The organism is Undibacterium paludis (assembly GCF_022568815.1).
GTDB lineage: Bacteria > Pseudomonadota > Gammaproteobacteria > Burkholderiales > Burkholderiaceae_D > Undibacterium.
Window position 1 is genome coordinate 1 of record NZ_JAKZHX010000021.1, and the last position, 57,671, is coordinate 57,671.

Annotated in this window: 54 protein-coding genes (1 of these 54 running past the window's edge); 21 read left to right on the forward strand and 33 right to left on the reverse strand. The window is 52.6% G+C overall.

Features of this window, described 5'->3' with window-relative positions:
* The 5 genes from LZ463_RS26555 to LZ463_RS26575 all read right to left on the reverse strand — a co-directional run.
* The coding region (locus LZ463_RS26555) for a DUF4347 domain-containing protein (protein ID WP_241459340.1) at positions 1-2,601 on the reverse strand (2,601 nt) is incomplete at its 3' end.
* On the reverse strand, positions 2,598-3,470 hold the full coding sequence (locus tag LZ463_RS26560; protein WP_241459341.1) for a sulfotransferase: 873 nt from the start codon (positions 3,468-3,470) through the stop codon (positions 2,598-2,600). The genes LZ463_RS26560 and LZ463_RS26555, both read right to left, overlap by 4 nt.
* A gap of 510 nt (positions 3,471-3,980) precedes the next feature.
* Entirely contained in the window at positions 3,981-5,021 is a 1,041-nt protein-coding gene (gene pbpG, locus LZ463_RS26565; protein ID WP_241459342.1) for a D-alanyl-D-alanine endopeptidase, read from the reverse strand.
* A gap of 318 nt (positions 5,022-5,339) precedes the next feature.
* Entirely contained in the window at positions 5,340-6,032 is a 693-nt protein-coding gene (locus LZ463_RS26570; protein WP_241459343.1) for a nitroreductase, read from the reverse strand.
* On the reverse strand, positions 6,029-6,469 hold the full coding sequence (locus LZ463_RS26575; protein ID WP_241459344.1) for an acyl-CoA thioesterase: 441 nt from the start codon (positions 6,467-6,469) through the stop codon (positions 6,029-6,031). Before LZ463_RS26575 ends, LZ463_RS26570 begins: the two co-directional genes overlap by 4 nt.
* A gap of 379 nt (positions 6,470-6,848) precedes the next feature.
* Here LZ463_RS26575 and LZ463_RS26580 point away from each other — a divergent pair, with 379 nt between their 5' ends.
* Positions 6,849-7,406 carry a phasin family protein gene (locus tag LZ463_RS26580; protein WP_241459345.1) on the forward strand — a complete coding sequence of 186 codons (558 nt, stop codon included), beginning with the start codon at positions 6,849-6,851 and terminating at the stop codon, positions 7,404-7,406.
* A gap of 107 nt (positions 7,407-7,513) precedes the next feature.
* Here the strand turns inward: LZ463_RS26580 and LZ463_RS26585 are convergent, their stop codons facing one another.
* The 7 genes from LZ463_RS26585 to LZ463_RS26615 form a co-directional block, all read right to left on the reverse strand.
* Positions 7,514-8,968 carry an alpha/beta hydrolase gene (locus LZ463_RS26585; RefSeq protein WP_241459346.1) on the reverse strand — a complete coding sequence of 485 codons (1,455 nt, stop codon included), beginning with the start codon at positions 8,966-8,968 and terminating at the stop codon, positions 7,514-7,516.
* A gap of 308 nt (positions 8,969-9,276) precedes the next feature.
* Positions 9,277-10,002: an ABC transporter ATP-binding protein gene (locus tag LZ463_RS26590; protein ID WP_241459347.1), complete on the reverse strand. Its 726-nt coding sequence runs from the start codon at positions 10,000-10,002 to the stop codon at positions 9,277-9,279.
* On the reverse strand, positions 10,002-10,772 hold the full coding sequence (locus LZ463_RS26595) for an ABC transporter ATP-binding protein (protein WP_241459348.1): 771 nt from the start codon (positions 10,770-10,772) through the stop codon (positions 10,002-10,004). The genes LZ463_RS26590 and LZ463_RS26595 overlap by 1 nt, the downstream gene beginning before the upstream one ends.
* An 11-nt stretch (positions 10,773-10,783) precedes the next feature.
* Complete coding sequence (locus LZ463_RS26600) at positions 10,784-11,974, reverse strand: ABC transporter permease subunit (RefSeq protein ID WP_241459349.1); 1,191 nt, start codon at positions 11,972-11,974, stop codon at positions 10,784-10,786.
* Positions 11,975-11,985: 11 nt separating this feature from the next.
* On the reverse strand, positions 11,986-12,915 hold the full coding sequence (locus LZ463_RS26605) for a branched-chain amino acid ABC transporter permease (protein ID WP_241459350.1): 930 nt from the start codon (positions 12,913-12,915) through the stop codon (positions 11,986-11,988).
* Positions 12,916-13,641: 726 nt separating this feature from the next.
* Entirely contained in the window at positions 13,642-14,580 is a 939-nt protein-coding gene (gene ispH / locus LZ463_RS26610; protein WP_241459351.1) for a 4-hydroxy-3-methylbut-2-enyl diphosphate reductase, read from the reverse strand.
* A 20-nt stretch (positions 14,581-14,600) separates the two neighbouring features.
* Positions 14,601-15,056 (reverse strand): FKBP-type peptidyl-prolyl cis-trans isomerase, encoded by a 456-nt coding sequence (locus tag LZ463_RS26615; RefSeq protein ID WP_241459352.1) that lies wholly within the window; start codon positions 15,054-15,056, stop codon positions 14,601-14,603.
* 121 nt (positions 15,057-15,177) lie between these two features.
* On the opposite strand from LZ463_RS26615, the gene radC reads away from it, so the two are divergent.
* The 3 genes from radC (at position 15,178) to rpmG (ending at position 16,475) form a co-directional block, all read left to right on the forward strand.
* Positions 15,178-15,852, forward strand: coding sequence for a RadC family protein (gene radC / locus LZ463_RS26620; protein WP_241459353.1), 675 nt, complete (start codon positions 15,178-15,180; stop codon positions 15,850-15,852).
* Positions 15,853-16,044: 192 nt separating this feature from the next.
* Entirely contained in the window at positions 16,045-16,281 is a 237-nt protein-coding gene (gene rpmB, locus LZ463_RS26625; RefSeq protein WP_162040513.1) for a 50S ribosomal protein L28, read from the forward strand.
* Positions 16,282-16,307: 26 nt separating this feature from the next.
* Positions 16,308-16,475 (forward strand): 50S ribosomal protein L33, encoded by a 168-nt coding sequence (rpmG, locus tag LZ463_RS26630; RefSeq protein WP_110257750.1) that lies wholly within the window; start codon positions 16,308-16,310, stop codon positions 16,473-16,475.
* Between the two features lie 127 nt (positions 16,476-16,602).
* Here rpmG and LZ463_RS26635 read toward each other — a convergent pair whose 3' ends face one another.
* From LZ463_RS26635 to LZ463_RS26715, 17 genes are all read right to left on the reverse strand, one after another.
* Positions 16,603-17,016, reverse strand: coding sequence for a response regulator (locus LZ463_RS26635; RefSeq protein WP_241459354.1), 414 nt, complete (start codon positions 17,014-17,016; stop codon positions 16,603-16,605).
* Positions 17,017-17,034: 18 nt separating this feature from the next.
* Complete coding sequence (locus LZ463_RS26640) at positions 17,035-17,250, reverse strand: hypothetical protein (RefSeq protein WP_241459355.1); 216 nt, start codon at positions 17,248-17,250, stop codon at positions 17,035-17,037.
* Positions 17,251-17,750: 500 nt separating this feature from the next.
* Positions 17,751-18,953 carry a DesA family fatty acid desaturase gene (locus tag LZ463_RS26645; RefSeq protein ID WP_277624184.1) on the reverse strand — a complete coding sequence of 401 codons (1,203 nt, stop codon included), beginning with the start codon at positions 18,951-18,953 and terminating at the stop codon, positions 17,751-17,753.
* A 145-nt stretch (positions 18,954-19,098) separates the two neighbouring features.
* On the reverse strand, positions 19,099-20,397 hold the full coding sequence (locus LZ463_RS26650) for a mechanosensitive ion channel family protein (RefSeq protein WP_241459356.1): 1,299 nt from the start codon (positions 20,395-20,397) through the stop codon (positions 19,099-19,101).
* A 52-nt stretch (positions 20,398-20,449) separates the two neighbouring features.
* Positions 20,450-21,769 (reverse strand): RsmB/NOP family class I SAM-dependent RNA methyltransferase, encoded by a 1,320-nt coding sequence (locus LZ463_RS26655; protein WP_241459357.1) that lies wholly within the window; start codon positions 21,767-21,769, stop codon positions 20,450-20,452.
* 194 nt (positions 21,770-21,963) lie between these two features.
* Positions 21,964-22,569, reverse strand: a complete 606-nt coding sequence (purN, locus tag LZ463_RS26660) for a phosphoribosylglycinamide formyltransferase (protein ID WP_241459358.1) — start codon at positions 22,567-22,569, stop codon at positions 21,964-21,966.
* 99 nt (positions 22,570-22,668) lie between these two features.
* Positions 22,669-23,067, reverse strand: coding sequence for a barstar family protein (locus LZ463_RS26665; RefSeq protein ID WP_347176301.1), 399 nt, complete (start codon positions 23,065-23,067; stop codon positions 22,669-22,671).
* Positions 23,068-23,093: 26 nt separating this feature from the next.
* Positions 23,094-23,492, reverse strand: a complete 399-nt coding sequence (locus tag LZ463_RS26670; protein WP_241459360.1) for a guanyl-specific ribonuclease — start codon at positions 23,490-23,492, stop codon at positions 23,094-23,096.
* 300 nt (positions 23,493-23,792) lie between these two features.
* Complete coding sequence (locus LZ463_RS26675) at positions 23,793-24,977, reverse strand: patatin-like phospholipase family protein (protein ID WP_241459361.1); 1,185 nt, start codon at positions 24,975-24,977, stop codon at positions 23,793-23,795.
* A gap of 321 nt (positions 24,978-25,298) precedes the next feature.
* Positions 25,299-26,057 carry a 3-hydroxyacyl-CoA dehydrogenase gene (locus tag LZ463_RS26680; RefSeq protein ID WP_241459362.1) on the reverse strand — a complete coding sequence of 253 codons (759 nt, stop codon included), beginning with the start codon at positions 26,055-26,057 and terminating at the stop codon, positions 25,299-25,301.
* Between the two features lie 254 nt (positions 26,058-26,311).
* Complete coding sequence (locus LZ463_RS26685) at positions 26,312-28,525, reverse strand: sodium-translocating pyrophosphatase (protein WP_241459363.1); 2,214 nt, start codon at positions 28,523-28,525, stop codon at positions 26,312-26,314.
* Positions 28,526-28,960: 435 nt separating this feature from the next.
* Positions 28,961-29,617 carry an adenylate kinase gene (adk, locus tag LZ463_RS26690; protein ID WP_241459364.1) on the reverse strand — a complete coding sequence of 219 codons (657 nt, stop codon included), beginning with the start codon at positions 29,615-29,617 and terminating at the stop codon, positions 28,961-28,963.
* A 197-nt stretch (positions 29,618-29,814) separates the two neighbouring features.
* Positions 29,815-30,573: a 3-deoxy-manno-octulosonate cytidylyltransferase gene (kdsB, locus tag LZ463_RS26695; RefSeq protein WP_241459365.1), complete on the reverse strand. Its 759-nt coding sequence runs from the start codon at positions 30,571-30,573 to the stop codon at positions 29,815-29,817.
* 84 nt (positions 30,574-30,657) lie between these two features.
* A complete protein-coding gene (locus LZ463_RS26700; RefSeq protein ID WP_241459366.1) occupies positions 30,658-30,843 on the reverse strand; it encodes a Trm112 family protein in 186 nt (61 codons plus the stop codon).
* Positions 30,824-31,870, reverse strand: coding sequence for a tetraacyldisaccharide 4'-kinase (gene lpxK / locus LZ463_RS26705; RefSeq protein ID WP_241459367.1), 1,047 nt, complete (start codon positions 31,868-31,870; stop codon positions 30,824-30,826). The genes LZ463_RS26700 and lpxK overlap by 20 nt, the downstream gene beginning before the upstream one ends.
* A 108-nt stretch (positions 31,871-31,978) precedes the next feature.
* Positions 31,979-32,422, reverse strand: coding sequence for an ExbD/TolR family protein (locus LZ463_RS26710; protein WP_241459368.1), 444 nt, complete (start codon positions 32,420-32,422; stop codon positions 31,979-31,981).
* Positions 32,423-32,424: 2 nt separating this feature from the next.
* Positions 32,425-33,030 carry a MotA/TolQ/ExbB proton channel family protein gene (locus tag LZ463_RS26715; RefSeq protein ID WP_241459369.1) on the reverse strand — a complete coding sequence of 202 codons (606 nt, stop codon included), beginning with the start codon at positions 33,028-33,030 and terminating at the stop codon, positions 32,425-32,427.
* A 1,224-nt stretch (positions 33,031-34,254) separates the two neighbouring features.
* Here LZ463_RS26715 and xseA point away from each other — a divergent pair.
* The 3 genes from xseA (at position 34,255) to LZ463_RS26730 (ending at position 37,944) form a co-directional block, all read left to right on the forward strand.
* Positions 34,255-35,616: an exodeoxyribonuclease VII large subunit gene (gene xseA / locus LZ463_RS26720; protein WP_241459370.1), complete on the forward strand. Its 1,362-nt coding sequence runs from the start codon at positions 34,255-34,257 to the stop codon at positions 35,614-35,616.
* Positions 35,617-36,287: 671 nt separating this feature from the next.
* The gene (sodB, locus tag LZ463_RS26725; RefSeq protein ID WP_241459371.1) at positions 36,288-36,866 is read left to right on the forward strand and encodes a superoxide dismutase; all 579 of its coding nucleotides are present in this window, start codon (positions 36,288-36,290) and stop codon (positions 36,864-36,866) included.
* 208 nt (positions 36,867-37,074) lie between these two features.
* Complete coding sequence (locus LZ463_RS26730) at positions 37,075-37,944, forward strand: DMT family transporter (protein ID WP_241459372.1); 870 nt, start codon at positions 37,075-37,077, stop codon at positions 37,942-37,944.
* Between the two features lie 71 nt (positions 37,945-38,015).
* Here LZ463_RS26730 and LZ463_RS26735 read toward each other — a convergent pair whose 3' ends face one another.
* Genes LZ463_RS26735 through LZ463_RS26745 form a run of 3 tightly spaced genes read right to left on the reverse strand, consistent with a single transcriptional unit; the run spans position 38,016 to position 40,229 of the window.
* On the reverse strand, positions 38,016-39,014 hold the full coding sequence (locus tag LZ463_RS26735) for a hypothetical protein (protein WP_241459373.1): 999 nt from the start codon (positions 39,012-39,014) through the stop codon (positions 38,016-38,018).
* 1 nt (position 39,015) lies between these two features.
* On the reverse strand, positions 39,016-39,867 hold the full coding sequence (locus tag LZ463_RS26740; RefSeq protein WP_241459374.1) for an ABC transporter ATP-binding protein: 852 nt from the start codon (positions 39,865-39,867) through the stop codon (positions 39,016-39,018).
* Positions 39,864-40,229, reverse strand: a complete 366-nt coding sequence (locus LZ463_RS26745) for a GntR family transcriptional regulator (RefSeq protein WP_241459375.1) — start codon at positions 40,227-40,229, stop codon at positions 39,864-39,866. The genes LZ463_RS26740 and LZ463_RS26745 overlap by 4 nt, the downstream gene beginning before the upstream one ends.
* Positions 40,230-40,444: 215 nt before the next feature.
* Here LZ463_RS26745 and LZ463_RS26750 point away from each other — a divergent pair, with 215 nt between their 5' ends.
* Positions 40,445-41,338: a DUF2785 domain-containing protein gene (locus LZ463_RS26750; protein WP_241459376.1), complete on the forward strand. Its 894-nt coding sequence runs from the start codon at positions 40,445-40,447 to the stop codon at positions 41,336-41,338.
* Here the strand turns inward: LZ463_RS26750 and LZ463_RS26755 are convergent.
* Complete coding sequence (locus tag LZ463_RS26755) at positions 41,331-42,029, reverse strand: aspartate/glutamate racemase family protein (RefSeq protein WP_241459377.1); 699 nt, start codon at positions 42,027-42,029, stop codon at positions 41,331-41,333. The genes LZ463_RS26750 and LZ463_RS26755 overlap by 8 nt on opposite strands.
* Positions 42,030-42,166: 137 nt before the next feature.
* Between LZ463_RS26755 and LZ463_RS26760 the strand changes: the two genes are divergently transcribed.
* The 13 genes from LZ463_RS26760 to LZ463_RS26820 all read left to right on the forward strand — a co-directional run.
* Complete coding sequence (locus LZ463_RS26760) at positions 42,167-42,949, forward strand: helix-turn-helix domain-containing protein (protein ID WP_241459378.1); 783 nt, start codon at positions 42,167-42,169, stop codon at positions 42,947-42,949.
* A gap of 171 nt (positions 42,950-43,120) precedes the next feature.
* Positions 43,121-44,365: an MFS transporter gene (locus LZ463_RS26765; protein WP_241459379.1), complete on the forward strand. Its 1,245-nt coding sequence runs from the start codon at positions 43,121-43,123 to the stop codon at positions 44,363-44,365.
* 36 nt (positions 44,366-44,401) lie between these two features.
* Positions 44,402-45,787, forward strand: coding sequence for a NarK family nitrate/nitrite MFS transporter (locus LZ463_RS26770; protein WP_241459380.1), 1,386 nt, complete (start codon positions 44,402-44,404; stop codon positions 45,785-45,787).
* Positions 45,788-46,033: 246 nt separating this feature from the next.
* Positions 46,034-49,759 carry a nitrate reductase subunit alpha gene (locus LZ463_RS26775; protein ID WP_241459381.1) on the forward strand — a complete coding sequence of 1,242 codons (3,726 nt, stop codon included), beginning with the start codon at positions 46,034-46,036 and terminating at the stop codon, positions 49,757-49,759.
* Positions 49,756-51,309: a nitrate reductase subunit beta gene (gene narH / locus LZ463_RS26780; protein ID WP_241459382.1), complete on the forward strand. Its 1,554-nt coding sequence runs from the start codon at positions 49,756-49,758 to the stop codon at positions 51,307-51,309. The genes LZ463_RS26775 and narH overlap by 4 nt, the downstream gene beginning before the upstream one ends.
* A 65-nt stretch (positions 51,310-51,374) precedes the next feature.
* A complete protein-coding gene (gene narJ, locus LZ463_RS26785) occupies positions 51,375-52,052 on the forward strand; it encodes a nitrate reductase molybdenum cofactor assembly chaperone (protein WP_241459383.1) in 678 nt (225 codons plus the stop codon).
* A complete protein-coding gene (narI, locus tag LZ463_RS26790; RefSeq protein ID WP_241459384.1) occupies positions 52,049-52,732 on the forward strand; it encodes a respiratory nitrate reductase subunit gamma in 684 nt (227 codons plus the stop codon). The genes narJ and narI overlap by 4 nt, the downstream gene beginning before the upstream one ends.
* A gap of 18 nt (positions 52,733-52,750) precedes the next feature.
* Entirely contained in the window at positions 52,751-53,512 is a 762-nt protein-coding gene (locus LZ463_RS26795) for a peptidylprolyl isomerase (protein WP_241459385.1), read from the forward strand.
* Between the two features lie 26 nt (positions 53,513-53,538).
* Complete coding sequence (locus LZ463_RS26800; protein WP_241459386.1) at positions 53,539-53,997, forward strand: hemerythrin domain-containing protein; 459 nt, start codon at positions 53,539-53,541, stop codon at positions 53,995-53,997.
* A gap of 48 nt (positions 53,998-54,045) precedes the next feature.
* Positions 54,046-55,338 carry a hypothetical protein gene (locus LZ463_RS26805; protein WP_241459387.1) on the forward strand — a complete coding sequence of 431 codons (1,293 nt, stop codon included), beginning with the start codon at positions 54,046-54,048 and terminating at the stop codon, positions 55,336-55,338.
* Between the two features lie 62 nt (positions 55,339-55,400).
* The gene (gene moaA, locus LZ463_RS26810; protein WP_241459388.1) at positions 55,401-56,402 is read left to right on the forward strand and encodes a GTP 3',8-cyclase MoaA; all 1,002 of its coding nucleotides are present in this window, start codon (positions 55,401-55,403) and stop codon (positions 56,400-56,402) included.
* A gap of 11 nt (positions 56,403-56,413) precedes the next feature.
* Entirely contained in the window at positions 56,414-57,112 is a 699-nt protein-coding gene (locus tag LZ463_RS26815; RefSeq protein WP_241459389.1) for a carbonic anhydrase, read from the forward strand.
* A 97-nt stretch (positions 57,113-57,209) separates the two neighbouring features.
* Positions 57,210-57,671, forward strand: the 5' portion of a protein-coding gene (locus LZ463_RS26820; protein WP_241459390.1) for a type IV pili methyl-accepting chemotaxis transducer N-terminal domain-containing protein. It continues 1,461 nt past the right edge of the window; 462 of the gene's 1,923 nt are visible here — the first part of the coding sequence; it begins with the start codon at positions 57,210-57,212; its stop codon lies beyond the right edge, outside the window.

Genomic DNA, 57,671 nt, shown 5'->3' on the forward strand with positions numbered 1-57,671 from the left:
TATGGTTTTAACGAGACCTGTTCCTGTCACGACCAGCACATTGGTGGCGCCGTCAAAGGTGGCTGAGGTGATCGTTGGGGCGGCGACGTTGCTAACCGTGACGGCGTTGCCGGTCAGGTCGGCAGGTGTGGCTGTCATCCAGTTGGCAGCAGCTGCCAGGTTAAAAGTTGTTGTGTCGACGGCAGAAGTACCGTTCTTGTTCAGTATGCCATTGATGTTGAGCTGGTCAGTCGCATTGAGTACGAAACTGATCGTTGTCGTACTGCTGGCTGTCACACCCGGCGTGCTGGTCAAGGTATAGGAGCCTGCCTGACCGGTCAATGACAGCTTGGTCACGTCAACAGTACCGCCGTTGATGATGTCTGTGCCGGTAATGGTCAGGGTGCCGGTACTGGCGTCATAAGTGGCGCTGGTGACTGCCGCCGGCGGCACTGCCGAGGTGAATGTCCAGGTCGAGTTTGATGAAATACCGTTGAAGGTTTTGTTAGCACCATCTTTAAAGGCGCCACTGTCAATCAGGACATAATACGCCGTGGTACCGGCAAAATTGGCATTGGGATTGATCGTGACTTTGCTGTTGGCACCACCAGCACCACTGCTAAAAGTCACCTTGCTGCTATCGGTTGCAGCGATGGTTTCCAGTATCGCGTTATCGGACTGACGGTAGATGACAATATTTTTTGCAGCAACAGCCGTCACCGCCTCACCGAATTCGATGACCAGATCGTAATTGACCGGCACATCAGTCACGCCATTAGCAGGTGAGACGATGCCACTGAAGTCAAAACTGCCATTGTCACTGGATTCAAAAGCACCTATGTCAGTCGTGCCGCCGCGACCGAAGCCACGGGCATCCGTTGTTGGTGCACCCGTCGATGTACCCGCATTGATGGCATTGCTACCAGAGAGGATGGCGATGGTTTGTACCGTACCGCCATTATTGGCCAGCGTACCCAGTGCAGTGCCCAGACTGGTGATGGTGCCGGTAGTGGCGTTGCTGCCACTGCCGTTGGTCCCTACCGTACTGATAATGAGGTTATTGCTACCAGTCAGGCTAACCCCGGTTCCGACAAACGCATCATCGTCGTCAGCAACATTATTGGTACTGCTATTGTTGGCAATGATGGTGTTTTTCAACGTGACCGCACCACTGTTTTGCGTTACGTACAAGCCACCACCGCCAAATGCCGCCCCGTTTCCACCAACAAAAGAATTGCCAACGATGGTGGAATTAGTCAGCGTTTTTGTACCAGCACCTGAGAGGCTGATACCGCCACCACCACCTAAATTATCACCAGTTTTTCCGGCAGAATTACTGGCGATCGTCAGGTTTGTCAATGTCGCACTGGTACCGGCGACCACTGAAATGCCGCCGCCATAGCGGCCATTGCTGGCCGCATTGCCGCTGATCGTAGAGCCGGAAATCGTGACCGTTGCTGCATTGATATAAGCTCCGCCGCCGTTGCCGGAAGAATAGGTCGCTGTAGCCGTGTTATTGGCAATGGTCGTATTGCTGATCGTGACAGAGGCAGAAGAATCGTAAAAAAATACACCGGCACCTCTGGTCGTCGAACTGTTATTTCTGATGGCGACGTGGTCCAGCGTCAACGAACCGGAATACAGCATTGCAACCGCACCATTTGCACCATTGGCGCTGGTCAACGTCATTCCTGAGATAGTCAATGGAGAGGTATTGGGCGTACCCAGACTGGCTGAGTCAAAAATTGCCGAGCTATTGTTGCCACTGATGGTCAGCAGATTCTCTCCGGGACCAACAATGGTCAGGGCGTCACCGCTATCGGCAGAGTCCACATTGAGTGCGCCAGAAGTCAGCGTCAGTGTTGCTGCGCCACTGGCAAACAGGGCAGGATCAAACACTATCGTGTCAGCCACACCATTGCCGATGGAAGCCGCGACCGCTGCCCGCAATGAACCTGCTCCGCTGTCATTGAGATTGGTGACCTTGATGGTCGCCAGATCATATTGGTAATGCTGACTGGCAATCGCCGCCGTTTCCACATTGCCGCTATGGTATTCCAGCACCCAGTCGCCATGTACACCTGTGTCATTGGTCGATGCTGCCACATCGGCGCCGGTAGCTTTGGCCAGTTGCTGCACGAAGCTCGCGCCAGTGTCACCTTTGGCGACATCACAGCCATAGAGCATGATGTCGGCACCAGCTGCCATGGCCTTGTGTATGGTCGCCATACTAGCCTGATAATCTGCCAGATTATATGAAGACAGCATGGTGTTGCCGAGTACCAGGTAACCTTCACCGCCATGCGAGACAATATGCACACCTGTGATCCCAGTCTTGCCCTGCAGGGCATCTGCCATTTGCGTAACACCATTCTTGAGCGGGTCAAGCATGATGACTTCGGCACCTGGCTTGATATCTGACAGCAGGCTTTGCCAGTTAGCCAGTGTGGAATCCACGAATACGACTTCGTGCCCCGTGACCGCAGCATTGGTGTTGGCCAGCGGGACGGGCTGCGATATCGACGACACTTGCAAGCCTTGTGGTGATGTCGGAGAGGAGATTGTCAAATCTGGGGAACTGGTTTCGTTTTGTGCGGGGTGCAGCGGGTCAAAATGGTTCATGCTTGTTTTCCTGAATTCCCTGGATTTTCTATATCGTTGGCGACAAATTTGGCGGTGATGACATTGGCACGGCTGCCTGCAGTTTCTTTCCAGAATGACAGCTGGCTGAATTGCTGGAACAGGTCTGGCGGCAAGATGGTGTCACGACTCTCGAAGCTGACTGCCGGCCTGACCTTGTGCAGGCCACGCATGCCGAGCGGTGCATCAAATTCCGGCGCGTCATACTGGATGTTCTCGAAGTCATGCTCAAACGGTTCCGCACCGATGAAGTCATAAATCAGCGGCATGACTTTTTGCGGCGCCTGGGCCAGCAGATCATAGTCAACCAGGAGCATGGAAGCTGCGTTTTCGCTATAAAACGCACTCTTCAAGGCTGCCCAGGGGTAACCAACCATGCGGTTACGCTGCGCCAGGGTTTCTACCCGGCTATATACGGTGGCGCGCTCATTGTCGTCGTTGAAAAGGCGCGTAATTTCGTAAGGATCAGCGGCATATTTGCGCTCTATGCTATCCATGATCCAGGCCACATTGCGCACACAGGCGATCACCTTGGAACCAGGGAACTGATCCATCAGCATGGGCAGATGCGCGGTCCACATGCGATTGGTATCAAACACCACGCTTTTGTCCACATGCTCGGCATAGTAGGAATCAAACAATCCGCGTACCAGGCGCTTGCGCTCAGCCTTGGTAATCACCGGCCCGAATTCCGTACCTGCGCCAAACTGATGCAACATGCTGGTATACAAGGTACCGACCGGGCTGGTCATGCCGGCATGAAAACGCGGGTTTTGCAGCAGCAATGCAGCCAGCAAGGTCGAACCTGATCGTGGCAGACCAGAGATGAAATGGTAGGTCGGTGTTGTCATTGTTAAAGGCAGGCAAGTCTGAAACCGGGTGGAGTTCTTCGTGAAAGGAGCAAAGAAAATTACCGGAATGCAATCACATAATCAAAACACATCATAAAAAAGCAATTCGATTGTTTATTGATCACTCACTACTCATGGCAATTTAAAAACTTCTTTTTGCAGAAGATAGTCAAAAGGCAAAACGATACCTGAGAAGAAGTCAGGAATTTACTTTTTACAAAAACCAAAATGTCAAACTTGGTTAAATCAAATCAACATTCTTACCGGCAACACGGCCACCAGATCAGTCACTTTTATTGCGGGCAAGACAAGCAGGGATTGTAGTGTGCCAACGTAAGAGCTTCGTAAGTTCCTAAAACAACACCTCTTAGCCTGGTGTTGCCCTGCGCTGAACCTTGCATGAAAAGACAGGCAAAAAAATGCCCGCCTTTTCAAGGGCGGGCATTTGCGGGACTCTTCTACTATCACATGACAGAGTTGGTAACGTCTGCCACTTGCCTTGATACCGGATCAGACATGCGGCTTGATCGTCTCCAGCCATTTCTTCATGCGGTCTGCATCGGCAAGGCGTGAATATTTGCCTTTGGAATCAAGAAAAACCATGACGATATTACGGCCCTCGATGATGGCCTGCATGACCAGGCAACGCCCGGCCTCGGCAATATAACCCGTTTTTTGCAGACCGATTTCCCATGCAGGATTGATGACCAGTTTGTTGGACGTGCCATATTCCAGAGGTTTGCCGCCAGGAGCGACGACATATTTGGAGTCAGTCGAATACTGCCGGATCACAGGATGCTGATAGGCGGCATTAACCAGCTTGACCAGGTCACGGGCGCTGGCGCGGTTTTGGCTCGACAGGCCGCTGGAATCAACATAATGCGTGTCCGACATGCCCAGCAATTTTGCTTTGGCATTCATCGCTGCGACAAAAGCAGGCAAACCACCCGGGTAATTACGCCCCAGCGCAGAAGCTGCACGATTTTCAGAACTCATCAAGGCGATATGCAACATGTCGGAACGCGAAAGTTTTGCCCCTATCTTCAGACGCGAACTCGTGCCTTTTTCCTTGTCGATATCATCATTGGTGACTTCGATCAGCTCATCCATATCCTGGTGCGCTTCCACAACAATCAGACTGGTCATCAGTTTGGTGATGGACGCAATCGGCAAGGATACGTCAGAATTCTTTTCAAACAAGACTTTTGAGCTGTCCTGATCAACGACATAGGCGACATTTGACTTCAGTTCCAGCGGGTCTTGCGTGTTTTTCAGCCCTACACTGTCACCAACACTGGCTTTTTCCGGGACTTCACGAACCAGGGCAACGCGCTCTGTAATGACTTTGCGCTTGCCATGGACCATGACGGTGCGCTTGACCAGCGTACCGGAAGCCGTATGGATGACGATTTTTTTGCTTGAACTGGCATGGGCTTTGCCATGAGCCACGTGTTTTTTGGATTTGTGTGCGTGTGAAGCAGCGAGTGCACCGGACAGCGGCAACAGCGCCATGACAGAAAAAACCACCGCACGAAGGGCAAATTTCACCATTAATGACCCCAGATTAAATATGCCAAAAAGATAGTGCAGTGTAGCAAAATTCGGAAATTCCGCAAGGAAAATAAGGAGTTAGGCGCGCTTATTCATTCGCCGCTTTAGACTAAGTTGCAAAAGCATTCTGGTTTTTAAACAAATTTCACAATTCAATTTCCAAAATGAGCAGGCAAGTTTCCTTCGGAAGCTGTTGACGATCTGTAGCGAGCGTGCGTCCGCGGGGGTGCAGGCCTGCGCAAAAGCGGAACGTACTCAGGTACATGAGCCACGCTTGATTTCCGATTGCGCAAGCGCAGTAAGATCGTCAACAGGTTCTTAGTCGATGAAGCGTGCAAAGTCTGCAACACTCGCTCTCTCTGTCACCAGGGTGTTTTCTATCCTGGCGTGGTCGGCATAACCGAGCGACATGCCGCAGACCAGCATTTCATCAGCTGGCAATTGCAATTGTTCTGCAATGACCTTGTGATACTGGGTAAATGCCGCTTGCGGGCAAGTATCGAGGCCACGACCACGGGCAGCGACCATGATGTTTTGCAGGAACATGCCATAGTCCAGCCATGAGCCCTGCTCCATTACCCTGTCTATGGTGAAGATAAAACCGACCGGTGCATCGAAAAAAGCGTAGTTGCGGCCATGCTGGAGATGCATGCCCGCCTTGTTTTCCCGCCCCAGCCCCAGCAGGGCATACAAATCCCAGCCGACCTTGCGGCGGCGTTCCAGGTAAGGTGTCACCCATTTCACCGGGTAATAATTGTATTCCTGCTCATGCCCCCCCTGCCCTTCACTATTGTGCGCAGCCAGGATGGCATTGGACAGTGCATGCAGCCGGGCGCCGGTCAGCACATAAACCTTCCAGGGCTGGGTATTGCTGCCCGATGGAGCGCGTGCCGCAACCTCCAGGATGGCCTGTATATCTTCACGTGCGACCGCAGTCGGTAAAAAGGCGCGGATGGAACGACGAGAAGTAATGGCCTCGTCCACCAGTTGTTGGGTTGCCGTCGTGATCATGAGTATGATGCCTGTATGGTTTGCAAAAGCTGGCGCATGGGGTCTGGGATGGCGGTAGGCCGGCGTGTCTCGCGGTCTACATAGACATGGACAAAATGCCCCTGTGCTGCGGCGCTGTCTTCACCATTCTTGAAAATGCCGACTTCATAACGCACGCTGGAGTTACCAAGCTTGCTGACACTGACACCTGCCTCAATCAGGTCAGGAAAAGCCACGGAAGCCAGGTAGTTGCACTGGGTTTCTATCACCAGGCCAATGACGGGACTGTTTTCTATATCCAGCACGCCATTGACGATCAAAAACTGGTTCACCACCGTATCAAACCAGCTGTAGTAAACGACATTGTTGACATGGCCATAGGCATCGTTGTCCATCCAGCGCGTGGTAATCGTATGGAAATGCCGAAAGTCTTTTCTTGATTTTGCTTCAATTGCCATTGACTGCTCACTTCATGAGATAAAAAAAGACAACCAAAATGCTGAGTGTGGGCAAACGCACATACCCCTTGCGCCCGAAAGTCTAACATATAGTGGGGTACTTCATTTTCTGGTCATAATTGCCATACATAATTGTCGCGGGGAAAATTGGGTCGCGCGGCACCAACTCCCTGACGATATATTTATGACAAGCATTTGAAAATGCGCAATAATTATATTGCGGCGCACAAGTTTGCCTTGACTTCATGCGATGAATCAATACAATGAGACTTATTGCGTCGCACAATAGTATTTACTATTCGTTAAGCTTATGCGCTGCAAAATCCCGCTTAGCAATCGCCAGTTTTTTTGTATTTCACTTCCTAATTAGGAGATGTCCATGTTTACTGCAACTGAACAGATTTCTGCTGCAACAAAAGCCAATTTCGATGCGCAACTCGCCCTGTTGACAAACTTGACCGGCAAAGCATTTGAAAGCGTGGAAAAATTCATAGAATTAAATTTGAACGCTGCCAAGTCTTCCCTGGAGGAGTCTTCTGCCGCCACCAAACAATTGCTGGCCGCCAAAGACCCACAAGAATTCTTCAACCTGACAGCAGCCCAGGCACAACCTACTGCTGAAAAAGTACTGGCATACAGCCGCCACCTGGCCAATATCGCTTCGAGCACCCAGGCAGAATTCACACATGCTGCCGAAGTACAAATCGCTGAAACCAATCGCAAGGTCCTGTCGCTGATTGATGAAGTATCCAAAAATGCACCCGCCGGTTCCGAGCAATTTGTATCGCTGTTCAAAACATCGATAGACAATGCCAACGCCAGCTACGACCACATCAGCAAGACCACCAAGCAAGCGGTGGAAGCACTGGAAGCCAATCTGAATAATGTGGTGTCAACAGCAACCAAGGCTGCCGCACCAAAAGCTGCAAAGAAATAAGCAAGGTTCTCAGGCCTGTCATGCACTGAACTTTGTGCATGAAAAATGCCCGGCATTCATGCCGGGTTTTTTTTATCCATTCATATATCCACGTCCAGCCCCTGCCATCACGGCTTCGTCTGTCCTGCTGAATTTTCCCAGGGCAGCGAGCGGGTCAGCAGCACATTCAATAAATTGTCCTGGAAATTGATGTTATTGGTCAGTTGCACATGGTTTTCACACAAGAAAAACCAGTAAGCAATAGGGATGAAACTGTCTTCGCTTTGCTCAGCTGAAGGGTCCAGAGTCTCGCGCGCCAGCAATGACGGTTTGGTAACACGCCCATCACCGGGCTCCAGCATTAGTTCTTCATAGCGCACCCCGGGCAGCGGATTGCGTATGTGGGCCGGATCAAGCCTGGTCAACAACTGGTCACCGTCTTTTTCCAGCATCAGGCGGGCGGGGGTCAGACTGCAATCGCCACCGAACAGGACGTACCTTATCGGCGTCTCCGGTTCAGGTGTCGATAGCGCCCACATGAAGCGGCGCGCACGCTCCAGGCGATATGCAAAAAAACGTTGCAAGTCTGTCAAAGTCATGCCCGCCATCAACTCGCTCTTGCCCTGCATACGCGCCTGTATTTCCGGATTGTACAGACTCCAGCGATATCGCTGCCACGTGGCCACATCAAACAGATTGTCCTGTAGTATGTTGCCGCTGGCGTCAATCAGCCAGCTGACCAGCGGATGCGGGAACAGCTGATAACCGCTGGGCATGGTGGCCAGTACTTCTGGCGGTATGCGGCCCAGGCCGACTGGTTCACCACTGAGAAAAGCATGCAACGAAGAAGCCGACCCCAGATTTGGCGTGCCCAGTAAAACCAGCTTGCGTACTCGCGTTGTGCCGTACAGGGTGACCTGTTCATGTTCGCCATTCAGGACATCGGCTACGCCGTAGCGCAGGTAGTAACGCGCGATCAGGCCACCCATGCTGTGGGCCACCAGATCAACCCGCAGATCCTGTCGGCCATAATCACGCCTGACCTGATCAATCAATGCCTCCAGCGCCCGTGCATGCTGGCTATTGTCTTGCCTGAAATCATACGGAAAGAGGTAAAAGCGTCGCTCGCCCTGACGGACAGGTGTGCCAGGGATAGCGCGTACATAGCCGCCAAATTTTTCCAGGGTCGTGATGATGGGGCCATAGATGTCTTGCCCCAGTACACGATCGGCAACATCATAAGCTTCCAGGTCGTCGGGCAAAACCTGCAAGTTATTTGGGTCAAACTTGAGTGCCAGCTGGCGGTAATCACCAAAGACAATATCACTTGTGGACCCTGGCCAGACTTCTTTTCCGGTCTTGCGATTGCGCAGCTTGGAGCCAAACAAGCCCGGGATCAGTATCACTGGCGTGTTATCAGCAGCCTGGTCACTGAGCCGGTACAAACGTGATAAATCGGGCCTGGGGGCTGACGCGCAGGAAAGCAGCAAGCCGCTCGCGCATAGCAGGATCAGTTTATACCAGGGTATCAATAAGCACCTGAAGCCAATACCTTTCAAAAAGGCCGGAAGATGTGTCAACATCAATTGACTCCTCGCTTGGATCATACATTCTGGCAAAGACGGTTGTTGTACCCGCCCCGGCAGACACCATTGTAAATGACATCTACCGCAATGTCGCGAGGTACGGCCCTGCCATCAAAAACTGCGCACGTCCCGCCCCATGTCAACGTGTCCACCCAGACTTCGAGGTCTGGCCCAATCGTCATACAGCAGCATGGAACTTGCCAGTCCTGAATCTACCGGGCAAAAAAAATAGCTGCAATTGCTTGCAGCTAAAAATTACCCGGTCAGATAAACCGTCCGGGATTTCCCTTACTTCGTAAAACGGATCAGCCTTCACCCAGGTAAGCAGCTTGCACCTTGGGATCGTTGAGCATGTCCTTGGCATTGCCGTTCATGGTGATGGAACCGGAGTCCATCACATAACCACGGTGAGCAGCCTGCAAGGCCAGCTTGGCGTTTTGTTCAACCAGCAGGATGGTGATGCCCTGGGCAGAAACATTACGCACGACTTCAAAAATCTTTTCCACCATGATAGGTGACAAACCCATCGATGGTTCATCGAGCAGCAACAGGTTGGGATGGCTCATCAGGGCGCGCGCCATGGCCAGCATCTGTTGTTCACCACCGGACAAGGTACCGGCCAGCTGTGCTGCACGTTCTTTCAAACGCGGGAAAACGGTAAACCATTTCTCGATGTCGGCGTTGATACCGGCTTTATCGTTGCGGATAAAGGCCCCCATCATCAGGTTTTCCAGGATGGTCATGCGGGTGAAGACGCCACGACCTTCCGGCACCATGGCCAGGTTGTTCTTTACCATCTCGAAGGAATTAACGTTCCTGATCGACTTGCCCAGGTAAGTAATCTCGCCTTCGACCTTGCAAGCCGGCAGGGTGCCCGTGATGGCTTTCAGGGTGGTGGTCTTGCCAGCGCCATTGGCGCCGATCAGGGTGATCAGCTCCCCCTTGTTGACTTCCAGGTCTATCCCCTTAACGGCCTTGATACCGCCGTAAGCAACTTTCAGGTTGCTTATCTTTAATACGTTCTCAGCCATTAGTGACCTCCTCCCAAATACGCTTCGATAACTGCCGGATTTTTCTGTATGTCTGCGGGCAAACCTTCTGCAATCGGCTTGCCGTAATCCAGAACTGTCATCCTGTCACATAAGCCCATCATCAATTTCACATCATGCTCAATCAGCAGGATGGTCTTGCCTTCTGCCTTGATCTTGACCAGCAATTCGCGCAGGGCCAGTTTTTCTGTCGCATTCATACCGGCGGCAGGTTCATCAAGCGCCAGCAGTTTGGGATCAGTTGCCAGTGCACGGGCGATTTCCAGACGACGCTGATCACCATAGGACAGGAACTTGGAAGTACGGCTGGCAAATTTACCTATGCCAACAAAGTCCAGCAATTCCTGCGCACGCTGGCGGATATCTGCCTCTTCCTTCTTCGCTGCGCCATGCCTGAAGACTGCCCCAAACACACCCTGATGGGTACGGATATGGCGGCCGACCATGACGTTTTCCAGCGCTGTCATCTCGCCAAACAGGCGGATATTCTGGAAGGTTCTGGCGATACCTGCCTTGGCCACTTCATGCGGTGCCGATGGCGAGTAAGGTTTGCCGTCGAGTTCAAATGTCCCGGTGTCAGGCTGGTACAGACCAGTAATGACGTTAAAGAAGGTGGTCTTGCCGGCACCGTTCGGGCCGATCAGGCCATAAATCTGGCCCTTCTTGATGTTGATGCCGACATTCGACAGCGCCTGCAAGCCGCCAAAACGTTTATTGGCGCCTTCGATTTTTAAGATAGTCTGTTCAATCATCTTGATCTTCCTTATGCTGCCGCTTCGTTAGTCTTGGCCATACGGTCTTCATGCTTCGGTGCGGGCCACAAACCTGCAGGACGATTGAGCATGATGGCGACCATGGCGAAACCGTACAACAACTGACGCAATACTTCAGCTTCTATCCAGACCTTGCCAAACAACATGTTCTGCACCGGCTCAACCACATGACGCAACACTTCTGGCAAGGCTGCCAGCAAGACTGCGCCAAGGATCACGCCAGGGATATGACCGATACCACCGAGCACCACCATCGCCAGGATCACGATGGACTCCATCAGCGAGAACGATTCTGGTGAGACAAAGCCCTGGAAGCTGGCAAACATCGCACCGGACACGCCACCAAAAGAGGCGCCCATGGAGAATGCCAGCAATTTGATATTGCGGGTATTGATACCCATGGCCTTGGCGGCAATTTCATCTTCACGGATGGCAACCCAGGCACGACCCAGACGGGAATCCTGCAAACGCAGCGATACCATCACGATGGCGATACACAGGGCCAGGAACAGGAAATAATAGGCATTCACCGAAGGCATGCTCATGCCGAGGAAATGCACCGTCGCATTCGTCCCTTCTTCACCGTTGAGTGAGACACCAAAGATGCGGATAGGATCAATCATGTTGATCCCCTGCGGGCCATTGGTGAAATTGATAGGCGCATTCATGTTATTCATGAAAATACGGATAATTTCACCAAAACCCAGGGTCACGATCGCCAGGTAATCACCACGCAATTTCAGCGTTGGTGCACCAAGCAAGGCGCCAAACATACCGGCAATTGCTGCGGCAAACGGCACGATTACCCAGACCGACAGATGGATGCCGTTCTTGGTGATTTCCGGGCCGCACACTGCGATCAGGAAATTGCCTACGGCTGGATAGTTATTGACGAAAGATTCAAGGATGACAGCGAACTGCTGCGAACCAAAAATCGCCGCCAGATACGCGCCAACTGCATAAAACGCGATATAACCGAGATCAAGCAGACCGGCAAAACCGACCACGATATTGAGGCCCAGGGCCAGCATGATATACAGCAGCGCGAAGTCGATAATCCTGACCCAGGAATTACCAAAATTGGCGGCCACGAAGGGGAACAGGACCAACACGATGCCGAGTACGGCAAAGCTGGCATATGCCTTGGTCGGATTGGCTTTTACATCAAACATGGTAGACATTGATATTCTCCTTACGCACGGTCAGCAACACGCTCACCCATAATGCCGGATGGACGCAAGGTCAGTACGATAATCAAAACAACGAAGGCAAAGATATCCTGGTAGTGGCTGCCCAGCACGCCACCTGTCAGGTCACCGATATAGCCGGCGCCCAGACTTTCAATCAATCCCAAGACAATACCGCCCACCATCGCACCGTAGATATTACCGATGCCGCCGAGTACCGCTGCCGAGAAGGCTTTCAGGCCGGGCACAAAACCCATGGCAAACTGCGCCGATGAATAGTTGGCTGCCCACATGACGCCAGCAATCGCTGCCAGTGCGGCGCCAATCGCAAACGTGGCGACAATCACCTTGTTGGAATCAACGCCCATCAGACCGGCAACCCTGGGGTTTTCTGCCGTAGCACGCATGGCACGACCCATCTTGGTTTTTTCAACCAGCAGGACCAGGCCAACCATCGCCAGCGTCGCCAGTACCAGCAGGACGATCTGGGTTTGCGAAATCACTGCACCACCAATCTGCACAGGGATGAAAGACATCACGGACGGGAAGGAAATCGGGCTGCGACCCCAGATCATCATGGCAAAAGTCTGCACCAGGATGGACACACCAATCGCTGTGATCAGCGGAGCCAGTCGCGGTGCATTACGCAATCGGCGGTAAGCAACACGCTCGATCAAAACGTTGACGGCGATACAGACAGGGATAGCGCCCAGAATGGCGATGATCAGCTTGATGATGCCAGGCAAGTCAGGTGCAACAACCTGCAAAACCTTGATGATGCTCAGACCAGCCATTGCACCGACCATCAGGACGTCGCCGTGTGCAAAGTTAATCAGATTGAGCACCCCGTACACCATGGTGTAACCGAGTGCGACCAGGGCGTACATGCTGCCCAGCACCAGACCGTTGATAATTTGTTGGATAAAGGTATCCATATTTTGCTTCTCACTTTATGAACGAAACGAATTTCTGAAAAAAACAGGAGATGGACTGCTAGCCATCTTGCCACCGGGTGATCCAAGTAACAAAAGCAGGTTTCAGCAAAAATCATTCCTGATATGGAAAGCGGCACCCTGTTTTGGGTGCCGCCGGAATTCGAACGCGCGTTATCCGAACAGGCGCGTCATCAAAGCAGAAGCAACAATAATATGATTCATTGACATGTCAGAACTCTCCTCAACAACTTTTGGTAAAAGTTTTTGTAATATATTTTGACTTAATGGTTATCCCAGTAAAGTCCGGCCGGATTATACAGAGTTTGTACCATTTCCCAGTGGTAAAAAAGCCACCGCAAGCTACGTACTTTCCACAACCGCCCCGCATCAGCATACCCGCTTTTAGCAACCCGGCAAATAGCAAGTTTTGATGTGCCGCAATCTTAAACACGTATTTACAAAATAAAATATCGAAAAGACCGACCAAAAACAAATTTCCCCCAAAATAAGCTTTGACTAAGCTACTGCGCGGCGCGATTTTGGGCCTGCGATGCTCGCCGTACTCAAGTACGACTGCGCTTCTTAACCCAAACTAGCGCCGCTCGCTACGCTTATTCAAAGCTTATTCCGGCTTGTTGGTTTCGCTTTCGCTGCGCTCAGCTCGGGCTTTTCTTATTCTGGCTGAATACTGATTCTTCTTATTGTCTTATGTCCCTGTAATAAACATCAAGCGGGTTTATTCGCCAGGCCTTTGGGCATGGGGAAAGTAACAGCCTCTTCTACACCATCGAGCGCACGGACGCTGCGGGCACCCAGTTGACGCAGGCAGTTGATGACTTCCTGCACCAAAATTTCTGGCGCAGAAGCACCGGCCGTGACGCCGATGCGCTGTGCATCGTGGAGCCACTCTGGCTTGATCTGGCTGGCGTTGTCTACCATATAGGCTTTCACTCCCTTCTTCTCTGCCACTTCACGCAGGCGGTTCGAATTGGAACTGTTCGGGCTACCAACCACCAGCATCAGGTCAACTTGCGGCGCCATGAACTTGACGGCCTCTTGCCGGTTTGTCGTCGCGTAGCAAATATCGCCCTTTTTTGGTTCACTGATCAAAGGAAAGCGTTTTTTCAGAGCATCTATAATTTCTGTCGTGTCGTCAACAGACAAAGTTGTCTGCGACACAAAAGCCAGCATTTCTTCATTCTTTACTTGCAGATTAGCGACATCGTCGACCGTTTCGACCAGATACATGCCACCTTCTGACTGCCCCATCGTCCCCTCCACTTCCGGGTGACCATGATGGCCTATCATGATGATTTCACGGCCCTCTTTACGCATCTTGGCGACTTCGATATGGACCTTGGTCACCAGCGGACAGGTCGCGTCGAATATCGTCAGGCCGCGCGCCTCAGCTTCCTGCCTGACTGATTGCGACACGCCATGTGCAGAAAATATCAGTGTATTGCCAGGTGGGACGTCGTCAAGCTCTTCAATAAAAATGGCGCCCTTGGTCTTGAGGTCACTGACCACATAGGCGTTATGCACAATCTCATGCCTGACATAGATGGGCGCACCGAATTGTTGCAATGCACGCTCGACGATCTCTATCGCACGGTCCACACCGGCGCAAAAACCGCGCGGCTGGGCCAATAAAATTTCCTTGGTCATAAACTTTGCTTAAACTTTACTTAAAGAATTCCAATAATTTTTGTCTCAAACAAGACTGTTTGTCCTGCGAGCGGATGATTAAAATCAAATATAGCACCTTGCTCATCAAGTGAGCGCAAAATACCGGCGAACTTGCCGCCAGCCGGCGCTGCAAACTCAACCAGGTCACCAATCACATATTGCTCACCAAAGGCTGAATTTTCTTTCAGCGTTGCCATGGACACACGCTGTATCAGTTCCGGGTTGCGCGGACCAAAGGCTTTTTCAGGCGGCAGCTCCTGCGTCGTATGTGACCCCTCTTCCAGACCCAGCAAGGATGCCTCCAGTTCGGGCGCCAGCTGGCCAGTCCCCAATTGCAGGGTCGCCGGACGTTCATTGAAAGTGGACAGGATATCTTCACCAGCCAGCGTTGCCAGGCGATAGTGTAGTGTCAGATAGGCGTGAGGTGTTACAGTTGGGATAACATTAGCAGACATGATAAGAAGCAGAGGTAATGAGGCTGGTATGCCCGGATTGCAAACCCGGGTTGTCAGCCCGTATTGTAAGCCAGCTTTGACTGATTCAGACTGAAGGACCGTATTTATGGAGAAAACTTAGATGTCAATCAACGAATGGCCGGAAGAGCAACGCCCGAGGGAAAGGCTGATCAGGCATGGCGCAGGCGCCCTGTCCGATGCGGAACTGCTGGCCGTCTTCCTACGCACCGGCGTGACCGGTAAAAGCGCTGTTGACCTGGGGCGTGACATGATTGCCGAATTTGGCTCCCTGTCCGCGCTGTTTGCCGCCAGTATCAAGGATTTTTCCGCCATACACGGCCTGGGTAGCGCCAAGTATGCGCAGTTGCAGGCCGTACTGGAACTGGCCAAGCGCGCCATTTCTGAAGAACTGCAGGAAAGCACCGCCCTGTCCTCACCCCAGGCCGTCAAAAAATACCTGCAGCTGATGATAGGCAACAAGCCGCATGAGTCATTTGCAATCCTCTTCCTGGATGTCAAAAACCGCCTGATCAAGGCAGAAGAATTATTCCGCGGCACGCTCAACCATGCCAGCGTCTACCCGCGCGAGGTCGTCAAATCCGCCCTCCAGCACAATGCCGCCGCCATCATCCTGGCGCACAACCACCCTTCCGGGTCCTGCGAACCAAGCCCTGCTGACATAGCGCTGACCAAGACCCTGAAGCAGGCGCTGGACCTGATCGATATCCGCATACTTGATCACTTCATTGTGGCCAACCCGAACGTGTATTCATTTGCAGAGCACGGTTTGCTGTAAATCTGTTGCAAAACTGGCGGGCTGCAACCATGGCTTTTCGCGGGGTAAAAAGGTCGTTTCAGAAGTAAAAACCAAATTGTTAAATTAATTTTTTAAATAAGACACACTTGTTTTTCGCAAGTCGTTGATATTTCATGGAATTTTGTTTATACTTGCGTTTTTCCAATTTCGGAATCGTCTAAGGAGTTAAACATGGCACGTGTCTGCCAAGTGACTGGGAAGGGGCCAATGGTTGGCAACAACGTATCCCACGCTAATAACAAAACAAAACGCCGCTTTTTGCCTAACCTGCAAAATCGTCGCTTTTTCGTAGAATCAGAAAACCGTTGGGTTTCTCTGCGTTTGTCCAATGCTGGCCTGCGCGTCATCGACAAAATCGGCATCGATGCCGTTTTGGCTGACCTGCGTGCTCGCGGCGAAAAAGTTTAAGCTAAACTTATAGTTAGGAAAATATCATGGCTAAATCTGGTCGCGACAAAATCAAGCTGGAATCGACTGCTGGTACAGGTCACTTCTACACAACCTCCAAAAACAAGCGCACTATGCCTGAAAAAATGGAGATCATGAAGTTCGATCCTAAAGCACGCAAGCACGTCATCTACAAAGAAACCAAAATCAAGTAATTTTTGTTTCTTTCGCTGCAATAAAAAACCCGCTACTGGCGGGTTTTTTTATAAGCACCCCAGCAGGAACTGACCATCACAACAGGTCACAGACACAAGCCGCGGTTTTTTGCTGCGCTCATACCTGCTAGGCCCCGCCATTATCACTCAATTGCCTTGATCGCCGCCAAGCCAGCATCTGCTGGATACGGCTACAGCAAGCCGTGACGTCTAACGGTTTGGCCACCACAGCGTTAGCCCCCAATGCCAGCGCCTCATCCAGTATGCTTTTCTGGTCTTCGGTCGTGACCAGTACGATAGGCACGTCATCGAAGTGCGACAAGCATCTGATCTGACGGATGAACTCGTGACCGGTGAGCCCGGGCATCATATAATCCACCATGATCAGATCAGGCACACTGACCTGGCACCAGGCCAGTGCCTCCAGCGGATCTTCAAAACTGATTGACGTGGCGTCACTGACAGAATCGACTAATACTGCCAGCAATACCAGATTGATGGGATTGTCGTCGATCAGCAGTACGGTGGACTTCATCGCCATGAACTGGGGTTCCCCGGCTTAAAAGAGGCGGCTATGCAAGACCAGCAGGGTATGCAGCGATGCCAGCGACAGCATGGAAGACAGGACAACCACCCGATTCAGGCAGGCTTGCCGGACCAGCAAAACAGACAGCCTGACCGCAGATCGCGGATTGCTGCCCAGACCCAGGCTGGCAAGCAGCACGGGGGACAGTGTTGATACAGTTGCAGAGCTGGCCTGCGTGACACCAGACAAGCTTGCAATCCTTGCCAGCAAGGAAACTGGCGAATCAGACCTGCCGTTCCCTTGCACAGCTTTATTCCTCATAAACTTAAACATCACTCAGCCTTTCTATCCAGTTTTTCCAGATAGTCTGTACAAAACCAACCAGACACTCACCTGAACATAGCCAGCATGTAGCCGGCACTATTTTGATTTGGAAAAGCGGCGGAATTGGGCCGTTTTGAACCATCATGTCTTGCCATTCCAGGCAAGACCAGACGGCATAAGTGAAGTATCTGGTGACAGGGATAAGGTTGCCAGATAACGCTATGGAACACATAGGGACATCACATGATTTACATCTTAAACGAAAATTTCCACACGGCAATCAATCGACACAAGATTTAACGCTTGTTGCCGCATGTTTTACAGGACATTTCATTTACCAGGCACGTCTTGCTCCTGGCCTGGCATAAACAAAAAACGGCGCCCAAGGCGCCGTTTTTTCTCCCTGAACATTCAGGCTCAGGTGATCAGGCGTAAGTACGCAAACGCAAAGAGAATTCGCGCAAGGTTTGTATACCGGATGCTTCGGCACGTACACACCAATCCTGCAGTTGCTGTACCAGTTGCTCGCGGCTGACGGTAGAGCGTTCCCAGATCAGACTCAGTTCCACACGCATCTCGTGCATGGTCTTCAGGGCGCGACTATGGGCCAGTACTTCAGACAATTGCTGCTGTTGCGGTGCTTCGAGTTTGCTTGGCTCACGCTGCAACAGCTTCTTGGTGCTCTTGAGCATTTGTGCTTCAAACATGGCCTTTTCACGCAGCGCAGCAACTTCATCACCCCAGGCACGGCGCAAGGATTTTGCATATTTGGCCATGACATCGTAGCGGTTGGTGATGACGGCCTGCAAAGTCTCAAGGTCAACGACGGCCTTGATTTCCTTGAACTTGGGTTCAGGCGCCACTTTCTTGACCTTGGCCAGGCCCGCAATTTCCAGGCCACGTATATACAGCCAGCCGATGTCGAACTCATACCATTTGGAGGACAGTTTGGCAGAAGTCCCAAAAGTATGGTGGTTGTTGTGCAGTTCTTCACCGCCGATCAGGATGCCGAAAGGAACGATATTGCGGGAGGCATCAACGCAATCATAATTGCGGTAACCCCAATAATGGCCTATGCCGTTGATGATACCGGCAGCAGTGACGGGTATCCACAGCATTTGCACAGCCCAGACCGTGATACCAATCACACCAAACAGCATGAAGTCGATGATGAGCATCAAAGCCACACCCTGCCAGCTGAAGCGGGTGTAGATATTGCGCTCCATCCAGTCATCCGGTGTGCCATGACCATACTTTTCCATGGTTTCCAGGTTTTTGCATTCTGCACGGTAGAGCTCGGCACCTTCAAACAGGACTTTCTTGATGCCACGTGTCACCGGGCTATGCGGATCTTCTTCGGTTTCGCACTTGGCGTGATGCTTGCGGTGTATCGCCGCCCATTCCTTGGTGACCTGACCGGTTGTCAGCCACAGCCAGAAGCGAAAGAAATGACTGGGTATCGCATGCAATTCCAGCGCACGGTGTGCCTGACAACGATGCAAGAATATCGTCACACTGGCGATGGTGATGTGCGTCACCACCATAGTGAAGATAAATACCTGCCAGCCTGTGGCACGGGTGACGCCATTGCTCAGGAAGTCAGTTACTGTTTCGATAAAAGTGCTCAAAATCACATGTACTCCATTGTTATTGACGGCATCTTGGTTGATCTTGTAAATGGGGATCAATTGCAGTCATTATAGACTTCGGACGGCATTGTACGCCGTTTTAGAGGGTTTCCCCCAATTTTAGAACTAAAAATCTTTCCTTGCCTCAAGTTTCTTTGGCTGGACTGTTAATTATGGTGACAACCCGGTTGGCATAAGGCAGATTGACCTTGCGCTCTTGCAGAACTTGCCACAAGGCACGGTTCACACCGGACAAAACACTGGACTTGCCATTTTCGAGGTCCCTGATCCAAAAGCTGACGCGAACTTCAAAACCGTCGGCGCCAAACTTCATCAGGTTGGCAGCAGGTGCCGGGTCTTCCACCACCCGCTCGACCTTGCCGGCCGTTTCGGCCAGGATAGGCAACAGTGCCTCCATATCGGTCGCATAATCCACCGTAAGATCTGTCCAGACTGCAACGGCAGTATCACTGAGCGAATAGTTTTGCACTGGTGTTGACACCAGCATTTCATTGGGGATCACTGCCTCGCTGCCATCAACACCCTTCAGGACCGTGTAACGGGTATTGATCTGGGTGACCCGTCCACTGAATTTATCGACAGAAATCGTGTCACCGATGGACATGCTGCGATCAAGCAGGATGATAAAGCCGGACACGTAAGAGCTGGTGATTTTTTGCAAGCCAAAACCAAGACCGACACCAAGCGCACCGCCAAACACGGACAAAACGGTGAGATCAAGGCCAACCAGGCTGAGGCTGATCAGAATAGCCAGCAAAATCAGGATGGCCCGCCCTACCCTTGATAGCACGACTTTCAATGAAGTATGGGTGGTCGGCAGCATCATCAGCCTGGCTTCGAGTGCCGCACTGGCCCACATTGCCACCACCAGGGTAACGATCACCGAGGTGATTGCCTGCAAAATAGTCAGCAACGATACTTTGTTGTGACCGATAGGGATGATGACCTCATCAAGGGTGGTGAACAACTCCTGCCCCAGTCCGGTGAAATGCAGGACCACGCCCAGCCAGACCAGGCCGGCAAACAGTTTTTCAAAGACAGCAAGGAAATTGCCAATATAACCGTCACGGGCAAAAGTGCGGCGCACAACATAAAACGCAAAACGTATCAATGCCAGCGAACCGATGATGGGGAATAACAGCGACAGCAAATGCGTATGCTGCCATTTACCAAGTATCATTTTGGCGATCAGGATGAAAGTCATTGCCAGAGCGGGTGACAGCACGCGGGTAAAGCTTTCTACACCGATTTTCACCACACTGGAATCAGTCTCTTTGCTTGTCACCCCACGCCTGAGTACTCTTGACAGCAACCAGGCCAGCGCAAAGCAGGCTGTGACTACGGCCACTTGCCAGTAGAAATCAGGCTGGCCTACATCGTTTGACAGATCAGACAACAAACTGGCAAGCAGGGGCGTACTCATGGCTGGCGCTCAGGAATGGTAAGGGGTTGACAATATCAGCGCAAAAGAAAGCTTAAGCCGCATCAGTTACATCAGTTGCATCGACCGCATCAGACTTGGCTGACGCAGGGGCAACGGCTTTCTTGCGTTCCAGTATGGCGGCAAAGAAGCCGTCAGTCTGGTGCAGGTGAGGATAGAGCTTGAGGTAATCACCCATTTCCAATGCCACTTTTTGTTCTGCCAATACCCTGGAGGCTGGTATCAGACTAAAATCAGGATGCTCTGCCAGGAAAGCCTGGACGATGCCTTCATTTTCTTCATCAAGAATACTGCAGGTCGCATACACCAGACGCCCCCCCGCCTTGACCATGCGCGCTGCACTGGCCAGGATGGAAGCCTGTTTCACATTCAGTTCAGCCACGCCTTCAGCCGTCTGACGCCATTTGACATCTGGATTGCGACGCAAGGTACCCAGGCCACTGCAGGGCGCATCGACCAGCACACGGTCAAGCTTGCCGGCCAGGCGCTTGATCTTGGCGTCTTTTTCATGGGCGATGACGACTGGATGCACATTCGACAGGCCGCTGCGCGCCAAGCGTGGCTTCAGTTTGGCCAGTCGTTTTTCAGAAATATCAAAGGCGTACAGGCGGCCGGTATTGCGCATCAGCGCACCGAGCGCCAGGGTCTTGCCACCGGCGCCGGCGCAAAAGTCCGCCACCATCTCACCGCGCTTGGCGCCGACCAGCTGCGCCAGCAGCTGGCTGCCTTCGTCCTGCACTTCTATCGTACCGTCCTTGAACAGGGGCAAGTTTTGTATCGATGGCTTCTTGATAACGCGCAAACCTGTCGATGAGTAAGGGGTAGGCTCAGCGATGATCGGCGCCTGCGCCAGGCTGGCGATGACGGTATCACGGTCGCCTTTGAGTGTGTTGACGCGCAAATCGAGCGGCGCCGGGGTATTGAGCGACGTCGCCAGCTTCATGGCTTCTTCTTCACCAAAGCGTTCCAGCAATTTGGTCCACAGCCATGCAGGCAGATTGGCCTTCATGACCACAGGCAGATGGGCGCGGTCAATGTCCATGACGCGGGTCAGCCAGGCGGTTTCATCTTCGGTAAGGCCGCCGAGGGAGTCGACACCAACAGCATCAGCCAGGCCAAGCAGGCTCAGGCGACGCATCGGTGAGCCCGTGCCGGACTCAGAAAAATTGGTATACACCGCTTTATTGCGCAACAAGCCGTAAATAGCCTCCGCAATCACGCCCCGCTCACGAGACCCCAGGCGTGGATGTTCACGGAAATAACGGGACAAAGTGCCATCTGCCGGGCCAGTAAAACGCAAAATCTCACGCAATACTTCTTCAGTACTGACGAGAATGGCTGGAGGTAATCTCATGCTGCTTCCTTCTAAATGCTATTGATGGCCCGTATGGGCCTGTATTCTTCGAGAGTGATGCTGCTCCCAGAAAACAATAAGGCATGAAGGCTGCACAGCTTGTGCAGCACTGCCTTATCGCTTTTGGAATTCATAGTCGAATTGTAACGCCTTCGTGCTCAGACTTTGCCTGCACGATATGACCTACGTTAAATTTACTCACTGATATGCACGCAATTGCCTTTGATGTGCAATTTGCCTTCAATAAATTGCCGTACGGCTTGCGGATAAATCTGGTGTTCCTGTTCCAATACCCTGTGTGACAGGCTGTCTTCGTCATCCCCCTCCAGAACCGGCACCACAGCCTGGGCAACAATGGGGCCATGGTCGAGTTCCGCAGTAACGAAGTGCACTGTCGCACCATGTACCTTGACACCGGCGTCAAGCGCCTGTTGGTGGGTGGCCAATCCGACAAAGCTGGGCAGCAGCGAAGGATGAATATTCAACATCCGGTTGGCATAATGGCCAACAAATCCGGCAGTCAGGATACGCATGAAGCCAGCCAGTACCACCAGATCAGGCGCAAATTCATCAATTTTTGCCTGCAAGGCGGCATCAAAGGCCTCACGGGTAGCAAACTGTTTGCTGACAACAACCGCCGTCGGTATGCCATGGCTGGCTGCGAATTCCAGGCCGCCAGCGTCAGCACGGTTACTGATAACGGCGGCAATCCGGGCCGGCCACTGCTGCCTGGCCGCGCTTTCAACGATGGCCTGCATATTACTGCCACGGCCAGAAATGAGGATAACAATCTTTTTCATGGCGGCATTGTACCGCTGACCGGGGCCCAGCCCCAAATAAAAATGCCAGCCGACATGGACTGGCATTTATTTATTAACAATAATACAGGATTGTTTTACCTACTCAAAGGAATAAAATACCCTGAAGGCAACTTTTCTGTCAGCCCAGAAATCCGCTGCATCGCGGAAAACATCAAGCAGGGTTTCTCTTGCCTCTTTGTCAAATTTCTGCGTATTCGGCAATTGTTCAAGCACGATCAAAAAGCCCGGCTGCTGGCCAGCCTTGTAGATCATGTCAGTCAGGCAATCGGACAAGGCGTCCAGGTTACGACACAAGGGTTTGGGGAAACCGAAAGACAAGGCGATCTTGCTCACCACTTGTTGCTTGGTGGCAGCCTCCTGACAATAAGCATACAGGAAATGCTGTCCGAGCCTGGCTGCTTCCGCCTGTAGATCAGGTATGCGGAAAGCACGGATCGATTGCACTACATTGGGTGCAACCGTTGCCAATAAATCCATTTCTCCCTCGATTGCTGAGATCATATCTACTCTTTAATTCTTTGAAAACTTTCGTAATGGTCTGCCGTGTAATAGTATTCGCCTGAGGTTTGCGGATCAGCACCGGCAATGATGCGGCGCACGCCGCGATTACGGGCACGCGGTGTTTTCACCGTATACTCATGATAGTAACCACGCTTTTGTTTGGGCAATCTTGACTCATAATTACCAAACACCACGCCATCTTTATCGTAGGGAAAAGGTCCGCCCTGCTTGATCAGCTTCAGGGTCGTCTGTGCCTCTATAGGCAAGTCAGTAATAACGATACTGGCAATACCCTGATTTGAGTTCTTACCAGTATTGCCATCCTTGGCAAAAGACGTTGCAGCCAGCAAAGCAAGCGTCAGAAATACCAGCCATTTTTTTAAAAATGTTGGATTTATCATTATTTTCTCTGTCTGCACCTGCGAAAACAGCGCATAGAGTAACGGTTTGTCGGTGATGAATCAACCATTGTTGCACTTGTTACAATGTAAAAATTCACGGATTTGTCATATTTGGCACCTGAAGATTCTTCCGGGAAATTTTTCTTTCCGTAGGGAATTCTGTTATTTCCCACAGGAAATTTTGCCATGACATGCCAGCAAGCAGACATGAAGCAACTGTCTGGAAACAATGCCAGGGAACCCAGGCAGTCGCCAGACTTGCGGCGATTTATCCGTCTGTCAGTGAACTGTAGCAGTCCGCTAGTCGGCGTGACCGCTATCAGCAAAGAAATCCAGCACCTCCTCTTTTTTAGCCTGGGTATCGCGCCGCCCGAGCGCGATCAGTTCTTTGGTGTAGGTCGACTCGAACAGCAGGTAAGAAGCCAGCGCAGATCCGCGCGCCTCGGTTGCGCCTATTCCTCCCAGCATGGTACGTACCGGCAATGGCAGGCTGTTGGTATGGCGACTGGCGATTTCATCAAGACGTTCGGACGGTGCAATAACCAGGATATCAACTGGCCGCAAAGGCGTTTTTTCCAGTAACGCTGGCGGCAACATGGACAGGGTCTTGTTAATACGCATCAGGCGCTCGATGTCAACGGCCAGACTGTCAAGAAAGATGCTGGACAAGGCATGTCCGGCGATTTGCGCCAGGCTGGGGTAACGTGCCGTTTCAGTACTGACATTCGGTGGTTCACTCAGGCGACCGGCACCGACGATCAGTACTTTTTTCGCACCAAGGTGGATGGCAGGAGAAATTGGCGCCAACTGGCGCATGGAACCGTCACCACAATATTCCATACGACCGCCCCAGTTCAGCGGCACAGCGGGAAAAATAAAAGGGATCGCCGAAGACGCCAGCAAGTGTTGGACACCAATAAAGTCACGCTGCGACAGGCGCTGGCTGCGCACCCAGGGTTCGATATCGGCCAGGGTCTGGTAAAAAGTCAGATGCTGGCCCGCTGTATACGACGAAGCCGTCACCGCCAGTGCATGCAGGCTGCCATTATTGAATGCAGCATCCAGGCTGGCCAGGTCCAGCATGCGGTTGAGCAAGGCTTCCAGGGGCGAATTGTCGAGCAGGGAATTGGGCGGTGCCTTGCGCCATTTGTTCAACAGCCAGCCAAACGACCATAATGTCAACCAGCGCGCACCACTGCGCATCACGCCCAGTGAATCGGCCCGGTAGACCTGCGCCGCTTCAAAGTTCTCCCATATGTGCAGCATGCGGTTCAGGGCATTACCGAAATTATCAGCGCCACAAGCCAGTGCCGTGGCATTGATGGCCCCTGCCGATGTGCCGCAGATAATGCCGAAAGGATTGGTACCTGTATGCCAGCCGGCATCGGCCAGTATCACTGAAATTTCATGCAGCACCCCAACCTGATAGGCAGCACGGGCACCACCGCCAGTCAGTATCAACCCTGTCTCAGCATGTTTATTCATTCGTGTCCGGCAATAAAAAAGGGCGAATTTCCATTCGCCCTAGTGTAGTAGCCTGCTGGCAATTTGTCATGTTGCAGGGCACCGCGAAAGACCCGCGCTCTACAAATACAACAGCCTGAGATGCCACAAGCATATTACTGCGTGTGAGACGTTAAGAAAGCGCACACAATAGCGTTTTTTTTACGTCACCTTACTCGATATTCGTAAGTGCTGAGAAAGCGTAACGAGCGGCGCAAGTTTGAGTTAAGAAGCGCAACCGTACTTTAGTACGGTGAGCATCGCAGGCTCAAAATTGCGTCGCGCAGTAGCTTTATCAACACTTCACTTGGGTTGCATGCGAATGGCCCCATCCAGGCGGATTGTCTCGCCATTCAACATCACATTTTCAATAATGGTCTTGGCCAGATTCGCATATTCATCCGGTTTGCCCAGGCGTGGCGGGAACGGGACCATTTTGCCCAGGGCGTCCTGCACTTCTTGTGGCATGCCCAGCAACATCGGTGTTTCAAAAATACCAGGCGCGATGGTCATCACACGAATGCCGTTGCGTGACAGGTCACGCGCCATAGGCAGCGTCAGGCCGACAACAGCGGCCTTGGAGGAAGCATAGGCTGCCTGGCCAATCTGGCCGTCATAGGCAGCGACGGACGCGGTATTGATGATGACGCCACGCTCACCGTGTTCTGCGGCCTCTGTCTTGCCCATGGCGTCTGCTGCCAGGCGGCACATATTGAAGGTGCCGATCAGGTTGATGTTGACCACGCGCTGGAATACGTCCAGCGGATGCGGGCCATCCTTGCCAACTGTTTTAATGGCAGGGGCAACACCGGCGCAATTGACCAGGCCGCGTAGGGTGCCCATGCTGGCTGCTGCTTCGACCACGGCTTTGCCGTCAGCTTCTGAAGTCACGTCGCATTTGACAAACTTGCCGCCGAGTTCGGCCGCCAGTGCTTCACCGGCTTCGACCTGTACGTCGGCCAATACAACTTTGCCACCATTGGCAACGATCATGCGCGCTGTTGCTGCACCCAGGCCGGAAGCACCGCCTGTGATAATGAATACATGATTTTGAATTTGCATGTTTGTCTCTCCAGCTATCTGAATTTGGGGTTAACGGTGCAGCAAAGGATGAATGACTCATTTGTGCTTATTACACCGGTTACGCTAATTACGCTAATTACGTTTACGTAAACGTAACATCCATCTATTGTAGCGAATAATTCCTGTCAAGCGAAAATAAAAAAAGTGGCAGCGCTGTCAACGTTGCCACTTTTTGATCCAAACCAATACTGCAGGCAGTTACGAGCTTCGGCTCTGCTTCCGTCGCTACACTCTCATTTGCTTGCAGAAGCCGGTTCACCCATGGCAGGTGGCGGCGGCACGTCAGCAGGCTTGGCAGCACCAGCAGATGCAGATGCTGCCGGAGCTGCCATGGTGGCAGAAGCCGATGCCGCAGGTGCAGCTGTCTGTGCAGCCGGTGTTGCATGACTGGCAGCGGGTGCACTGCCCCCCGTGGCGGGGAGCAAAGGCACCAGCAGCAAGGCAACGATATTGATGATCTTGATCAGCGGGTTGACTGCCGGGCCAGCGGTGTCCTTATAGGGGTCACCGACAGTGTCGCCAGTCACGGCGGCCTTGTGCGCTTCAGAACCCTTGCCGCCGAAATGGCCATCTTCAATGTACTTCTTGGCATTGTCCCAGGCGCCACCACCGGTAGTCATGGAAATTGCCACAAACAGACCTGTGACGATAGTCCCCATCAGCAGACCGCCAAGCGCCGCAGACCCCAGCAACAGGCCAACCACGATAGGCACGATCACCGGCAGCAGCGAAGGAATAATCATTTCCTTGATAGCAGAAGTGGTCAGCATATCGACGGCCTTGTCATACTCAGGCTTGCCTGTGCCATCCATGATGCCCTTGATCTCTTTGAACTGACGGCGTACTTCCACCACCACTGCACCGGCCGCACGGCCTACGGCTTCCATCGCCATGGCACCGAACAGGTAAGGGATCAGGCCGCCGATGAACAGGCCAACAATGACTTGAGGGTTGGACAAATCAAACGAAGTACTCTTGCCGACCGAATCCAGGGCATGTGTGTAATCAGCGAACAACACCAGTGCTGCCAGGCCTGCAGAACCAATCGCATAACCTTTGGTGACTGCCTTGGTGGTGTTGCCGACGGCATCGAGCGGGTCTGTGATGGCGCGTACTGAGGCAGGCATTTCTGACATTTCAGCAATACCGCCGGCATTGTCCGTGATGGGCCCGTAAGCGTCGAGTGCCACGATGATGCCTGCCATGGACAGCATGGATGTTGCCGCAATCGCGATGCCATACAGGCCAGACAAGGCATACGACACCAGGATGGCAATACAGACTGCCAGCACCGGCCAGGCAGTAGACTTCATCGACACACCCAGGCCAGCAATGATATTGGTGCCATGACCAGTGGTCGACGCCTGCGCCACATGCTGGACTGGCTTGAAGTCTGTGCCCGTGTAGTATTCAGTGATGTAGACCATCAGGCCGGTAAGGACGATACCGACCAGGGCTGAACCCATCATTTTCATACGCATGGCCTCATCAGGCCAGATTTGCCAGGTGACGACGGCAAAACCGATCAGGGACAAGCCTGCCGCCCACCACAAACCTGTGTACAGGGCGGACATGATTTTCTTGCCGGCCTTGGCCTTGACCATGGAACAGCCAACGATGGAGGCAAGTATCGAGACCGCCCCCAGCAACAGGGGATAAACGATGGCTTCAGTCACATTACTGGTGATGACCAGCGCGCCCAGCAGCATGGTGGCGATCAGGGTTACCACATAGGTTTCAAACAGGTCGGCGGCCATACCGGCGCAATCACCAACATTGTCACCGACATTGTCTGCAATCACGGCGGGGTTGCGCGGATCGTCTTCAGGGATACCGGCCTCCACCTTGCCAACCAGGTCAGCACCGACGTCAGCGCCCTTGGTAAAGATACCGCCGCCAAGACGGGCGAAGATGGAAATCAGCGAAGCGCCAAAGGCCAGCCCTATCAGCGGTTTGATGACATCATGCTGGGTCAGCGTACCACCGGCGGCATTATTGACCAGCAGCATGTAGAACAGGGTGACGCCAAGCAGACCCAGACCGACCACCAGCATGCCAGTGATGGCGCCGCCACGAAAAGCGACGTCCAGCGCTTCGTTCATGCCCTTGGTTGCAGCCTGAGCAGTCCGGACATTGGCCCGGACCGAAACATTCATGCCAATGAAGCCGCAGGCGCCTGACAGCACCGCGCCGATCAGAAAACCGACGGCAGTGATCAGGCCCAGGCCAGGGATGGCGGCGATGGCTACAAACAGGACGACGCCGACAATGGCGATAGTACGGTACTGCCTGGCCAGATAGGCGGCGGCACCTTGTTGTATGGCGGCGGCGATATCCTGCATACGCGTATTGCCGGCATCCTGTTTCAGAATCCAGCTACGCGATATCAGTCCATATAGCACAGCGATGACTCCACATGCGATGACAAACCAAAGACTTGCTGCCATGTTGACTCCTCCAATTGTTATCTGCCTGCATGCCTTGTGGGCTTGCCTGCATGTTCTGACTACAAAGTATTACAAGGAGATCCCTGATTAAGGGTAGCGAGCGGCGTTGGTTTTGGTTAAGACGCGCAGTCGTACGAGAGTACGGCGAGCATCGCAGGCCCAAAATAACGTCGCGCAGTAACTTAAGCAGAGTTTTCCAAGGACATTTTTTCACTTTTACAAACAACCCAGTACGACCTGATGCTGCTCAAACAAAAATGAAACCTGTACTGCGAAACTTTTATGTAGCTATATCAATTGTGGTATTACCTGTTACGGTATGACATGTGGGCCGGACTGAAAACTCACAGAACTGTCAGTGCTGTCAGCTCCCGATGCACAAATTTATCACCGGCAAAAAAAAGCGGACAAACCAGTCCGCTTTTCTTGAACAACTTATTCCGCCAGCGCGGCAAATGCGCTGTCGCGTATGGCCTCTACCGGCCCTACGCCTGCAATCTTGCGATACTTGGGCGCGCCTGGTTCACCAGATTTGGCCCAGTCACCGTAGTAAGTCAGCAAGACTTCGGTCTGGTCATGATAGACAGACAGACGTTTCTTGACGGTCTCTTCGGTGTCGTCAGGGCGTTGTACCAGATCTTCGCCAGTCACATCATCCTTGCCTTCCACTTTGGGAGGATTGTATTTGACGTGGTAAGTACGGCCAGAAGCCGGATGCAGGCGGCGGCCACTCATGCGGTCGATGATGGCTTCATCCGGCACGGCGATTTCAAGCACATAATCGATCGTCACGCCGGCATCTTTCATCGCATCGGCCTGTGGCGTGGTACGCGGGAAGCCATCGAACAGGTAACCATTGGCGCAATCAGGTTGCTTCAACCTGTCCTTGACCAGGCCGATGATGATGTCGTCAGATACCAGTCCGCCGGCATCCATGACTTTTTTTGCTTCCATGCCCAGTGATGTACCTGCTGCTATCGCCGCACGCAACATGTCACCGGTAGATATTTGAGGAATATTGAATTTTTCTTTGATGTAAGTGGCTTGTGTACCCTTGCCGGCTCCCGGCGCTCCCAACAAAATAAGACGCATGTTAAATTTCCTAAGACGAGTTTGAATTTTTAAGTGTTGTTATCAAAATATGCTGACTATTTACAATGAATCAGCACCGCTGCGGTTTTGTTTTTCTTCTTCTGGCAGTGATAACACAGTTTCTTTTCACGAAACTTACCACAATTTTTCCAATTCTTGATGCTTTGCCACGAAATCGGCGCAAACTTCCGCAATTTTCATGACGGTTGCATAAAAAATTGCCTGACCCTGCTTAAATCTTCAGCAGTATCAACCCCCGGCGCCGGACTAGAGTCAGTGACATGGACGGCAATTGCATAGCCATGCCATAAAACCCGCAATTGCTCCAGCGCCTCAATTTGTTCCAATGGGGAAACAGCAAGTTGTGGATATTTTTTTAAAAAATCGTTGCGGTAAGCATACAGACCGATGTGGCGCAATGGCGCATATCCAGCCGGCAACTGTTCGCGACTGACGGCAAAACCGTCCCTGTGCCAGGGTATGGTGGCGCGTGAAAAATACAGGGCGCGACCGGCTTTGTCCAATACCACTTTCACCACGTTGGGGTTAAAGGCGTCAGCCACTTCATGGAGGGGATGGGCAGCCGTCGCCATGGGTACACCGGCATTCACCAGGGCAGCCGTGGCGGCAATCAGGGCCGGGTCTATCAGGGGTTCATCGCCCTGCACATTAACAACAACGGCATCATCAGCCAGTCCCATGGCAGCGGCCACTTCGGCAATACGATCAGTGCCGGATGGATGGTCGGCACGTGTCATGGTGACCGGTATTTGGTGCTCACGGCAGGCAGCGACGATATCGGCATGATCAGTCGCCACCATGATGGCACTGGCGCCAGACAATAAAGCACGCTCTGCCGTGCGCACCACCATGGGTTTGCCGGCAATGTCGGCCAGGGGTTTATTGGGCAGGCGTGAAGAAGCCAGCCTGGCCGGGATGATGGCGATGAAACTCATAAGACGGAAATCCTGATAGTCTAAAGTAATGAGCTAAGGTAATGATCTGAAGTAATGAGCTTAAGTGGCGGGCAAAACCGTGGTTCAGCGGGCAGCGACTTCTTCTGCAGTCAAGGCACGTGCCTGATCGGCCCACATGATGGGGATGTCGTCACGTATCTGGTAAGCCAGTTTGTCGCCATAACAGATCAGTTCCTGATTGACTTTCTGATAGACCAGCGGGCCTTTGCACAAAGGGCAAACCAAGACATCAAGCAGACGTGCGTCCATGTTTTTTCTCCGAAATCATAGTAATCAGTGATGTGGCAAATGCAGCATCAAGTTGCGCTTCAACCGGCACGACCCAGATACGGGTATCAGCCAGCAAAGCCGGGATTTGCCTACATTTTACTGCATCCTTTTCAGTTATCAGGATGCAGTCAGCATCGACAGCCTTAAAAGTGCCTGCATCGAAGTCATGATGATCGGGCAGCGGCAAGGTCTGGCAACGCAGCCCCTGCTGTTCCAGCATGCTGAAGTAACGCTGAGGATTACCTATGCCGGCAGCGGCCAGAATGCGCTGGTGCTGGTCCTGAAAAGCCGCCAGCGGCTGGCTCACCTGTCTATCGTTGAGGCGATAAGCATCTCCTGGCTGCAGGACCATGCGCAAGGCATCATGCGGCAGTCCGGCAGGGATAACTGCTTCGTTGCACGCCAGGTTGCATACGGTGAAGTCGCGCCGTCTCTGTAGAGGCTCACGCAAGGGGCCGGCGGGTAGCAGCCAGCCATTGCCGACGCCACGCTGGTCAAACAGAATAATTTCAACATCGCGTCCGAGCGCATAGTGCTGCAGGCCATCGTCGCTAATGATGACATCAACTTGCGGGTGCGCCGCCAGCAGGCATTGTGCGACGGCGACGCGGTCACGCCCGACCGCTACCGGGCAATTGGCGCTTGCGGCAATCAGCAAAGGCTCATCACCAACCTGGCTGGCTTGGGATGCCGCATCCAGCAATTGCACGCCATCAGCATGTGCGCCATACCCGCGTGATATCACGGCGGGGTGCCAGCCAGTCTTTTGCAACTCTTTTACCAGCCAAATCACCAGCGGGGTCTTGCCGGTGCCACCAATAAAAATATTGCCAACCACCACAACAGGCAACTCCAGCCTGGTCTGCTTCTTGTAGCCCATCACAAACAGGCCGAAACGGAAAGTCACGATCAAACCAAACAGCCTGGACAAAGGCCATAGCAAGACGGCCAGCAAGCCATGCTTTTGCCAGGCACCCAACAAGACTTTTTCCAGCACTGCACGCATGTCGCCCTCTAAAAAAGAAACCGGGGAGTAACACACTCCCCGGTTTATGTACCTGCTTTTGTGCCCGCTCCAATGGTAATCTTTCCACGATCAGAACAAGCGTCAACCTTACTTTGGTGTAGCCTGGGCAGCAAACGTCACTTTGGCCATGCCGGCAATACGTGCAGCTTCCAGTACATCAATCACCGACTGATGACTTGCCGCACGATCTGCATTGATGATGACAACAGGGTCAGGCTGGTTACCGGTCTTGCCAGCTTCGAGGGCACCGGCAGCTTTTTTCAGATCTTCTGCCAGGGTCAGGGGATCAAGATAAGACACAGCCTGATTATTGATCTTGTAGCGGCCCTGGGCATCGATACCGATCTCGATCTGGTTAGGCTTGTCCTGCGCCTTTTCGGCGTCGGCAGTCGGCAGGGTGATCTGTAATTCGGTGAAACGGCTGTAGGTCGTTGTCACCATCAAAAAGATCAGGATAACCAGCAAGACGTCGATAAACGGGATCAGGTTGATCTCTGGCTCTTCCCTGCCCCTTCCTTTACGAAAATTCATGATTACTTCCTGGCGCTGTGGACGACATCAACAAACTTGATGGCCTGCTGTTCCATATCAACAACGATGCTGTCCACCAGAGCGCGGAAATGACGCCAGAACACCATCGCGGGCATGGCAATCATCAGACCAAAGCCGGTGTTATACAAAGCGACGGAGATACCGTGGGCCAGTTGTGCCGGGTTGGCGCCAGAGGCGTTTTGCGAACCGAAAATTTCTATCATGCCGACGACAGTGCCAAACAAGCCCATCAAAGGGGCCAGTGAAGCGATCGTACCCAGGGTCGTCAGAAAACGCTCCAGGTCATGCGCAACCGCACTGCCGGCTTCTTCTATGGACTCTTTCATGACATCACGCGGTGCGTTCACATTGCGCAAGCCTGCTGCCAGTACCCGACCCAAAGGCGAGTTGCCGGCCAGTTGCTCGATGACCTCTGGCTTGACCTTGCCAGCCTGGTAGACGCGGATGACTTCGTCGAGCAAGGTGGGTGGCAAAATACGGCTGCGGCGTAAAGACAGACTGCGTTCTATGATTAAAGTCAGCGCGATGACTGAGGCAATCAGCAACAAATAAATTGGCCAGCCTGCGGCTTGAATGATGGCGAACAAATTAACTCCTTGAAGGTTCCTAAATCCAAGCCCGCAATGTAGCGCGTTGTCTGCCTGCGGGCAAGAGCACAAAGCAAAAAAGCTTGCACAAAATTAACAGCTGCCTGTTTTTTTCCACAGATCAGACTTGGGCAAGTGCAGAGTTGACTGTGGGGATAAGATGCTGTTTTACACAAAATCTGTGCGCAAGCTTGTGGATAAGTGTGATGAATCAGGATAAGTCACTGATTTTCTTAACTTTTCCAGACCTGCCAAAGATTTAAGCAGTGTAATTTTGTGGATAAAACAGCATTTTTTCCGTTTTTCACTGGTAATTTCTACACATTATTTGTGGATAAGTGTGTGCAAAAGCCTTGCACTTAGCGACAAATTATTGATTTTAAAAAGATTTATTTCGCTGCCAATATTTTAGGCAAGCACCTATATTCACGCATTCCCCACTAATTTTTGCACATATTTTAAGCAAGGCGGCGCAATTGTGGAAAAGCAGATTCTTTTGCACAAAATGTGTGGACAAGATTGTGTATTACCTTATGGAAACGACATAAGTCCATGATTCATATAGAAGAACTGGTACTGCACTAAAAACAGGCAATCAGCTGATATTGTGAAGAAATTTAGTATTAAAGCAAATAAGTTATTAAAAATATCAGTGCATTTAGTCAAGAATTTGCACAAATCAGGCTTTTTACACAAAATATGTGGACAAGATTGTGAAAAAGCTGGGTAGATGTAGTTAAGTCATTGATTTTATTGACGATAAATATCGCGCCTAAAAAAGTGGCAAACCCTACTTATTCACAAGTTCTTATGAATCCATGCTAATCAGATAAGTTTTTGGATAAACAAGCATGGTTTCTACACAAATTATGTGGACAAGCTTGTGTAAAAATGCAGGGAAAGATTCTAAGTAGTTGATTTTATTAAAGATTACTCTGATGCCAATTTTTTAGGCAAACAAGCATGCTTCTTTTAGCAATAAAGTTTTCAACAGCTTACCCACATTTTCTGTGGATAAGTTTGTGCACAAGCATGTCAAGGTAACGCAAGGCCCTTGATTTGAAAGGGAATTTTCATTTTGCCTCATTCTTTTGCAGATCGTTTTTTATTAAGAATCAACGACTTAGATAGTAAACTTTCACTTTTTTTGACATCCACGATACAAAATGACATGCTGATGACCAAAACCTCTCATTGTGGACAGAATTTCCACCTCCATGCTTTATGAATACTGAATTTCGCATTGCCAACCCAGTAAACACGCCACCTGTGATGACAGTTACGGCGCTGAATCAGGCCGTTGCTCAACTTTTGGAGCGTAACCTGCCACTGACCTGGGTTTCTGGCGAAATATCCAACTATACCCGCGCCGCTTCTGGTCATTGGTACTTCACCCTGAAAGACAGTGGCGCCCAGGTCAGGGCGGTCATGTTTCGTGGCCGTGCACAGTATGCCGACTTCCAGCCGAAGGAAGGCGACAAGGTAGAAGTGCGCGCCCTGGTTACCCTGTATGCACCGCGTGGCGATTATCAGTTAAGTGTGGAAGCAATACGCCGTGCCGGGGTCGGCAACCTGTATGAAGCCTTCTTGCGTCTGAAAGCACAACTGGGCCAGGAAGGTCTGTTTGACCCGGAGCGTAAACGGCCACTGCCCGCTTTCGTACGCAGCATAGGCATCGTGACCAGCCCGCAAGCCGCCGCCCTGCGCGACGTGCTGACGGCACTGCATCGCCGTGCACCACATGTTAATGTCATCCTTTACCCCACCCCAGTACAGGGTGAAGGGGCAGGCCTGAAGATAGCCCAGGCCATCGCCACTGCAGCGGACCGCCAGGAATGTGATGTCTTGCTGGTCTGCCGTGGTGGTGGCAGCATGGAGGACCTGTGGGCCTTCAACGAAGAAGTGGTGGCACGTACCATCGTCAACTGCCCTATGCCTGTCATTGCAGGCATAGGGCATGAAACCGACTTTACCATCGCCGACTTTGCCGCCGACCTGCGCGCCGCCACCCCCACCGCCGCCGCCGAACTGGCAGCGACACCAAGGGCGGAATGGCTACAGGCACTCCAGCGCCAGGCCCAGGTATTGAACCGCTGCATGCGCCGCCAACTGGATGATCATGCCCAGACCCTGGACTGGCAAAGCCGCCGCCTGCAAAGCCCCAAAGCAGCGATAAGTGCAAAACGCCAGCTACTGGCCAACCTGGCACGCAACCTGAACCAGAGCGCCAGTCTGAGTGTGCGTCAGGCCAGACATGAACTGGCCCAGTCGACACAGGCCTGGCGGTCGCTGAAGCCTGATGTTACGTCACACAAGTTGTTACTGGCAGACTGGCAGCGCCGCCTGAAAAATGCGGCACAACACGATATCAGCAGACAACGCCAGCACCTGCAAGCCTTGCAAACCCAGTTGGAAATGCTGAACCCCCAGCGCACCCTGGAGCGCGGCTACGCCATCATCAGCGACCACAAAGGCAAGGCCCTGCGCAACACCAGCGAGCTAAAACCGCAAACCTTGCTGCAAGTAAGGCTGGCGAGAGGGACAGCCGAGGTGGGGATCAGCAGCGTGCAGGCGAAGCTCGATTAATGAGGACTTATAAACACCATGGCAACTCGGGCCGTTGGTTTTGATGTTGCAGTTGGTTTTGATGTTGCCGTTGTTTTTGACTTTCGTAGTTCCGATGTGTCGATGCCTTTGCTGTGAGGCAGAAAATGGAAAAAGAAGGATCGATGCTTGAGGTGCAGCAGGGATTTCGGCCGGCCCGCGTAGGGAGCATGCTGCACGCCTGCGTAACGGCAAGCGCTTGCAAGCGCATGTTCCTAAGGGCAAGGCCGAAAGCGAGTTTTCGAGCCTTCCCATTTTTTGCCTCATAGCAAAGGGAACCCCGCAGGGGCAGCAACGCCTCGGTCGCCTTTTTTCGCTTACCTTTTTTGGCGAAGCAAAAAAGGTGAGTAGCTGTCGGGCTACCCCCGACCGGCAATCTTAAATCAACGTAAGTAGTTGAAAAAAGTTTTCCTTAACATACACAAACCCGCCCAAATAATTTTGAGGACTGGAGTTGGGCTGATGAAGCCTAGCCCAAGCTACGCCCTCCCCCCAAAAAACGCTATACCCCAAAAAATGCAAGCCCATGAGTGTATTGCAACAATACCCCTAATTCTCTAGTGTTTCGTGCAAGCTTTTCCACAAAAGCTTACAATGCTGGTCTGGCTTTTCCGGATTGCCGGAAATGATGAACTCACAACAAAGGACGCGATATGGAACATACCTTACCGGCACTGCCCTATGCACTGGACGCCCTGGCTCCGCATATCTCCCAGGAAACACTGGAATATCACTATGGCAAGCATCATCAAACCTATGTGACAAATCTGAACAACCTGATCAAGGGTACAGAATTTGAAAATTCCACACTGGAAGAAATCGTTAAAAAATCCTCTGGCGGCATTTTCAACAATTCCGCACAAATCTGGAACCACACGTTCTACTGGAATGGCCTGAAACCTAACGGCGGCGGCGCTCCAAGCGGCAAACTGGCTGACGCCATCAATGCCAAATGGGGTTCTTTCGATGCATTCAAAGACGCTTTCACCAAGTCTTGCGTAGGTAACTTCGGTTCATCCTGGACATGGCTGGTCAAGAAAGCTGACGGCACGCTGGACATCGTCAACACATCCAACGCAGCAACACCACTGACAACAGCAGACACACCACTGCTGACCTGCGATCTGTGGGAACATGCCTACTACATCGACTACCGCAATGCACGTCCCAAATACCTGGAGGCATTCTGGGCACTGGTCAACTGGGATTTCGCTACAGCGAACCTGGGCTGAACAAAGCTGTCATGATGACTGCCATCATGACAGATGAAAAAAACCTGCGCCTGCGTCTGCATCGCAGGTTTTTTTTCATCCATCGTCCATGCAGTTTATGCGAGCATAGCGCATTCGACTGACCTGTCGTCGGGCGGTGTCAGCTTCCAGCCTGTCTCCCTGGTTTGTTTTGCATCTGCGCGTAGCCTGACGATCTTTTATTGTTACCATGTCTTCCCATCCTTTCTTGCGTTTTCTCCCTGCTGTTTTCATTTTCATCTGGGCTTCCGGCTATGTGGTTGCCAAATTCGGCTTGCCTTATGCCGAACCACTGACATTCCTGTGTCTGCGTTATCTTGGCGTGATTATTTTCATGCTGGTTTTGGCGGTAGCGATGCGTGCACCCTGGCCAGCACGCCAGGACTGGTTGCCGATAGCGATTGCTGGCGTGCTGATGCAGGCAGTCTATCTGGGTGGCATCTGGTGCGCCGTCAAACTGGGCATGCCCGCCGGTGTCGCTGCCCTGATTGCCAATACCCAGCCTATCTTTACCGCCTTCCTCGGGCCGCTGATAGGTGAGCGCATACAGGGCAGGCAATGGCTGGGGCTGGCCCTGGGTATCTGTGGTGTTGCCCTGGTGGTGGCCAACAAGATTTCTGTCATCGGCCTGTCTGTCACCAGCGTGGCCCTGGCTGTCATGGCGCTGGCGGCCATGACCAGCGGCACCCTGTACCAGAAAAAAACCTGCCCCAGCTTTGATGTCAGGACCGGTCAGGTCATACAGTTTGCCGCCTCGCTGCTGGTCACGCTGCCCTTTGCCCTGTTGCTGGAAACCCAGGCCATACAATGGACGCCCAAATTCTTCATGGCCATGGCCTGGTCCATCTTTGTCCTGTCCGGCGTTGGCATCTCGGTACTGTTCGTCATGATACGCCACGGTGAAGCAACCAAGGTCACCAGCTATATGTACCTGGTGCCAGCCGTCACGGCAGCCATGGCCTGGCTGATGTTTGATGAAAAGCTGACGATGACGGCGATAGCGGGCATGGTGATTGCGCTGGCCGGGGTGGCCCTGGTGGTACGGCCAGCACGTGAATGATCATTGTCGATGATTGCTGATGATGGTGAATGATGGCGCGCCAGATAAATTGCGAGCGCCATCAGGCAAGCTCAAATGACAGCGCGTCTGCGCCGTATCTGCACCGTGGCGTATAACATCACAGCCGCTGCCGCGACACCAAGCCACAGTTGCAAGCTGTAAAGAGTATGCCAGGACAAGGACATGACAAGACCAAAATCAACGCCGGGAAGATTTTTCGTATGAAAACTGTTGAGTGACATGTTTTCAAAAATCAGCCATGAACCAGGCAAGATTCCACCTAAAATCCTGCCCACCATGTTGACAGAAAACAGACTCAAATCAAGCTTGAGGCCCAGAAAACCATTTATTATTTCAAGCATGCTGACCAAAATCAACGGTGCGCCAACCGCCCATAGAAACACCTTTGATCTTACCCAGCTTGACACCAGCATCAACCAGGCGATGCTGGGCAAGGCCCACAAAATGTATACCGGCAAGACAGCAAATATATGCAAGGGCGAGAGATAAAATCTGGTATTGCTCAACAAATCCGGAAAAGCGTTCACGTTATATACCAGCAAGATGAGACAAGCTATCGTCAATATCAACAAGGACGTAATACAGGTCAGCAGCAACAGAAATACCGGTAGCATGACACTGGCGACCCACAGTTTGGATGTAACAACCAACCAGTCCGACAAGGGTAAGGATTTCCAGAACAAGACACTACGATCGCGTCGCTCGTCACACAAGGTACTCTGGCAGTAAAAGAAAATGAGCAAAAACTCCAAAGCCAGCAACGGAAACGAGACGAGCAAATAATTACCCGCCAGGCCATCAACAAAATATGACAGATGCTCAGTAGCAAGCGTACCTAGACGTTCTTTTTGATAGCCGTGCATCCAGACATGACCTGTGACCATGGGCAGCGTGAATAGCGCCACCATCAAGCCAGCCACTGTGAGCGGTGCCCATAAGAACATGCCTTTGTGTTCCCAGAATTCACGCTTCAATAGCCACCGCATTGATGTCCACATGCTCGCTACATTTGGTGCGTGTATGGCATTCAACGTACTCGCTTGGCTCATGCTAATTTCCTTTCATGGTAGCGGCATAAATATCAGCGACGCCGGGTAGGCGCAACTCGCCATATTCGGCCAGGATTTCTTTACTGATACTGTCAAACAGCATTGCCGTTTTTCCAAACACCGAGCGCTTTCCTACCGGCTTCAAGGCGATTGCCTGCTCTTCATATTCAGGCTCGACCATGATCTCAACAAAGCGCTCCGCCAATTGTTCCATGCTCGTTTCCAGCACGACACGCCCCTCATCAATAAATATCACATCACTGAGGATATTTTCGATTTCTTCGATTTGATGAGTCGTAATGACAATGGTCTTGTTTTCATCAAAATAATCTTCCAGCAAATTTTGATAAAACTGCTTGCGGTACAAGATATCGAGACCCAAGGTAGGTTCATCGAGTATCAGCACCCTGGCATCGATCGCCATGATCAGCGCCAGGTGCAATTGCGCGACCATGCCCTTGGACATGGCTTTGACTTTCATGTCAGGCCTGAGCTTGGTTTGTGCGATATAGCGCTCAGCCTTTTCACGCTTGAATTTGGGATGTACTCCAGCGACAAAATCGATCGCCTGACCAACCTTTAGCCAGTGCGGCAAGATCGCCACATCGGCAATAAAGCAAACTTCATTCATCAAGGCATCGCGCCGGGTGCGCGGGTCCATCCCCAGCACCTGCACCTCGCCGTCAAAATTCCCCAGTCCCAGCAAGGCCTTCAGCGTGGTGGTCTTGCCTGAACCATTCGGGCCGATCAGGCCGACAATACGACCGGCTGCTATTTCAAAGCTCATATCATCAAGCACGCGCTGTTTGCCATAATGCTTGTTCAGGTGACGGGCAGAAATGACCGTATTCATTGCTTGTCCCCTTTCCTCATACCCGGCAATTGCCGCAAATCCAATCCCAGTCTGCGTATGCGTTCCAGCATGGCTGGCCATTCTTCATCAATGAAGCGCTGGCGTTCATGCGCCAGCAATTTGTCGAGTGCAGCCTCTGTCATGTACATGCCCAGTCCCCTTCGTTTTTCCACCAGTTCTTCGTCGACCAGTTCCTGATAAGCCTTCAGGACCGTAATCGGATTGAGTTGATAATCTGCCGCCACCTGCCTGACCGAAGGCAAGGCATCGCCAGGCTTTAACAAGCCATCAAGCATCATGGCAAGCACCCTTTGTTTCAATTGCCGGTATATCGGCATCTGGTCATTCCAGCTGACACTCATACGTCCACCTTCCCTCTATGCCCTATCTGCCTGTGGTAAATAACTTGCATGGCACTGTTGAGCAGCGCCAGCAAAGTTGCACTCAACATGCAATTTAGTGTTGTAGTTAACTATAACACTAAAATATTAGGAATCTCATACTTTTTATACTGTAAAGACAAGATATTGATGACATGGCACACTGTCGGCTTTGCCCTGCCCCGGAGCCTTCATTCATGCGCCGCCTGATCACTTACTCGACACTGATGACCATCCTGGCATGCAGCACTGCGGCTTATGCAGACTGCCAGCCGCAAGGTCCGGTACACCAGCAATTACAGTCTGCCAAATCAGCTGGCTGGAAACTTAACGACGATGCAGCCCTGCAAGCGCTGGCCGTTGCAGCGGCAGACTGCCTGGCCCAGCCTGAGCCGGAACTACGTGACGAACTGGCTTTTGAAGCCCTGTCTGCCTGGATGCGCGGTGAAAAACTGAGCCTGCCTACCCTGACTACATTACGCCTGAAAATGCTGGCAGCCGTCCAGACACCGCCGCCAGACCGGGCTGGTTTTTTGCAGCCCTTTGCCATCCTGACCCTGGCGGAACTGGTGCGGGTAGACAGGCGCAAGCCCTATCTGAGCGAACAGGAAAGAATGGAAATCGTCAGTACCGGCAGTATTTATCTGACGAATTTGCGCGATTATCGCGGCTTTGATGAAAAAGAAGGCTGGCGTCACGGCATCGCCCACAGTGCAGACCTGATGCTGCAACTGGCCATGAACCCGGCGCTGGACCGTAACCAGCATGTCATCATGCTCAACGCCATCACCTCGCAGATCGCTCCCGCCACGCACTTCTATCAATATGGTGAAGGCGTACGGCTGATGACGGCCGTGTTCTATCTGGCCAGGACCGGCAGCTTCAACAAACGTGACTGGGATGTCTGGTTCAATCAGTTGATGGAAAAAAGCATCGTCAATGGCCCCTACACCCAGGCCAGGCTGGCACAACGCCACAATGTCAGCGCATTTTTATTACCCCTGTATTTTTCTGTCAGGGAAAGTACGGATGCCAGCATGAAGGAGAACATGCTGCCGGCGCTCCGTGAGGCTTTGCGCAAGGTTAATTGACATCCAGAGCATGCATTGCCGCCGCATGTGCATGTATCGCCGTGGTATCAAACAAGGGCACACCTGCATCAGCCTGCCCGACAAGCAGGCTGATTTCCGTACAGCCCAGGATGATGGCTTGCGCGCCCTGTTGCTTCAGGTTTGCCATGATGCGACGGTACTCGTCGCGCGAAGCATCCATTATCTTGCCCAGGCATAGTTCTTCATAAATGATTGTGTGGATGATGTCGCGGTCCTGTGCATCTGGCACCAGCACATCGAGTCCATGCTGCTGACGCAAACGTTCGCGATAAAAGTCCTGCTCCATGGTGAAGCGTGTGCCCAACAAACCTACCCTGACCAGTCCAGAAGCCTTGATGGCGTGCGCCGTCGGGTCGGCAATGTGGAATAGAGGAATTGCCACGGCCGCCTCTATCGCGCCAGCCAGCTTGTGCATGGTGTTGGTACACAGTACCAGAAAATCTGCTCCGGCCAGCTCCAGCGAACGCGCCGCCTGCGTCAGTATCCGGCCTGCTGCGTCCCAATCACCGGCATGTTGCAGTCTTTCGATTTCATGGAAATCCAGGCTGTACAGAATGATCTTGCCTGAATGCAGGCCGCCGAGTTGTTCCTTGATGGTTTCGTTGATGTGACGATAATAGGGGATCGTCGATTCCCAGCTCATGCCGCCTATCAGGCCTATGGTTTTCATGTCTGCTCCATATAAGTAATCAGGATTGCAAGCTGTTGCCGTGCCGCTCTATTGAGTCAACATGCGCTTGATAGAGCCTATAATAAACAGGCATTATTGTGGAATCTATCAAGAAATTTCAATAGGAGCAGCCACTCATGCAGGCAGACTTGCGCTGGGCAACGCTGGAGCTATTGCCGTCTGCGCCATATTCAGTCAACAGCACATCCGACCTGCCTACCCTGGGGCTGGCTTTTGCACGCCAGCGCGGCGTCCATGCCATCGCCAGCGACCGCCGACAGGACTTTGATGCCTGGCCTGGCGAGATGGCCTATACGGCTGCAGGCGTACCCCTGTTTTCGGAATCCGGACATGGTGGTGAATATTTACTACTGAAAATCAAAGAGCCGCAAGTTATACCGGGTAAGACGATGGCCGGGCCGCGCCATATCCTGCATGGCGACAAGACTGCCGTCAAACTGGCGGCGGAGTTACGCAGCCTGATTCTGTGCAAGGCAGATACCCTGCTGATGGAAGAACGCGCCATGGCCTGGTTGCTGCATGGCTTGTCATCATTAAAAAAAGCACGATCCAAACCCGGCCGCTACCAGCTTGAACGCCGTGTCCACGCCAGCATTCTCGACTACATGGACGCCAATCTGACAACACCGATCAGCCTGGAAGAGCTGGCCAATCTCGCCGATATGTCCTTGCTGCATTTTTTGCGCAGCTTCAGCAACGCCACGGGGATGACGCCGCATGCCTGGCTCACTGAGCGCAGGTTGCAACATGCACGTCAGTCATTACAATATGACAAATTGCCAGTGGCTGCCATTGCCATCGACAGCGGATTCAGTCATCAATCCCATCTGGGCGCCACATTAAAGCAAAAGCTCGGTATGAGTCCGCAACAGTATCGCAAACTATACAAATCGCGATAAACATATCACCTGCCCAAGCCATTGCCTGTCCCCGGTTCGCGAAAGAGAACTAGTTCTTTCGGCCAGGCGCCCTCTCCTTTTGCCTTTTCCCCCACAGCCCATAGGGGAATTTCAAAATCATCGGCCTCTTCTTAAGCTGATAAGCACTTATACATGGAAGAGGAGTGAATCATGGCAAGCGCAAGCCGGGCCTATTCGGTACTGGGGGCAAGTACTCTTGCTTTTACCGTTTGTTTTACGATATGGATGATGTTTGGTGTGATCGGCATCCCGATCAAGAACAGCCTGCATCTGAATGAAACCGAGTTTGGCCTTCTCACGGCAATGCCGGTGCTGACTGGCTCCCTCATACGGGTACCGCTCGGTATCTGGACTGACCGTTACGGTGGTCGTATCGTCCTGTTCTGCCTGATGCTGTTTACCGTCATCCCCATCTATCTGATCAGTTATGCCACTGCATACTGGCATTTTCTGATACTCGGCCTGTTTGTCGGCCTGGTGGGTGGATCATTCTCGGTGGGCACGCCCTATGTTGCACGCTGGTTCAAGAAAGACCGGCAGGGTCTGGCGATGGGTATATTCGGCGCGGGTAATTCTGGTGCAGCCGTCAACAAGTTCATTGCACCAGTGCTGATTGCCGCAGCAGGCTGGACCCTGGTTCCCAAAGTCTATGCCGGCCTGATGCTGGCAACTGCCTTGATTTTCTGGGTCTTCTCGGCGACAGATCCCAGTCACAACGTCAAATCCAACATCAGCTTTATCGGACAGTTGCGCATGCTGAAAGATCCCAAGGTATGGCGCTATTGCCAATACTATTCGGTGGTCTTTGGTGGCTATGTCGGCTTGAGCTTATGGATGGTCAAATACTATGTGACCGAGTATGGCTTTGACATCAAGACAGCCGCCCTGCTGGCCGCCTGTTTTTCATTACCTGGCGGTGTATTGCGTGCACTGGGTGGCTGGCTGTCCGACAAATATGGGGCTTACAAAGTGACCTGGTGGGTGATGTGGGTATGCTGGGTGGCGTTCTTCCTGCTGTCTTACCCGCAAACCGACTTCACGATCAAGACAGTCAGTGGCCCGCAGACTTTCCATATCAGCCTGACACCCGCGATCTTTACCGTAATCCTGTTTACCGTGGGCATAGCAATGGCGGTTGGCAAGGCGTCCGTCTTCAAGTTCATCTCGGATGATTATTCCAGCAATATCGGCGCGGTATCAGGCGTGGTGGGCCTGGCCGGCGGTCTCGGTGGCTTCATCCTGCCTATCCTGTTCGGTGCGATTGTCGATCTGACCGGCATACGCAGTTCGTGTTTCATGCTCCTGTATGGAACCGTTTGCGTCTCGCTGGTATGGATGCACTTCCAGTTCCGTCGCGAAGGCATGCTTGCAGCCCAGGCAGCATTACCCGCATAAGCTGCATATCAATCAATTAAGCAATCAAAGGAGTTTATGATGAGTCATGTATTGAGCCGGTGGGAACCGGAAAATATCGAATTCTGGAAGAAGGAAGGCGTCAGCATCGCCAATCGCAACCTCTGGATTTCCATACCCTGCCTGATGCTGGCTTTTGCAGTCTGGATGCTGTGGAGTGTGGTGGCTGCCAATCTGGACAAGGCTGGCTTCCAATTTACCAAGGATCAGCTGTTCTTCCTGACTGCTTTACCGGCACTGTCAGGCGCAACCTTGCGCATCTTCTATTCTTTCCTGATACCGGTTTTTGGTGGCCGCAAGTGGACAGCCATTTCCACAGCCACGCTGTTGATACCGGCCATAGGCATGGGCTTTGCCCTGCGTGACCCGTCAACCAGTTATTCAACCTTATTGATACTGGCTTTATTGTGCGGTTTTGGTGGCGGCAATTTCAGTTCCAGCATGGCGAATATCAGTTTCTTTTTCCCAAAATCGAAGAAAGGCTATGCAACAGGCATGAACGCCGGGATAGGTAACCTCGGTGTATCTGTTGTGCAGTTTCTTACACCATTTGTCATCTCATCGGCCATGTTTGGTGTTGCCCTTTCTGGTGATGGTTATTTGTTCCACAATGCCAAGACCGGCGTGGACAAAGTGTTCTGGCTGTCGAATGCAGGTTTTATCTGGGTCCCTTTCATTGCAGCCGCAACGCTGGTTGCCTGGTTTGGCATGAATGACATTGCTTCGGCCAAAGCCTCTTTTGCCGATCAGGCAGTGATATTCAAACGCAAACACAACTGGCTGATGTGCTGGCTTTACATAGGAACCTTCGGCTCCTTCATCGGTTTTTCTGCCGGGTTTGCGATGCTGATCAAGGCGCAGTTCCCTGAAGTGGATGTCACCAGGTTTGCCTTCCTTGGCCCACTGGCCGGAGCACTTGCACGGCCGATAGGCGGCATGATTTCTGATAAATTGGGTGGCGCCCGCCTGACATTATGGGTGTTTGCCGCCATGATCGCGACGATCGCCGTGGGAATATTGCCAGCCTTGCATGAGCACCAGTTCATGACCTTTCTGGCGTCCTTTATCGTCATGTTCGTCCTGACCGGGCTGGGTAACGGCTCAACCTTTTGCATGATCCCCCTGATTTTCCAGACCGAACGCGAGCGCGCTGCCGCTGGCAAAGGTGACCTGGCCCTGAAGCAGGCACGTGTCGATGCTGCCAAAGAATCTGCCGCCGTATTGGGTTTCTCAGGTGCGATTGGTGCTTACGGCGGATTCTTTATCCCGCAAAGTTTTGGCACCTCGATCAAGATGACAGGCGCGCCTGATATGGCTTTGTATATTTTCATTGCGTTTTATATAAGCTGTATGATGATCACCTGGTGGTACTACGCACGTAAAGGAGCCGAAATACCTTGCTGAACCGGTGATGCCGTCAGGCGTCTCAAGCAACCTCATCAGGTCACCGGCCCGATGAGGTTTTTTTATGGGCGACTGATTTTGCCTCCATCATCATGCACGCAGTCATCAACTAGTTCTTAAGAACTAGCCGGGCCTAGTGCCAATGCGCCTGCCTTGCTGGCGCACTGAAGAATGGTCTGATCCCGTCGGAATTCATACACTTCCCCTACATAAAAGGGCAATTGCCCATCTGATATGGAGTGTACGATGAGTCATTTTCTGGATAGATTGAAGTTCATGTCGCGGGTGAAGTCCAGCTTCTCTGACGGACATGGTGCGGTAGTCGACGAGGATAGGAAGTGGGAAAACGGCTACCGCAGCCGCTGGCAGCATGACAAGATCGTGCGCTCTACCCATGGTGTCAATTGCACCGGTTCCTGTTCCTGGAAGGTATATGTCAAGAATGGCCTGATCACCTGGGAAACCCAGCAAACCGATTACCCGCGCACCCGCCCTGACCTGCCGAATCATGAACCACGCGGCTGCCCGCGCGGTGCCTCTTACAGCTGGTATGTGTATTCTGCCCAGCGCGTCAAATATCCGATGATACGTGGCCGCCTCATGGAAATGTGGCAAGAGGCCCGCAAGACCATGGGGCCGATAGATGCCTGGGAAGCCATCAGCCAGAACCCTGAAAAAGCCAAACGCTACAAGTCCGTTCGCGGCCTTGGTGGTTTCGTCCGTGCAGACTGGGATACAGCGCAGGAAATCATTGCTGCATCAAATGCCTACACCATCAAAAAATTCGGTCCAGACCGCGTCATTGGCTTCTCACCGATTCCGGCGATGTCCATGGTGTCTTATGCAGCTGGTGCCCGCTACCTGAGTCTGATCGGTGGCGTACCGCTGTCCTTCTATGACTGGTATTGCGACCTGCCACCAGCCAGCCCGCAAATCTGGGGCGAACAGACTGACGTGCCAGAATCTGCAGACTGGTATAACTCGACTTACCTCATGGTATGGGGTTCGAACGTACCGCAGACCCGCACGCCAGACGCCCACTTTTATACCGAGGTACGCTACAAGGGTACCAAGACGGTCGCCGTGTCATCTGACTTTGGCGAGATGGTCAAGTTTGGTGACATCTGGATGGCACCAAAACAAGGGACTGATGCAGCACTGGCCATGGCCATGGGCCATGTGATACTCAAGGAATTCCATCTTGGCAACAAGTCAGACTACTTCCGCAGCTATGTCAAACAATATACCGACATGCCCATGCTGGTGCGTCTGGTAGAACGTAATGGCAGCTATGTGCCTGACCAGATGTTGCGCGCTTCGCAATTGCCTGGCAATCTGAACGAAGCCAATAACCCTGAATGGAAAACCCTGGCCATTGATGAGCTCACAGGTGAAATCGTGTCGCCAAACGGCTCTATCGGCTATCGCTGGGGTGAAGGCAAATTCGATGAAGGTGCCAAAGTTGGCCGCTGGAATCTGGAAGCCAAAGACGGCCATTCAGGTCGCGAGATAGACCCATTACTGAGCCTGGTGGGCAAGCATGATGAAGTCGTCACGGTAGGCTTCAATTACTTTGGTGGTGCCGATGCGAATGATATGTTGCTACGCCACCTGCCAGCCAAACGTGTGACACTGGCAGATGGCAGCACAGCACTGGTAGCGACGGTGTATGACTTGTCGATGGCAAACTATGGCGTCGATCAGGGCCTGGGCGGCGCGGTTGCGTCGTCTTATGACGATGATGTCCCCTACACACCAGCATGGCAGGAAAAACACACCAGCGTCAAGCGTGAGCTGGTCATACAGGTAGCGCGTGAATTTGCGCAGAATGCCCATGATACCCAGGGCAAGAGCATGGTCATCGTCGGTGCAGCACTGAATCACTGGTACCACAATGACATGATTTATCGGGGCATCATCAATATGCTGATGATGTGCGGTTGCGTAGGCAAATCAGGTGGCGGCTGGGCACATTATGTGGGCCAGGAAAAACTGCGTCCTCAATTTGGCTGGGCACCGCTGGCCTTTGCCAGTGACTGGGTACGCCCTGCCCGCCAGATGAATGGCACCAGCTTTTTCTATGCCCACACCAGCCAGTGGCGTCATGAAAAACTGGCGATGGATGAGATACTGGCACCGACTGCCGACAAGTCCAAGATCAGCCACATGAGCATGATAGACATGAATGCCAAGTCTGAACGTCTGGGCTGGCTGCCATCGGCACCACAACTGGAAACCAATCCACTGGATGTTTGCGATGCTGCAGAAAAAGCAGGCCTGACACCGCAAGACTATCTGAAGAACAGTCTGCAATCTGGCACAGTCAATATGAGTTGTGACGACCCGGACAATCCAAAGAACTTCCCGCGCAATATGTTTGTATGGCGCTCGAACATTCTCGGTAGCTCGGGCAAGGGACATGAATATTTCCTCAAGTATTTATTGGGTACACAAAATGCCCTGTTCGATGACCCTGATGAAGCAGTCAAGCCATCTGAAGTCAAATACCGCCCGGCCGCAGAAGGCAAGCTCGATCTGCTGGTGGTACTCGACTTCCGCATGAGTACGACTTGCCTGTATGGCGACATCGTCTTGCCAACGGCAACCTGGTATGAAAAGGATGACCTGAATACCTCGGACATGCATCCCTTCATCCATCCCTTGAGCGAAGCCGTACAACCGCTGTGGGAAAGCAAGACTGACTGGGAAATCTATAAGGGTATCGCCAAAAAATTTACCGAGATTGGTGGTGACTATCTGGGTACCCGCAAGGACATCGTCTTGCAGCCATTGATGCATGACACACCCGGTGAGCTCGGTCAGGCACTGGAACCCAAAGACTGGAAAAAAGGTGAATGTGAGCTGATACCCGGCAAGACTGCACCTAATTTCTTTGTCGTCGAACGCAACTACAAAGATATCTACAAAAAGTTTACTTCGATAGGCCCTTTGCTGGACAAACTCGGCAATGGCGGCAAGGGCATCAACTGGAATACCGAACATGAGGTCAAGGAGATAGCTGGCATCACCAAGGTGGTGACTGAAGAAGGTATCAGCAAAGGCCGCCCACGTCTGGATACTGCGATTGATGCCTGCGAAATGATATTGACTTTTGCACCGGAAACCAATGGCCATGTCTCGGTCAAGGCATGGGAAGCACTGGGCAAGATCACGGGCCGTGACCATACTCACCTGGCTGTTGGCCGTGAACATGACAAGATACGCTTCCGCGATGTGCAGGCACAGCCACGCAAGATCATCTCGGCACCAACCTGGTCTGGTCTGGAATCGGAAGAAGTCAGCTACAACGCTGGTTATACCAATGTGCATGAATACATACCATGGCGCACTTTGACTGGCCGCCAGCAGTTCTATCAAGACCATCGCTGGATGCTCGATTTTGGTGAAGGCCTGTGTGTCTATAAACCGGCCATCGATACCAAGACGGTTGCACCTATGCTCAACAGGTCGCCGAATGGTGAAAAAGAGATCGTCCTCAATTTCATCACGCCGCATCAGAAATGGGGCATCCATTCGACCTATTCAGACAATCTGCGCATGCTGACCCTGAGCCGTGGCGGCCCGCATGTGTGGGTATCTGAAGTCGAGGCGAAAGAAGCAGGCCTGGTCGATAACGACTGGGTAGAAGTCTTCAATAGCAACGGTACCCTGACAGCCCGTGTAGTAGTCAGCCAGCGTGTGCCCAAAGGCATGTGTCTGATGTACCACGCCCAGGAAAAAATCGTCAATACACCGGGGGCGGAACTCAGTGGCAAGCGTGGCGGCATCCATAACTCGGTGACACGTGCAGTGCTGAAGCCTACCCACATGATAGGCGGCTATGCGCAACTTGCTTATGGCTTCAATTATTACGGCACCGTAGGCAGTAACAGGGATGAGTTCATCGTCTTGAGAAAAATGAAGAAAGTAGATTGGCTGGAAGGCAAACTGGAAGAGGAGTCAGCATCATGAAAATACGCGCACAAGTCGGCATGGTGCTGAACCTGGATAAATGCATAGGCTGCCATACCTGCTCGGTCACTTGCAAGAATGTCTGGACCAGCCGTGATGGTGTTGAATATGCCTGGTTCAATAACGTCGAAACCAAGCCCGGCATAGGTTATCCAAAAGAATGGGAAAACCAGCAAAAATGGAAAGGTGGCTGGCACCGCAATGAAGCTGGCAAGCTCGAACCCAGGCAGGGTGGCAAGCTGCGCATACTTGCGAACATTTTCGCCAACCCTAACCTGCCAGCGATTGATGATTATTACGAGCCTTTCACCTTCGATTATGAGCATCTGAAAAATGCACCGCTGGTGGAAACACCACCGACAGCACGCCCTATCTCTGTGCTGACTGGCAAGAAGATGGACAAGATAGTCTGGGGCCCGAACTGGGAAGACGATCTTGGCGGTGAATTTAGCGCACGTAGCAAGGACGCCCTGTTTGAAGGTGTGCAAAAAGAGATGTACAGCACCTTTGAATCGACCTTCATGATGTATCTGCCACGCCTGTGTGAACATTGCCTGAACCCGGCTTGCGTCGCATCCTGCCCTTCTGGCTCTATCTACAAGCGTGAAGATGATGGCATCGTGCTCGTCGATCAGGATAAATGCCGTGGCTGGCGCATGTGCATCTCTGGCTGCCCTTACAAAAAGATTTATTACAACTGGAGTTCGGGCAAGGCAGAGAAATGCACTTTCTGCTATCCACGCATAGAAGCTGGCCAGCCTACCGTGTGCTCGGAAACCTGTGTAGGTCGCATCCGTTATCTCGGTGTCTTGCTGTATGACGCTGACAAGATAGAAGCCGCCGCATCGGTGCCGGATGAAAAGGATTTGTATGAAGCCCAGCTAGGCTGCTTCCTTGACCCGCATGATCCTGAAGTAATCGCCGAAGCACGCAAGCATGGCATACCTGAGAGCTGGATAGAATCTGCACAAAAGTCGCCTGTTTATAAAATGGCGATGGAATGGAAGATCGCCTTCCCGCTGCACCCTGAATACCGTACCCTTCCCATGGTCTGGTATGTACCACCACTGTCACCTATACAAAAGGCAGCAGAGGCAGGTCACATGGGCATGAATGGCATTATCCCGGATGTGAAGTCTTTACGCATACCAGTGCGTTACCTGGCCAACCTGCTTACCGCAGGCAAGGAAGAACCCATCACCAGCGCCCTGGAACGCATGCTGGCCATGCGTGCCTACAAGCGCTCTGAAACCGTGTATGGCGAACTTGATCACGCCGTCTTGAAACAGGTTGGCCTGAATGCGGCGCAAGTCGAGGACATGTACCAGACGCTGGCGATCGCCAATTATGAAGACCGCTTTGTAATCCCTTCTTCACACAAGGAAATGGTGGAAGACAGCTTCAATGAAAAAGGCAGTTGCGGTTTCACCTTTGGCAACGGTTGCTCAGGCGGTACTTCGGACGGTGCGCTGTTTGGCAAGAAACCACAGGGTAGTGTGATCTTTGTCGATATGCCAAAGTCACGCAAGAAAATGTCCACTGTCGAATAAGTTTTTCAGGTGCGCAGTGTATGCGCACCTGCAAAAAACAATAAAGACACCATAAAGGAAATCGTATGCAAATTTATCGCATCCTGTCGGCCCTGATGAGCTATCCGCAAGCGGAGCTGATCGCCGCCCTGCCTGAGATTGAGCAGGCACTGCAAGACGAGCCTGAGTTTCTCGATGCCTTGCAAGCTACCCTGGACTATCTGCGTTCTGACAGCCTGATTGCACTGCAAGAAAACTATGTGGCAACGTTTGACCGCACTCATTCTTTATCGCTGCACCTGTTTGAGCACATCCATGGCGAAAGCCGTGACCGTGGTCAGGCCATGGTCGATTTGCTGGAAGAATACCGCACTCACGGCTTTGAACCAGAAGCCAGTGAATTGCCAGATTATGTGCCGCTGTTCCTGGAATTCCTGAGTCTCATGGATGAGAGTACCTCAGAAAAATTGCTGGGTGAAGCCATCCATGTACTGGCAGCCATAGGAATGCGCCTGCAACGCAAGGACAGCCCGTATGCCAAGCTCTTCCTGATCCTGACGACCTTGACCGATGTCGTACCGCATGAACAGGGTGAACCTCCAGTGCGTGACATGGATGATGCAATGGAAACCTTTGGCCCCGGTGCCGATGGTGTAGAACCACTGCTCAAACCGAATCTGTCGGGTACACACCCCCTCAATTTTTATCCCAGACAGCCCGGGCACGGTGCTGCTGCCGCCCAATCAACAGGGAGACCATCATGACTTATCTGCATCAATTCATTTACGGGATTTATCCCTATATCGCGCTGGCGATTTTCCTGTTCGGTAGCCTCGCACGTTTCGAGCGCGAGCAATATACCTGGAAGAGTGATTCGTCACAAATGCTGCATACCGGTAATCTGCGACTGGGCAATATCCTGTTCCACGTCGGCATACTGGGCCTGTTCTTTGGTCATCTGGTGGGCTTGCTGACCCCGGTCATCGTCTGGGATACCTTGGGCATCAGTCACAGCTTCAAGCAAATGATCGCCATGGTCGCAGGTGGCATCTTTGGCAGCCTGTGCATGCTTGGGCTCTTGATTTTACTACACCGCCGTTTTAGCGATGCGCGTATCTCGGCAGTCACCAAGGCAGGCGACAAGGTCTTGCTGTTATGGATCTTCGTCACGCTGGGCCTGGGCCTGTCGACGATCTTTGAATCTGCCCATCATAGCGATGGTCACATGATGGTCTTGCTGATGACCTGGGCACAGCACATCGTCACTTTCAAAGGCGACGCAGCTGAGTTCATCGTTGCTGCCCCCTTGCTGTTCAAGCTTCACCTGTTCATGGGCCTGTCGCTGTTTGTGATTTTCCCATTCACCCGTCTGGTGCATGTCTGGAGTGGATTTGCCTCAGTCACTTATCTCAATCGCGCCTGGCAACTGGTGCGTACCCGCTGAACGCTTCAGGAGAAAATCATGCCAGTTATAGTCAACGACCATGAATTGACCGATGCCGAGATGGAGCGTGAATTACCATCCCATCAGGACGCCCGCGATGCAATACAAAGCGCCATGACCGCCCTGGTCTTGCGGCGTGTGCTGCTTGATGAAGCCAGCGTTCTTGGCGTCACTTCCAGGACAGGAGAAACTGCCAGCGATGACCAGATAATCGATGCCCTGCTCAGGCAGGAAGTCAAGGTACCGGTTCCTGACAGAGAAGAATGCCTGCGCCACTACCAGGCGTATCCCCATCGTTTCACGGTAGGTGCGCTGGCAGAGGCCAGTCACATCCTGTTCCAGGTCACGCCAGGGGTCGATCTCGATGCACTGCGACGTCATGCCGGCAAGATTCTTGCGGATTTGCTGGAAAATCCTGACTTGTTTGCTGAATACGCAAGAGCAAATTCAAATTGCCCGTCCAGTGAAGTCGGTGGCAGCCTGGGGCAAATCAGCATGGGCGGCACCGTGCCTGAATTCGAGCAGGCATTGTTTGCAGCCCCGGCTGGCAGCATCATCCCACGACTGGTGGAGACCCGGTTTGGTCTGCACATCATCCAGGTGGGTCGCAAAGTGGATGGCCACCTGCTCACTTTTGCTGATGTGGAACAAAAGATTGCGAGCGCCATGCATCAGGCCAGCCATGATCGTAGCTTGCATCAATACCTGCAATTGCTGGTCGGGCGGGCAAAGATTTCCGGCATTGATCTCCCCGGAGCTGACAGCCCCCTGGTGCAATAACCCATTTCATTCATAAAGGTCATACCATGTCAAAAGCAACAAAGGAACTGGTGCGCCAGCATCAGGAATGCGACGATCAACTTACACGTAGTGAGACAGCGCTGCAAAAAGGCGAGGTATCGTCAGCGATCAGTCACTTCCGTCTGTTCAGCGAACAGCTCGACAGCCACTTCAGGCTGGAAGAAGAACGACTCTTCCCTGCCTTTGAAAAAGCGACAGGCATGTCGCAAGGCCCCACCCAGGTCATGCGCGGCGAACATGCAGACATACGCACGCTGCGTGACGAAGCCTATGCCGCCATGACAAACGGGCAGACAGCCGCTGCCCTTGCAGCAATTGACACCCTGAACGTGCTGATACAACAGCACAATGTCAAAGAAGAAAACGTCCTGTATCCCCTGTGTGCAGAGCGGATAGCGGACCTTGATACCAGCCTGGGCATGAACACCGGCAGCCCCTGTTGTGGTGCATGCTCCTGTGGCTGACAGGGTGTTTTACTGGCAGCACATCACCGGCTTTGACTATCATCACTTGTGTCTACGGCAAAAATCCTCAGCTATGAGTTAAGCCCTTCACCAGCCACAATATTTGGCTGCCTGCTGCCAGCGCCGTGGCTGGGTGTAGCGGCCGGTTTGATGCTGGCTTTTTTCCCGCTACAGGGCTTGCCCGAACGCTTCTCGCCGCTCACGCTGGCTGTCACACATTGCCTGGCCCTGGGCATGCTGGCGCCGGTAATGACAGGTGCATTGTTCCAGTTGATGCCGGTAGTTGCCCAGCAGGCTGTGCCTGCCGCCCGCATGATTGCTCCCTTTGTGGCGGTTGGTTCGGCACTGATAGTCGCGGGGCTGAGCGCCGGTTTTTTATATGGCATGCAGTCGGGCTTCATGTTCGCAGCCGGACTGGCAGCCCTGCTCTATGGTTCGGTAGTGATTGCCCTGCTGTTGGCAGCCTGGCGCATACAGGTAGTTGACGCCACCACCCGGACACTGCGCTGGGCAGGGCTGACGCTCGGCATAGTCGTTGCGCTCGGGATAGCTCTGGCGGGCCAGTTTTCGGGATGGTGGCAACTCGATATCATGTTCATATTACCGCGTCATGTCGCCTGGGGACTGGTCGGCTGGATCGCCTGCCTGGTGCTCGGCGTGGCGACAACGACCGTGCCAATGTTCTGGCAAACCCGCCGACCGTCCCTGCACTGGCAGGCCGGATTGCCAGGCTTGTTATGGCTGCCGCTTTGTCTGGCCATCTGGCCACCACTCTGGTCTGCTGCCTTGTATCTGGGTTGCGGCATCATGGCGACGCTGGCATTCATCAGTCTGGTCGCAGTCTGGCATGCCAGACGTCGTTTTGATCCTGCCTGGCCCTTGTGGCTGACTTGTGCAGGTAGCTGGCTGCTGGCCGCGATCCTGTGTACGCTGAACCCGGATGTATTGCCAACTCAGCTGGCAACCGCCCTGCCATGGTGGACAGGTGTGCTGGCGCTGGTTGGTGGCGCGGTCCTGCCTGTCAATGCCATGCTGGGCAAGATCATTCCTTTCCTCGTATTTTTGCATTTGCGCAGGCAAACTCCGGCAGGGCAACGGGTACCGACCATGCAGGCAGTATTGCCGCCACAGCGCCTGGTCTGGCAAACCCGGCTGGTGCTATTGTCCCTGCTGCTGTTGCTGGCCCTGCCATTTGCCCCTTCCCGACTTGCCCTGATTGCAGGTCTGGCTTTCGCCCTGGCGCAGGCGTGGATGGGCATATTAATGCTCATGACCCTGTGGCGCTACCGGCAGGAATTACGCGCCGTCTTGCACACATCTGCCACGGCATCCCCCAAATGAACTAGTCGTGACTGGCTTTGCGGCGAATTGTTTTACCCTCTGGTGTGCAGCAGAATAAAAGCATGGACACCAATTCATCTTCAACCACAGCCTTGATTGACCGCTTCGGGCGTCGTATCGATTATTTGCGACTGTCTGTCACTGATCGCTGTGATTTACGTTGCAGCTATTGCATGCCAAAAGGCTACAAGGGTTTTGAAGAGCCCGACAACTGGTTGCGCTTTGATGAAATTACCCGCGTCGTCGCGGCATTTTCGCGCATGAGTGTGGGCCGGGTGCGGCTTACCGGCGGCGAGCCATTGCTGAGGCGTGGATTACCGCAACTGGTAGAACAACTATCAACCCTGCCTGCAGTCAGGGATATTTCCCTCTCAACCAATGCGACCCAGTTGCACAGGCATGCACAGGCCCTGCGCGCAGCTGGCGTTGACAGGATCAATGTCAGTCTCGACAGCCTGGACAAGGCCTGTGTGGAAAAAATTACCGGCCGAGACAGTTTCGGCAGTGTGATGGCCGGCTTGCAGGCCGGCAAGCGCGCTGGTTTTACACCGATCAAACTGAACATGGTGGTCATGCGTGGCGTCAATGATCACGAAATACCGCGCATGGTGCAATTCTGTTTTGAAGAGGGCTTTATCCTGCGCCTGATCGAAGCCATGCCCATGGGTGAGACCGGGCGCAACAGCCAGTACATGGACCTCGGTCCGGTCAGGGATCAGCTGGTCAGGGACTTCCATCTGCAGCCAGCAGCCATCGAAATAGGCGGGGGACCGGCGCGTTATTGGCAGACAGCAGATGGCAGGGGCAAGCTGGGCTTCATTTCACCGATCAGCCAGCACTTTTGCGCCACCTGTAACCGGGTACGCATGGGTGTCGACGGCACCCTGTACATGTGCCTGGGGCAGGATGAAAAGTTCGAATTGCGGCCGCTTCTGCGTTCCGGCATCAGCGATGCCGGCCTGGAAGAAGCTATCCGCAACGCCATAGAACTCAAACCTGAAAAACACGAGTTCAACGAGAACAGGCACAAGATCATACGTTTCATGTCGCAAACCGGTGGCTGACGGGGGATGGAATGGAAGTCAGGAATATTCATCAGTTCATTGAAGGTTTTCAGCGTTTCCAGAGCAAGTATTTTGCCGGGCAGGATAATCTATACGACAAACTCAACAATGGACAGAATCCCAGCACCCTGCTGATAGGCTGTTGCGACTCCAGGGTAGACCCTGCCCTGTTGCTTGATTGTGACCCAGGCGATATTTTTGTCATACGCAATGTTGCCAACCTGGTACCGCCCTGCAATGAGGCAGGTCACCAGCAAGGCGTCAGCGCCGCCATACAGTTTGCCGTCGAAAGCCTGCAGGTCAAGCGCATCATTGTCATGGGTCATGAAAAATGCGGCGGCATCCGCGCCCTGATGCAGGGATATCAGCCTACCCGGACAATTGACTTCATCGGTCGCTGGATGAAAATCGTCGAGCCTGTCAAACAGCAGGTCATGCAGCAGTTGACACATTGCACAGAAGCGGAACGCATCCGCGCCTGCGAGCTGGGGGCGATGATCATGTCACTCAACAACCTTCGCAGTTTTCCCTGGGTGTCAGAGCGTGAAGCACGCGGGGAACTGGTCTTGCATGCATGGTATTTTGACATGAGCAATGGCGCCCTGCTTGCGTATTCAGAAAGAACTGACACGTTCTTGCCCATGGTTTGTCCGCTTGGCGTTGCGCATAAAAGCAATGCCGATGCCGATACGGACGCCTGCCTGAGCTAATTGTTTCGCTCCCGATTCATGATTTAGATCAAGAAACACCTGCCTGCAAAGAACTAGACTTAAACTCCGTGCAACCAAACCAGGTCCAAGTATTGCCATGACTATGCCAAGCAAGCTACCGATAAGAAAGCGACTGACTTTTCGCATCTTGCTGGCCACCGTGACAGGGCTTGGCCTGACCTTGCTCGCCATCGCCTATACCCTGCTTTTATCCTGGGAGCTCGAAGGCGGCGGCGCCGCCATCAATGAAGCAGGCAGTCTGCGCATGCGATCTTACCGGCTGGCGCTGGAAATGCAACAAGGGCAAGCTGCGTCTACCATTGAGAAAGAGCTGGTCCAATTCAACCAGATCCTGTCTGAATTGCACACCGGTGACCCGAAACGCCCGCTTTTCCTGCCACTGACCACACACATCCGAGAACAAATGCGCCGGGTACAGGATGACTGGAAACAACACATTGAAGTCAATGCCAGGGCAGCACTCAATCAGGACAATGTGGTCAGGCAGCAGGCATTGGCAACTTATGCAAAAGAATTGCCTGCCTTTGTCGACAAGATC

Coding starts and splice junctions, on each gene's coding strand:
- LZ463_RS26560 (WP_241459341.1), bottom strand. CDS start 3,470: ATGACAACACCGACCTACCATTTCATCTCTGGTCTGCCACGATCAGGT.
- pbpG (WP_241459342.1), bottom strand. CDS start 5,021: ATGGTGAAATTTGCCCTTCGTGCGGTGGTTTTTTCTGTCATGGCGCTG.
- LZ463_RS26570 (WP_241459343.1), bottom strand. CDS start 6,032: ATGATCACGACGGCAACCCAACAACTGGTGGACGAGGCCATTACTTCT.
- LZ463_RS26575 (WP_241459344.1), bottom strand. CDS start 6,469: ATGGCAATTGAAGCAAAATCAAGAAAAGACTTTCGGCATTTCCATACG.
- LZ463_RS26580 (WP_241459345.1), top strand. CDS start 6,849: ATGTTTACTGCAACTGAACAGATTTCTGCTGCAACAAAAGCCAATTTC.
- LZ463_RS26585 (WP_241459346.1), bottom strand. CDS start 8,968: ATGTTGACACATCTTCCGGCCTTTTTGAAAGGTATTGGCTTCAGGTGC.
- LZ463_RS26590 (WP_241459347.1), bottom strand. CDS start 10,002: ATGGCTGAGAACGTATTAAAGATAAGCAACCTGAAAGTTGCTTACGGC.
- LZ463_RS26595 (WP_241459348.1), bottom strand. CDS start 10,772: ATGATTGAACAGACTATCTTAAAAATCGAAGGCGCCAATAAACGTTTT.
- LZ463_RS26600 (WP_241459349.1), bottom strand. CDS start 11,974: ATGTCTACCATGTTTGATGTAAAAGCCAATCCGACCAAGGCATATGCC.
- LZ463_RS26605 (WP_241459350.1), bottom strand. CDS start 12,915: ATGGATACCTTTATCCAACAAATTATCAACGGTCTGGTGCTGGGCAGC.
- ispH (WP_241459351.1), bottom strand. CDS start 14,580: ATGACCAAGGAAATTTTATTGGCCCAGCCGCGCGGTTTTTGCGCCGGT.
- LZ463_RS26615 (WP_241459352.1), bottom strand. CDS start 15,056: ATGTCTGCTAATGTTATCCCAACTGTAACACCTCACGCCTATCTGACA.
- radC (WP_241459353.1), top strand. CDS start 15,178: ATGTCAATCAACGAATGGCCGGAAGAGCAACGCCCGAGGGAAAGGCTG.
- rpmB (WP_162040513.1), top strand. CDS start 16,045: ATGGCACGTGTCTGCCAAGTGACTGGGAAGGGGCCAATGGTTGGCAAC.
- rpmG (WP_110257750.1), top strand. CDS start 16,308: ATGGCTAAATCTGGTCGCGACAAAATCAAGCTGGAATCGACTGCTGGT.
- LZ463_RS26635 (WP_241459354.1), bottom strand. CDS start 17,016: ATGGCGATGAAGTCCACCGTACTGCTGATCGACGACAATCCCATCAAT.
- LZ463_RS26650 (WP_241459356.1), bottom strand. CDS start 20,397: ATGAGTACGCCCCTGCTTGCCAGTTTGTTGTCTGATCTGTCAAACGAT.
- LZ463_RS26655 (WP_241459357.1), bottom strand. CDS start 21,769: ATGAGATTACCTCCAGCCATTCTCGTCAGTACTGAAGAAGTATTGCGT.
- purN (WP_241459358.1), bottom strand. CDS start 22,569: ATGAAAAAGATTGTTATCCTCATTTCTGGCCGTGGCAGTAATATGCAG.
- LZ463_RS26665 (WP_347176301.1), bottom strand. CDS start 23,067: ATGGATTTATTGGCAACGGTTGCACCCAATGTAGTGCAATCGATCCGT.
- LZ463_RS26670 (WP_241459360.1), bottom strand. CDS start 23,492: ATGATAAATCCAACATTTTTAAAAAAATGGCTGGTATTTCTGACGCTT.
- LZ463_RS26675 (WP_241459361.1), bottom strand. CDS start 24,977: ATGAATAAACATGCTGAGACAGGGTTGATACTGACTGGCGGTGGTGCC.
- LZ463_RS26680 (WP_241459362.1), bottom strand. CDS start 26,057: ATGCAAATTCAAAATCATGTATTCATTATCACAGGCGGTGCTTCCGGC.
- LZ463_RS26685 (WP_241459363.1), bottom strand. CDS start 28,525: ATGGCAGCAAGTCTTTGGTTTGTCATCGCATGTGGAGTCATCGCTGTG.
- adk (WP_241459364.1), bottom strand. CDS start 29,617: ATGCGTCTTATTTTGTTGGGAGCGCCGGGAGCCGGCAAGGGTACACAA.
- kdsB (WP_241459365.1), bottom strand. CDS start 30,573: ATGAGTTTCATCGCCATCATCCCGGCCAGGCTGGCTTCTTCACGCCTG.
- LZ463_RS26700 (WP_241459366.1), bottom strand. CDS start 30,843: ATGGACGCACGTCTGCTTGATGTCTTGGTTTGCCCTTTGTGCAAAGGC.
- lpxK (WP_241459367.1), bottom strand. CDS start 31,870: ATGCGTGCAGTGCTGGAAAAAGTCTTGTTGGGTGCCTGGCAAAAGCAT.
- LZ463_RS26710 (WP_241459368.1), bottom strand. CDS start 32,422: ATGAATTTTCGTAAAGGAAGGGGCAGGGAAGAGCCAGAGATCAACCTG.
- xseA (WP_241459370.1), top strand. CDS start 34,255: ATGAATACTGAATTTCGCATTGCCAACCCAGTAAACACGCCACCTGTG.
- sodB (WP_241459371.1), top strand. CDS start 36,288: ATGGAACATACCTTACCGGCACTGCCCTATGCACTGGACGCCCTGGCT.
- LZ463_RS26730 (WP_241459372.1), top strand. CDS start 37,075: ATGTCTTCCCATCCTTTCTTGCGTTTTCTCCCTGCTGTTTTCATTTTC.
- LZ463_RS26735 (WP_241459373.1), bottom strand. CDS start 39,014: ATGAGCCAAGCGAGTACGTTGAATGCCATACACGCACCAAATGTAGCG.
- LZ463_RS26740 (WP_241459374.1), bottom strand. CDS start 39,867: ATGAATACGGTCATTTCTGCCCGTCACCTGAACAAGCATTATGGCAAA.
- LZ463_RS26745 (WP_241459375.1), bottom strand. CDS start 40,229: ATGAGTGTCAGCTGGAATGACCAGATGCCGATATACCGGCAATTGAAA.
- LZ463_RS26750 (WP_241459376.1), top strand. CDS start 40,445: ATGCGCCGCCTGATCACTTACTCGACACTGATGACCATCCTGGCATGC.
- LZ463_RS26755 (WP_241459377.1), bottom strand. CDS start 42,029: ATGAAAACCATAGGCCTGATAGGCGGCATGAGCTGGGAATCGACGATC.
- LZ463_RS26760 (WP_241459378.1), top strand. CDS start 42,167: ATGCAGGCAGACTTGCGCTGGGCAACGCTGGAGCTATTGCCGTCTGCG.
- LZ463_RS26765 (WP_241459379.1), top strand. CDS start 43,121: ATGGCAAGCGCAAGCCGGGCCTATTCGGTACTGGGGGCAAGTACTCTT.
- LZ463_RS26770 (WP_241459380.1), top strand. CDS start 44,402: ATGATGAGTCATGTATTGAGCCGGTGGGAACCGGAAAATATCGAATTC.
- LZ463_RS26775 (WP_241459381.1), top strand. CDS start 46,034: ATGAGTCATTTTCTGGATAGATTGAAGTTCATGTCGCGGGTGAAGTCC.
- narH (WP_241459382.1), top strand. CDS start 49,756: ATGAAAATACGCGCACAAGTCGGCATGGTGCTGAACCTGGATAAATGC.
- narJ (WP_241459383.1), top strand. CDS start 51,375: ATGCAAATTTATCGCATCCTGTCGGCCCTGATGAGCTATCCGCAAGCG.
- narI (WP_241459384.1), top strand. CDS start 52,049: ATGACTTATCTGCATCAATTCATTTACGGGATTTATCCCTATATCGCG.
- LZ463_RS26795 (WP_241459385.1), top strand. CDS start 52,751: ATGCCAGTTATAGTCAACGACCATGAATTGACCGATGCCGAGATGGAG.
- LZ463_RS26800 (WP_241459386.1), top strand. CDS start 53,539: ATGTCAAAAGCAACAAAGGAACTGGTGCGCCAGCATCAGGAATGCGAC.
- moaA (WP_241459388.1), top strand. CDS start 55,401: ATGGACACCAATTCATCTTCAACCACAGCCTTGATTGACCGCTTCGGG.
- LZ463_RS26815 (WP_241459389.1), top strand. CDS start 56,414: ATGGAAGTCAGGAATATTCATCAGTTCATTGAAGGTTTTCAGCGTTTC.